Genomic DNA, 56113 nt, shown 5'->3' with positions numbered 1-56113 from the left:
CACATCCATCTGGTGTTGAGTATTCCACCGAAGTACAGTGTTTCGATGGTGATAGGGTATTTGAAAGGCAAGTCGGCAATTCATATTCACCGTAAGGCCGAAGGGGTCAAGAAAGGTTTTATCGGTCGGCACTTTTGGTCACGTGGTTACTGTGCCAGCACTATCGGCCTGGATGAAGAAATGATCCGGGCGTATGTAAGAGATCAAGAACATCTGGACAAACAAGAGGAGTTGGACTTCACCCAAAACCCTTAGCCCCTTTTAGGGGCTTTCCTCAAGCCACCGGCTCTGCCGGTGGTCATGACTAGTCTCTTATGGTTTTTTACACCCGCGAAAGGAGGAGTATCAGATGCGTAAAACAGGAATCGTAGCAGCACTGCTGCTGATGGGGTTAAGTCAGGCTGCATTTGCCGAAAATAGGGGGGAGACGGTTACCTTTGCTCCCTATGTGGGGGGATATACCTTCCAAGGGGATCAGCATCTGGAAACGTCTCCAGTGTTGGGTTTCCGCCTAGGGTATAATTTTACTGAAAACTGGGCACTAGAAGGCGTAATCGACTACCTGAAAACAGAAGGTACTAGAACTAATAATAAGGCAGAAATGGTTCGTTACGGTGGTGACCTGCTCTATAATTTTATGCCTAAGAGCAGCTTTGTGCCCTATTTAGCAGTAGGTGCTGGGGGGCTGAAGTTTACTTCTGGCGGCTATCCAGATCAGCGCTTTGTTGGAAATTATGGTGGTGGTGCCAAGTGGTTCATGACTGAAAACGTTGCCTTGAGAGGTGATGTGCGAGGTCTCAACTATCAATATGAGAAAAAGTGGAAAACAAACGTGGAGTACACCCTGGGGCTGCATATCGCTGTAGGTGCTCCGAAGCCTGCGCCTGCCCCGGTTGTTGTTGCTGAGCCGGTGGTAGAAGCAGTAGCTCCCAAGGCTGCACCGGTGGTTGTTACTCCTCCGCCAGCTCCTGCCCCAACCAGCAAACTGACGGCAGAACCAGCAACCCTTGAAAAAGGCAAGACCACAACCCTTACCTGGTCTTCCGCAAATACCAGCGGTTGTGAAATCCAGCCAGGTATTGGTCCTGTGCCTGCTTCCGGTTCCAAGGTTATTACACCTGCAGCAAATACCAGCTACACTCTGACCTGTAACGGTGAGGGTGGCAAGACAGCCACCAGTGTTGCTGGCGTAGAGGTGACTGAGCCGGTGGTAGAAGCTGCTGCTGCAAAGGCTTCAGCAGTTGCTGCCGGTACCCGTCTGGCATTGAAGGTTAACTTTGATACCGGCAAGTCGATCATTAAGAAGCAGTACTATGATGAGTTAAAGCAGGTTGGTGACGGCCTCAATGAGCATAAGAACCTGAAAGGTGTGATCGAAGGTCATACCGATAACGTGGGTAATGCCAAGGCAAATCAGCAACTTTCACAACGTCGTGCTAACGCAGTCCGTGACTACATTGTTAAAAACTTCAAGATTGACAAGAAACGTCTTTCAGCCAAGGGATTTGGCCAGACCAAGCCGGTTGCTGATAACGCCACCGCTGAAGGCCGCGCCCAGAACCGTCGTATAGAGGCGGCTTTTGAAGAAATTCCAAACTTTAAGGCTGATGCTGATCAGCAGCCAGCCAAGCCGGTTAAGAAGGCAGTAAAGAAAAAAGTAGCCAAGAAGAAAGCTGCTGCAAAGCAATAGACTAAATCGGTGAACGTTAAAAAGAAGGCCCTGTCTCGTAAGAGGCAGGGCCTTTTCTGTTTCATGCTCTTGTGTAAAGAGGTGTCACAGCTACTGCTGGTGGTTCTCAAGCCGCTTAAATCCAGGCATCGCCACCATCGTACTGCAGGTCTTCACCCTTGCCTTTACACCAGCCACCCATCTTGTGGCGGGTCTCTTTGCTGTAGTTTTTGATCCGCTTGCCAGCATCGTCTGTCAGGTCTGCCAGTTTACGGCGGGTCTCTTTTCCCGGTGCAGGGGCAAGCAGGAGGGCGGCAGCAGCACCCAGCAAGGCGCCGGAGGCCAGGGCCAGAAGGGTGGTGGTGATGGCATGGTCATTGGAACGGGACATGGTTGTTCTCCTTCTATGAGATAGAGTAGCTAGTTCAATTCATTCGCTATGTTGATGCTATAGTGTCTATCTTTGTAGCACAGGTCGCCTTTTCAGAGAAAGAAGAAAAACAGCTGTTTCTCAAGCGTTAACCCGTGCCAGGTGGCGTCGGATCATCTCCTCAAAGTCTTCATCGCGGTTGCTGGTGTAGACCAGTGATGCCCCTATCTCTGCTGCCAGAATAGCTGCCAGATACTTGATTGGCAGCCTGCTAACCCGGTGACGAAAGCGTGGTTCGGTCTGCAAAAGCTGCGGCAGGTGTCGTAACAGTGCCGCTTTATAGGGTGGTTTAAGGCATCGCTCCGGGTGGGACGTGAAGAATTGGAACAGTCGGTGATAAAAACTGTTGATGTTCTGGCTGATCAGGTCAGAGATCTCAGTGTAACTCTGACTGCCTGCAGCTTCATGCCAACGGCGCAGGATCAGACGTGCCTCATCTGAGGCCCGCTTTTTCAGTATCTCCAACACATCATGGACATAGCGCTCTTTGTTGGCCAGAAACTCCTTTTCAGTCAAGAGCAGGTTGGCAATGATCTCGTAGGATGAAGAGATAACTCCACACTTGTTGGCTGAAGCATCCCGCATCAGGATAACGCCCGCTTTTTGCAACTGTTGGCGGGCTTGGGGCGTGATGAATGAGTTGGCCCCCTCAATGATCACTGGTGCTGACGGAGTGCCGTCAGGTTTTAGAAACTCCTGCCAGTTCTGCCCGTCAATGGTTTCGGGCCGACCGCCGGCAGGAATGAAAAGGTCTGCCTCAACTGTGAAGATCAGGCTGGCGTATTCACGATAGAAGTCATCCAGGGGCACCCAGCTTTCCTGCAAGGAGCCATCTGTCAGTCGTTCTACCCGGCGATGCAACTCACGTAAGCCCTCCATCCGTTTGCCGGTGCGGAAGATCATCAGGCCGCCAGGGCCAAGCTGGGCTGGATCAAACCCATCCAGATCCTGCTGCAGGGTAATCCGTTTAAGCTCATTTCGGTCAAGGCCGTTGGGATCAAAGGCAGCAGCGGTGCCGTCCAGCACCAGTACAACCTTGGCCTTGGGGCAGTCGTCAAGCAGAATACGCAGGCAGTTACCTGCCACATCACCACCAGGTCCGCCGGTCAGTTTGATGCTGAACGGGGCTTGGTGGATGTTAATCCCCTGCTCCGCCATGACCACTTCGGCAAAGGTCATCACACCGGTGGAGGTGACGCCGTATTCCTTGTGGTTAATTCCGAACCGCTTGCTGGAGATGATGCCGACCCCCAGCAGATAGCCCCGCTTACGGGAAAGTGATGCGATCGCCTCAATCATGCCATCGTGCATGTTTTCATCAGGGCCGATTTCGATTGGCTCGTCATCACCGTAGTAGTCAACCACCCGCTGGTCCCGAACGGTACCGTTCTCGGTGGTGAAGATGTCAAGAAAGGCGTTGGTGATACCGTACTGCAGCTTGTAGAGACGGCTGTTTTCATGCTCCTGCCCGCTCTGCTCAAGTCCTGAAGCATCCATGACCAACACCATCTTGGAGCCGCCTTCGTAGATGTCCTTGTTCTTCAGGTGTTGGGTGTGGGCCAGGACATAGACTTCACGGAAGAGCGCGTTGGCAGTAGTTATGGTGTCATCCTGGTTGCGGGCTATGACGGTGCGCCAGCCGCCACGGGCAATGTCCGAGAAGCCGATATGGTAGCCGTGTCCAAAGCGGCTGAAGAAAAAGGTAATCCTGAAGGGAAGGGTTTCTGGCAGGTCAGAGGTGAGTTCAGTGCCCAGTTGGCGCAGGTAGACCGGATCCAGCCGGAAGGCAAGGGCCTGTTTTTCAATTACAAAGAAGTTGGTCTTCAGGGTGTGACTGATAAATAGCAGGCAGCAACGATAAATTGTCTGGCGGATCTCATCCAGCCAACGGTGACCGGTGTTGTAGTCTGCAACCAGATCGGTTGTTTCTTCCAGCAGGGCCTGATAGGCGGCATTGCGATTGTTCAGGGTCGGGTCAAAACGGGTTCTGAAAAGCCGCAGCAGTTGCATTGCCATTTCCGGGTGGGCATGGAAGGCGCTTTGTACATCTTCCAACCCAAAACGATCTGGCTGGTTGTGGGCCAGATTGGTGTGGCAAAATGCCACAAATGCGTTAATCAAGGCAGCATCGTCCCCTGGCATGACACCTTCAGTTACCCATTCTTGATAGGTGTGGCAGCAATTATCAAGGATCTGGGTGTTGCAAAGCTCCTGCTGAAGCTGTCTGGCCAGTGCCGTGTCAGGTAGCAGCTCCTGACCTCCACGGTGCCGGATAAAAAAAGTACCCAGGAAGTAGGGGTGAATGCCGTTGGTGATGGTCAGGCAGTAGGCCCGGCGGATGCCGATATTCAGCCGGTTGAATACCTCAACCAGCTGTAGTAGAAAATCATCCTGCGGCGGGTTGCCTACAGCAAACAGGAGCCTTGTTTCGGCAATGCCGGTATGTTCAACATTACGCAGGTCCAGAAATAGACCTCCGCTGGCGTTACCCCGTTCAAAAAGCCAGATCAGCCAAGCGGTCCGCTGTGGTGGCGACATCCTGACCTGTTCAGGGTTGTTCCGCCAGAGGATGGCCAACAGTTTGTCCGCAGTCTGGCGTGGCAGGTCAGGGGCAATAGTTGCCAGCTCGCTAAGGATACTGCGTTTAAGACTGGCCGGCACAGGTGGTGACGTCTGGTCGGTAATGGCTGCATTGGGTTTAGCGTCAAACTCAAAGCGTTGTACTTCCAGCTCTTGCGTCATGCCTGGCATCGGGCTGCGGGAGTGGGAAAACATGGCATAGGACAGAGTCCTGTCCCCCACCCGTTGCAGGCTGTTCAAGAGTGAGCCAGGTTTGTCCACACAGGCCATGATCAGCCGCTTGTCCCGGTCTGCCAGAATCAGGTGGCGGTTGTGCTGCAGCAACGTCATCTCACGGACAAGGGTTCCCAATGCCTCTGGCTCATCAGCCAGGGCCTGGAAAAAATACGGGGACATCTGCTCCTGCAGCCAGCAGGCATTTTGGCGTGCAACGGTGCTTGCGGTGCGACAGGCGGTGCGCATGGCTTGTGAGAGCTGCATCGTGCCTCCGGTAGACGTGAATTGGAGGCAAGTATACCTTCAATTTTTGATAGGGCAAGACGGGAAGTGCAGCCTTGACCCTACTTGGATGCCGAGCGTATACTCTCTCCCTCGTTGTAGGCTGAACGGTTAAAGCACAGGAGACAGAGATATGAAGGAACACCAGCACAACGGTCTGGAGCGAGGCTGCGTTCAGATCTACACCGGTAATGGAAAAGGCAAGACAACGGCTGCCCTTGGCTTGTCTTTGCGAGCGCTGGGCAGGGGGATGAAGGTCTGTTTTTTTCAGTTTATCAAGGGTGGCGGTCCCTATGGTGAACAGCTGATTGCCGATAGGTTGGGGCCTGATTTTACCATTATTCAGACCGGTCGTCCTGGCTGGGTTAATACGAAGGATATTGCTGAAGATCGCCGTCTGGCTCAAGAGGCGTTATTGCAGGCACGGGATGCACTGCTTTCAGGTGAGTATGACCTGTTTGTCTGTGATGAAATTAACGGAGCCGTCGGGTTTGGGCTGATTGATGTTGAACAGGTGCTGGAGCTGATAGCGATTAAACCTGAGCGGGTTGAGCTGGTGTTAACCGGTCGTAATGCCGATGACAGGGTGGTGCAGGCCGCTGATCTGGTGACAGAGATGCGGGAGGTGAAGCATTACTATCAGGCCGGCGTGCCAGCTCGCACCGGTATTGAAATGTGAATCAGGCATCTGAATGACGGCTACGCTGTACTGGTATGCTTGCGTAACCGGATAGATCAGGTATACTAGGCCAAGACCTGTGAGCTGAAAGGAGTAATCAAGATGTCGCTTGGTATTGTTGCAGCCATGATAGCTGCCATTTCTGTTGCTGTACTGGTGTTGTTTCTTATTCCTGCCATCCAGAGTGTCAGGCAGACGGCTCAGTCGGTATCGGCATTGGCAGACCTGCTGGCCAATGAGCTTAAGCCAACCATCAAGGAGCTGAACGAGGTCCTGGCAGAGTTAAAAACAGTGGGTGGCGGTGTTGCTGAACACACCGATGATGTTAAGAAATTTATGTCTGCCCTGGGGGAAACCGGTACCCAGATTACAACCATTAACCGTTCCGTAGGAGCGGTAGCCGGGCTGTTGAATCAGGCTGGTGCAGTGGCAACCGGTGTCAAGGTTGCCGGTACGTACCTGCTTGAAAACTATCTTAAACGTAAGATGAAAGGAGTATGACCATGGCACAAGATGACAACGGAGTATCCGCAAGCACCGTATTGGTTTCGTTTCTGGCAGGTGCAGCACTTGGAGCTGGTTTGGCGCTTCTGTATGCACCCAAGAGCGGGCGTGAAATGCGGGATCAGATTGGTGATCTGACCGATGATGCCGTAGACAAGATCAAGGAATATGCCAAGGAAGCCCAGGATAAAATCAAGGCTACCCTGGAAGAGGGCAAGGAGACCATCATGGAGAAGAAGTCAATTCTGTCTTCTGCCATTGAGGCCGGACGTGAAGCGATTCAGAAAGAAAAAGAGAAGCTGGGCGCCTGAGTAGCCGCTCAGGTGGTAGCGTAAAAGGCGGCCCCATCACTGGATGGGGCCGCCTTTTTGTATATAAATCAGCTGGTTGTGCACGTTTGACATTAGGTTGCGGAACGTCTATAATGCCGCATCTTGAGTCTTACGATGGGAAAGGTGCCCCACACCATGAGAAAACTGTTGCTTCTCATAGCGTTACTTGTTGCTGGCGTCAGTGCAGCAGCAGCCGGTGAGCCAACCCAGGCGTTGCTGAATGAACTGGTGCAACCACACCTTGCCGGAGCTGGCAAGGTGTCAGAAGGTTTGCCTCAGGTTCAGGCAGGTGCGCTACAGGGGGAGGGTTCGGCCCTGTTTACCCTGGAAGAACTGAAGGATGGGACACAGGCGCTGGCAGACCTTGCGCTGCCGGATGATGAGCCGGCAGCTGATGTGCCGCTTGCCCTGAATGATAAGGTTAATTATTTTATTACCTTTTTTCAGACCAAGGGGCGTGGCACCTATGCCCGTTGGCTTTCCCGTTCAACCCGCTATCTGCCGATGATGAAGGAGATCCTGCGTAAGGAAGGGTTGCCGCAAGAGTTGGTGTATGTGGCAATGATTGAAAGCGGTTTTCAGCTGCATGCCCGTTCATGGGCCAATGCCGTCGGTCCCTGGCAGTTTATGTCGGCAACCGGACGCCGCTACTCGCTGCGGATAGATCAATGGGTTGATGAGCGTAAGGACCCGGTCAAGGCAACCATGGCTGCAGCCATGTACCTGAAGGACCTGTATGGCATGTTTAATAATGACTGGTATCTGGCTGCGGCTGGCTACAACGCTGGCGAGAACAAGATCTTTCGGGCCATTGATAAATATGATACCAGCGATTTCTGGGAGCTGTCCAAAGGGTCATACCTGAAGCGTGAAACCAAGGAATATGTTCCCAAGCTGCTGGCTGCCGCCATTATTGCCAAAGATCCTGCCCGCTATGGTTTTACCGAAATAGCCTCGGTACCGGTGGTTGAATATGATACCGTGACGGTTAAGGGACGTACCGACCTTGAACTGGTGGCGCGTTTGGCTGGCACCACCTATCAGAGTATTAAAGAGTTGAATCCTGCGCTGCGTCACTGGTGTACCCCCCCCAACTACCCTGACTACGAACTGAAGATTCCTAAAGGGACCAAGGCCCGCTTTGAGCAGGGCTTGGCTGCCATACCAGCGGAACAGCACTTTAGTGAAAAGAACCTCTACAGCCGTTATACTGCAACCCGCAAGGACAGCCTTAAGCAGCTTGCCCGTCGGTTTGGCAGCACTGCCGGGGAGCTTGCCGAGTTGAACGGTCTGGGAGTAAAGGACCGGATCGCAGGGCGTACGCTGATCATTCCGGTGAAGCAGTCAGTCAATTTTGCTCAGGAAGGCCGGCGTGAGACGGCAAAGGCGGAGGCGGCTGCAGCTCAGTATTACACAGTACGCAAGGGAGATACACTTCATTCCCTGTCCCGTCGTTTTAAGGTCTCGGTAAAGGTGCTTGCTGCCTGGAACAATCTGAAGCATGCTGTTGCACTGAAGCCGGGCAAGCGTCTGGTTGTTGCCAAAACAGAAAAAAGTGTGAGTACCAAAGGGTGACCAACACCCCATCTTCTATCCTACAAAGAGGTTTCCCCGCATGTATTCGATTTTGATCTGTGCTGCCCTTGGGGTGGTTGTTTTACTTGTAGCTATGCTGGGATTCAAGCTGGCCTGGTGGGGCTCGCTGCTGATCGGTCTGGTGGTTTTCTGTATCGCCTTCTTTTTCCTTTCCCGCTACATCAGCACAAAGCTGATGACTATTCTTGAACAGGCCGGCAAAGACCTGCAGGGGCAGCGCTTTGAAAAGGCGATCCGTGAGATGAAAGAGGCGTTACGCTTTGGCCCCTGGCAACTGTATGTAACGGATCAGATCAACTCCCAGATCGGTATGGCCTACTACATCCGTCGTGACTTTTCTAATGCCTTTCCTTATCTGGAAAAATCATTCTTTAAAAACTGGGCTGCCATGGGAATGCTGGCCATCTGCTACATGAAGCGTCAGAAGCGGGACAAGATGGAGCGGACCTTTGAAAAGGCTGTTCAGTGGAATGGCAAGGAGTCCTTGCTTTGGAACCTGTATGCCTACTGTCTGGCGGATGAGTGCGGTGAAACAGCCAAGGCGATTGCGGTGCTGGAAAAAGGACTGAAAAAGCTGCCCGGAGATACCCATCTGGTGGAGAATCTGGAGCATCTGCAGGCTGGGCGTAAGATGAAAATGCGCGCTTTTGGTGATCCTTGGTATCAGTTTCATCTGGAAAGCCTTGGCCAACTGCAGAAACATCAGATGGCTGCCATGGGTGGCCGGATGCAGAAGCGGATGACGGTACGGCGATGAGTAGCGTCAAACCTCAGACAGAGCAGGTTCCCGAACTCTGGATTATGGGGGTAGCTCCTGACCAGGGGCGTGATGAGATCATTCGTGACTATCTGGCTGCTGCCGGGTATCAGACCCGTTTGGCAGCTGTTGATCAGATCGGTACAGAACGTCCGTTGGGAATCGTGCTGGATATTTCGCCCCATTCACTGGACGGTTGGGGACTTTTGCTGCAGATCAAGAGTAATCCTGCCTGCCGTAATATTCCGGTGCTTCCGGTATTTCTCAGTGAAAAAGGGAAAGTGGGGGGCGTATTTCCGGTGGCCGGTTTCTTTACCCTTCCTCTGGATGACCACCACCTCTCTGAGCGGCTTGCGGTGTATGGGCTGACCGAAGAGGTGGAAACCTGGGATCTGCAAGCCCTTGTGGTCTCCCGCTCCGGTGAGGAAAAACTTTCCAAACTGCTTGAAGCGGTTGGTTTTGAAGTGGTTAAGGGATATACCGGCAAAGAGGCGCTGGCGCTGGTTTCGCTGCATCCCAAGTATCTTGCGTTCAGTAATCTGATGTTGCCGGATATGTCAGCTTTTGAACTGTTAGAAAAATTCCGTCTGTTTCCCTATAGCCACAATATGCCGGTCTTTGTGCTGCTGAAGGATGAGCTGAAAGAGGGGGAAAAGAAGGCCATGAGCCGTGAAATTGCCCACCTGGTCAGCAAAAAACAGCTAACCCAGGAAGAGTTTCTCAAGTACCTGCGTAATCGGGCTTAAGTTCTTTTTCTTAGAGTAGATAAACAAAAACTGCCCCGGCAGCCTGATGGTTGCCGGGGCAGTTTGTCTGTAACAATGCGAATCTGGCGGGTTGTATCAGATGATTCCGCTACCATCCTTGATCACAATACTCGCCTTTGATCGTAATTCCTTCATCCATGAACTGAAACGCTCATCCTGCTTTTGGCGGTACAGAAGTTCTTTAATATCGGCTTTGACCGACTCAAAAGACTTTACCTTGCCGGTTGAGCGCTCATCCAGCTTGACAATGTGCAGGCCGGACGGGGTATTAACCAGTTCACCGACTTCGCCGGGTTTAAGAGGCAGGATCGCTTTTTCCAGATCGGCCAGCATTTCGCCCTTCTTGAAACTACCGAGATCACCGCCATCTTTTTTAGCAGCAGGATCATCGGAATATTCTTTTGCAAGGGCGATAAAATCTTTGCCCTGACGGGCCTCAAACAGTACCTTCAATGCCTTGTTCATGGCCTGCTGGATTTCTGCAGCCGGAGCCTTCTCATCCACCTTGATAAAGATGTGGCGGGCCTTGAAGGTTTCCTCTTCTGCATATTTATCTTGGTGGGCTGTGTAGTACTGTTCTGCTTCCTTATCCCCAACATGCACCTTTGAACGGACCTCCATGCTCACCAGGCGCAAACGCTCCAACTGTTCACGTAGTTGTCCTTCATACTGGGAAAAGGTGTAGCCCTGCGCCTTGAGGGCAGCTTCCAGTTGACTCTGGGTCATGTTGTTGTTCTGGCGTTTGACATCATCCACGGCTTGACGGATTTCATCATCACCGATTTTGATTCCCAACTCCTTAACCTTTTGATCGGTAATCATCTTGTCAATCATGCGATCAAGCACCGTAACGCGCAGGTCATGGCGGGCCTTGTCATCAACCAGCCCTTTTTTCTGGGCATCCTGGATAACCGGCTGTGACTCCCGCAATACATCACGGAAGGTGATGACATCATCGTTAACAATGGCGGCAATACCGTTGACCCGCTTGGCTCCGGCCGGCAATGGTGGCAGCTTGGGGGCGATCAGGGTTGGGGGTGGCTGCTTGTTGGCAGTATCAGTTACGACATCAGGCTTAGAGGCGCAACCGGCCAGAAGAAGAGTGGCCAATAGCGAGGCAGGGATTAAAAGGCGAAGCTGATTCATGGATACCTCAGAAAATGAACCGGACAACCATCAGGATGTCCGGTTCAGATCAGGTTAATAATGAACTATTTCTTTGCAGCTGCCGGAGCAGCGGGTGCGGGAACGGCTGAATTGGTTGCGGGTGCTGCTTGAGGCTCAGTCATTTCGATCTTGGCCCCTTTTTTCAGGTCTTCCTTCAGCTTCATGAATACCTGTTGCTGCTTCTGGGGCATAATGGCGCCTTTGATCTGCTCTTTGACTTCGTCAAAAGGACGGGTTCCTGCAGCACGCTTGCCGGTCAGCTTGATGATGTGATAGCCGAAGTCGCTTTTAACGATACCGGACAGTTGACCTTCCTTCAGAGCCATGGCTGCTTTTTCAAAGGCGGGAACCATATTGCCCTTGCCGAACCAGCCCAGGTCACCGCCTTTGGCTGCGGATGAATCAGCTGACTTGGTCTTTGCCAGCTCTTCAAAGTTGCCGCCTTTTTTCAATTGATCAAGGATGGCTTGTGCATCCTGCTCGTTTTTAACCAGGATATGGCTGGCACGGATCTGCTCACCCGCCTTGAACTTGTCAATGTTCTGCTCGTAAAACTTCTTCAGCTCTTCGTCACTGATCTTGGATTCGGTTTCCACCTTTTTCTTGAGGTAGGTGTCAACAATAATCCGCTTTTTCAGTTCGGCAAGTTTCTCTTCAATATCTTTGCCCTTGTCAACGCCGTCTTTGGCAGCTTGCTGGAGGATCAGCTCCCGCATCACCAGGGTGTCAATCATCTCTTTTTTGCCCTGTGGGCTGTCAGCCATGGCACGGATATACTCAGGCAGTGCCTTTACTTCACGATCAAAATCTTCGCTGGTGATCTTTGCGCCGTTTACAGTGGCAATCACCTTGGCATCCTTGCTGGCAGTTGAATTGCTGCTGGAACCGCCTCCCTGACAGGCAACCAGGCCTGTAGTGGCAACGATGGCAATAGTTACACTAAGAAAAGTACGGATGTTCACGGTGAGGACTCCTTTTAATAACTAAGTAAGAGTTGATGAAACTTAGAGAATCTACCATAGCTTGCCAACCGGTTGCAAGGCTCTGTTCTAGGCAGCAGGTCTGGTCAGGCACCAAGCAGGGTGAGCGTAGAAGCCAGGGACTCAAGGGTGTCGGTATTCGTACTGTTTGGCGGCAGATTCACCAGCAGACGGTGATCAGGGGTAAACTGGTAGGTGGCCGGTGCGGTGCGGATCAGGTTGATCAGGGTTTCCGGGCTGACGTTTGTCCTGGGGTGGAAGCTTAGGCAGAGCCGTTTGGCGTCGGCGTCAACCTTCAGAACCTTCAGCTGCTTCAGTCTGATCCGCAGCTCCATGATCCGGGCCAGGGTCTGGGCAGCCAGCGGCGGACGGCCATAGCGGTCATGCATTTCGCTGACCACCTCGGTCACATCCTCGTTGGACTCGGCCTGCACCAGACGTTTGTACAGGACCAGCCGCTGATTGGTGTCCGGGATGTAGGTTTCGGGGATAAAGGCGGCAATGGCCAGATTTATCTCCGGTTCACAGCGTTCTTCAAGCTCTTCACCCTTCAGTCCGGCGATCGCCTCTTCCAGCATCTGGGTGTACAGCTCAAAACCGATATCAGCCACGGTGCCGGACTGACGTGGCCCCAGCATATCACCGGCTCCGCGTAGTTCCAGGTCATGGGTGGCAATACGGAAGCCAGCCCCCAGCTCAGAGATGTCCTGAATGATTTTTAACCGCTCCCGCGCATCTTGCGTGATGCTGCCGGCACCAGGGATCAACAGATAGGCATAGCTTTTGACTGTGGAGCGGCCGATCCTCCCCCGCAGCTGGTACAGCTGTGAAAGACCAAAGGTGTCGGCCCGGTCAACGATCATGGTGTTGGCCCGGGGGATATCCAGGCCGGATTCGATGATGGTGGTGGTCAGCAGTAGATCGCTCTGGCCATGCATGAAGCCCAGCATCACCTTTTCCAGCTCCTTTTCCTCCATCTGACCGTGGGCTACGCTGATCCGTGCCTGGGGCACCAGTTGACGCAATCGCTCTGCCACAATGCCGATGGAGTGAACCCGGTTATGGACGTAGAACACCTGGCCGTCCCGCTCCAGTTCTCGAGTGATTGCATCCCTGATCAGGTCATCGGTATCCCGTGCCACCACAGTCTTGATCGCCTGGCGGTCAACCGGTGGGGTGTCGATGATGGAAAGGTCCCGGATGCCCAGCATGGAGAGGTGCAGGGTGCGGGGGATCGGCGTGGCAGTCAGCGTCATGATATCAACACTGGCCCGGTATGATTTAAGCCGTTCCTTGTCTTTGACCCCGAAGCGCTGTTCCTCATCCACGATCAATAGTCCCAGATCTTTAAAGGCCACATCCTTCTGCAGCAGGCGGTGGGTGCCGATGATGATGTCCAGCTTACCGCTTTTCAGCCGCTCCAACGACTCTTTCTGTTCTTTGGCGGTGCGGAAGCGGGAAAGCATCTCGATGGAAACGGGATAGTCCTTCAAACGGTTACAAAAGGTCTCGAAATGTTGCGATGCCAGGATAGTGGTGGGAACCAGTAACGCCACCTGTTTACCATCCAGTACCGCCTTGAAGGCGGCTCGCAACGCCACTTCGGTCTTGCCGTAGCCGACATCACCACAGACCAGCCGGTCCATCGGGCGGGAATGCTGCATATCCCCCAGCACATCCTGTATGGCTGAAAGCTGGTCCGGGGTTTCCTCCCAGGGGAAGGTGGCCTCAAACTCACGGAACATCTCATCTGGAGGTGAAAAACTGTAGCCCTGGCTGGCCTGACGTTTGGCGTAGACCTCCAGCAACTCAGCAGCCAGCTCTTCAATGTTTTTGCGGGCCTTGCTGCGGGTCTTTTCCCAGCCGGGCCCACCCAATTTGGCTGGGGATGGTGTGGCCCCTTCGCCGCCTGCATAACGCTGCACCAACCCCAACCGGTCAATCGGCAGATAGAGCTTGTCGTTACCGGCATACTCCAATAGTAGAAAATCACCTTCCACTGCACCGGTCTTCAGGTGCTGCAGACCACGGTAGATGCCAATGCCGTGATCAACGTGGACCATGGCATCACCCGGTTTCAGCTCTGCCAGCGAAGCCAGAATCTGCTTGGTACGCAGGGCCGTAACACCGCTCTTGCGGCGGGTCCGCTTGCCAAACAGCTCTTCTTCTGCAATCACCGCCAGTTTTGAGTCCGGCAACCTGAAACCGCGGGATAAATCGCCGATTGTCAGCAGCAGTCCTGCGTCAGTGGTCGGCAATGCAGGGCTAAACGGATCAGTCGCACTGAGGGGACAGCTGATGCCGTAGGGGGTAAGCAGCTCTTGCAGCCGTTCGGCCTGACTAGGGTGGTGACAGACCACCAGGGTACGCCAGTCAGCAGCTTGCCATTGTTTCAGACGCTCCACCAGCGGGCCGAGCAGGTGCTGTTGATCTCGAGCCATACTGATCCGCAGGTCTGTATTGTCCTCCGATCTGATCGGGAACAGTGTGGTTCCACTCCCATCGGCAATGGCCAACCGTCTGCAGGATAGTTGCTGATGCCGGTCTACCAACTGGAACAGCTCATCAGGTGCCAGATACAGCTGCTCTGGATCCGGGTGCAGTCGCTCTTCAGAAGCCGCCTTCTGTACGCCATTTGCCACCTCTGTCTGGTGGTGCAGCGCTGATTGGTGGAGCTGGTCAGGTTCCATCAACACCAGCAGCGGTTTCTGCAGGTAGGAAAAGAACGGTTGCAGATCGGTATGGAAGAGGGGCTGGAGAAATTCAATGCCAGCTGGATAGCTTGCCCCCTGCAGCTCGGCCACCAGTTGGCGACGGCGGTCAGCCGGGATATCAAGTTGGTCAGCCCGTGTCTTGAGCCGTGTTATAAACTCCTGCAGTGATGCCGGAGAAAGCACCAGTTCCCGTGAGGGTAGCAGGCTCAGGCAGGGCAGCGGTTCCAGTGAGCGTTGGTTCAGCGGGTCAAAGCTGCGCAGGGTTTCAACGGTATCACCAAAGAACTCAATCCGAACCGGGCGGGGCAGGCTGGGCGGGAAAATGTCAAGAATACCTCCCCGAACGGCAAAACTGCCCCGTTCTTCAACCAGAGGGCAGTTGCTGTAGCCCATCCTGACCAACTGTTCCAGCAGGGTGTCGCGGTCCGGCTCATCGCCAGGTTTAATCGTGCAGGATGCTCCGGACAGAATAGAACGGGGAATAATCCGTTGCAGCAATGCAGCTATTGGCGCGACAACAGTGCAGGGATCGCCCTGCAGCAGGCGTTGCAGTGTATCCAGCCGGGCACCACTGATGTCAGGATGGGGGGAGGCCGCTTCAAAGGGATTGACGTCCCAGGTTGGAAAAGGGCTGACATTGGCGGCGTTAAAAAACAGGAGTTCGCGGGTAAGTTCGTCGGCAGCGGTTTGATCGGCAGCTATGACAACGATCTGGCGTGGAAGAAGCCGGGAAAATTCTGCAATTGCCAAGGCAGGGGCTGAGCCGGTCAGGCCACCCAGGGTCACCTGGGTGGTGCCCTGCTTTAACTGTTCGGCCAGACGCGGCAGAGTTGGTATACAGGGGTGTGGTGATCTGGAATCAGGCATAATTTGGTAGTGAATACGGGCTATTCGTGGGAGTTTTTATGCTTTGAACCGGCCTTGATCTTGGGCTTGCCCCCCTCAACCACAACCCGGAACTGAATATCACTGGTCCCCAGTTTTTGGGAAATCAGTGGTCGTTGTTTATCAAGTGTTGCTGCCAGCTGTTCGCGGCTCATGCCATCAATCGGCAGGTGACAGCTGCGGCGGGCCTCAACCAGTTCAGCATAGACCCGCTCAAGCTCCTTCTGCTGCGGGTTGGGTTCTTCGGTTTTAGGTGATGGTTTGGCAGGGGCCGAAGATTTGTGTAATGCTGCCTTGAAGCGGTCGCGGGAGTAGCGTCCCTCTTCGATTTCACGCAGAATCCGGGTCCACTGCTGGCGGTAGGTGTTGAGCCGTGCCACGAGATTATTGTAGCGGTGCTTGTACATCGTGTTGTTGATCGGGGTGCCGGCATAGCGGCGGACCAGCTTTTCTACTTCTTCTGCCAGCTTGAGCGGTTCCCGCTTTTCCAGTCCGATAAAGTACTGTTCATAGCTGGTTATCAGCTCTTTCAGACGGGTTTCCAGTATGAGCAGGTCTTCGGCGATTCCCATAAGTCTCTTTGTGCAGCGGTAGTTTTTAGCCTGAAAACTATAGGGTCAAATGATAGTGCTGTAAAGTAATTATGCCAATAATTATGCTGATAAGACCTTGACGCTGCCAGTGCTGGCGGCTATAAAACATAGATAAACCTTATCTTGGAGTGCGTCTATGTCAGTAAGCGCAGCGTTGATACTTGCAGCAGGCAAGGGAACCCGCATGAAATCAGGGCTGGTTAAGGTCCTGCATGAGCTGGCCGGCAGGCCTATGCTGGGCTGGCCCCTTGCTGCAGCCAGAGAAGCCGGAGCTGCTCAGATCGTGGTTGTTGCAGGCCATCAGGCGGATCTGGTGCAGAAACGCTTTGCTACTGACACCGGGATCAGGATCGCCCTGCAGGAGGAACAGCTGGGTACCGGACATGCGGTTTCCTGCTCGCTGTCTCAGTTGGGTGGCCTGACCGGATCGGTCTTGATCCTTTGCGGCGATACCCCGCTGTTAACCGGGGCGACCCTGCAGCATCTGGCCAGCGAACATGCTGCCTCTGGCGCTGCCGTAACGGTGCTGACCGCCAGACTGGACAGGCCGTTTGGCTACGGTAGAATTGTTCGGGACAGTGAAGGCCGGGTGCGGCGGATTGTTGAACAAAAAGATGCCAGCCCTGAAGAACAGGCGATTGATGAAGTGAATAGTGGTATCTACTGCATGGATCTTGCTTTTTTAAGGGACCATATCGGGCGTCTGGGCAGTGAAAATGCCCAGAATGAATACTATCTGACCGACCTGGTGGGGATAGCTGTGGCAGAACATGCCGGTTGTGCAGCGGTTGTTGCCGATGACCCTGATGAGATCATGGGGGTCAATGATCGGGTGCAGCTGGCCCATGCTGCCAGCGTCCTGCGTCAGCGGATCAACCTGCAGCTGATGCTGTCCGGGGTAACTCTGGTTGACCCTGCTCAGACCTACATTGATGCCGGTGTGCAGGTGGGGAGCGATACCATTATCTGGCCTGGTTGTGTCCTGCGCGGCAGCACAACCATCGGTTCCGGCTGTGAGCTTGAGAGTAATGTCCAGGTAACCGACTGCAGTATCGCTGATCGGGTGCATCTCAAGGCAGGCAGCGTGCTGGCTGAATCGCAGGTCTTTGAGGATGTTGCTATCGGCCCGATGGCCCATCTGCGGCCCGGAACGGTATTGCAGGCCCAGGTCAAGATCGGCAATTTTGTGGAAACCAAAAAGGTGGTGATGGGGGTCGGCTCAAAGGCCTCTCACCTGACCTACCTTGGGGATGCAGAGGTGGGGCGAGATGTCAACATTGGTTGCGGTACCATTACCTGTAATTATGATGGTAAGCGCAAACACAAGACCGTGATTGGAGATGGGGTCTTTGTGGGTAGTGATGTGCAGCTGGTGGCGCCGGTGACGGTGGGGGCCAATGCCTTGATTGCGGCTGGTACTACCGTTACTCAGGATGTGCCGCCTGATTCCCTTGCCATAGCCCGCACCCCGCAGGTGAACAAGGATGGTTGGTGCCTGAAAAAGAGAGATAATGCCTGATTCGGATCGCCACATAACCAGCGGCATTATCCTGGTGGTTGAGGATAATCTCCCGTTTGGTGAGCTGGTTGCCGGTACCCTGCGAGAAGAGGGGTATCAGTGTCATACGTCATCCAGCGGGGCTGCTGCCCTGGCCTGGCTTGCCAGCCATCCGGCCAGTTTGCTGTTGCTGGATTACACCCTGCCCGATATGACTGGTGAGGCGTTTATTGCCGCCATGCATGCCCAGGCTCGCCGGATTCCTTTTGTCGTTGTTACGGGGCGTGACGATTCAAACCTGGCTGTGCAGATGATCAAGCAAGGGGCCAGTGATTTTATTGTTAAGGATACCGCCCTGTTGGATCGACTGCCGGTGGTGGTATCCCGTGCCTTGGAAGAAGCTGCTGTCAAGCAACGCCTGGAACTGGCTGAAGAGGCATTGCGTCAGAGTGACCTGCGATTGTCCCGGGCCCAGCGGATCGCCCGGATCGGCAGCTGGGAGTGGAATCTGCAGACCAATGAGCTTTATTTTTCACCGGAACTGTTTTCTATCCTGGGGTATGATGCCGTTACTGCTCCCCAGGTCTCCCTTGAATGGCTCTACCATCAGATAAATCCTTCAGATATCCCGGTTGTCAGAAAGGCCCTGGGTGCCACCATTGAGTCCGGTCGGAGTCTTGATATGACCTACCGGATTGCCACCTGCAGCGGCGCTGAGATTGTGGTGGCCAGCCAGGCAGAGCTTGAATGCGATCACGACGGTCGTGCAGTGCTTTTGGTGGGTACCCTGCTGGATGTTACGGACAGGACCAGGGCAGAACAGGAAATTCATCACCTCGCCAATTACGACAGTCTGACCGGCTTGCCCAATCGCAACCTGTTGCATGATCGTTTGCAGCAGGCCATTGTCCAATCAGCCCGGATGAAAGGCAGCGTCGGGGTGTTGTTTCTGGATTTAGACCGTTTTAAAGGGGTTAATGAATCCCTGGGGCACAAGGCCGGTGATCAGCTGTTACGCACCGTGGCCGAGCGGCTGCGGGTCTGTGTCCGGGAAAGCGATACCCTGGCCAGGGTCGGGGGGGATGAGTTTGTTGTTATCTTAAATCTTGTTGCCGATGAAGACGGTGTCAGCAGTGCTGCCAGCAAGATTTTGGCGATTATCTCAGAACCATTCGTGATTGAAGGACAGGAACTGTACCTGACTACCAGTATCGGTGTGGCGGTGTATCCCACCGATGGTGGCGATGTTCAGTCACTGCTCAAGCATGCTGACTTGGCCATGTACCAGGCCAAGGATATGGATCGCAATAATTTCCAGTTTTTCTCCAGCGACCTGAATGTCAAGGTGATGGAGCGGATGGTGCTGGAAAGCTCGTTGCGCCGGGCACTGGAGCGGGATGAGTTTGAGCTTTTCTATCAGGCCCAGGTGGATGTGGTGAAGCGAACCATCATCGGCTTTGAGGCGTTGTTGCGCTGGCATCATCCTGAATTGGGCATGATCTCTCCGGAAAAATTCATTCCTCTGGCAGAGGAGACCGGCCTGATCCTCTCCATTGGCGAGTGGGTCATCCGTACTGCCTGTCGTCAGGCCAAGGCCTGGCAGGATGCGGGGTTGCCGCCGGTTCGCATGGCGGTCAACCTGTCGGGCAAGCAGTTTCGGACCAAGCTTGATCAGGTGGTGGCATCAATCCTGCTGGAAACCGGGCTTGGCGCAAGCTGGCTGGAACTGGAGCTGACCGAGAGTATCCTGATGCGCAACGCTGCAGAGAACCAGCAGCTGTTGCAGGCCCTTTCCGGTATGGGATGCAGTCTGTCTATTGATGACTTTGGCACCGGTTATTCATCCCTGGCGTACCTCAAGAATTTCCCCCTGGGGCGGCTTAAGATCGATCGCTCTTTTGTGCGTGACATCATTACCAGTCCTGACGACCGCGCCATTGCCAAGATCATCATCGATATGGCCCATACCCTTAAGATGGAAGTGACTGCTGAAGGGGTGGAAGACCATGACCAGCTTGAACTGCTGAAAAGCTACGGTTGCCGCGAAATACAGGGGTTTCTGTTCAGTAAGCCGGTACCTGCTGCGGCTGCGGAAGAGTTTCTTCGTAAAGGGATTTTGTTCTAAACCATGCATCATGATTGTTTTCTGTTTGCCTTGCCCCCGGCGCTTAATGCTACCGGGGGTATTTTCTTGCCATCCAACTAGTTGTGATATATTTTGATATCAATGTTATCGGAGAGGTGCGCCATGGCTAAAACCTGTCAATTAGGGCTCCGGCTTGAGGAAGATGACGGACAGAACCTGAAGAGGATTTCACGTCTTACTGGTCGTTCTGAGCAGGACGTGGTGCGCGATTCAATCAGGATGTATGTGCGCTACGTTGACGAACAGCAGCAGTTTCTTGATTCGGTTGAGCGGGGTTGGTATGAGCTGCGCTCTGGTCTTGGAGAGCTGGTTGCCGAAGATGATGCTTTTTTTGAAACCGTAGGCAGGGAGATCCAGCGTTAATGGCTCTGCCGCTTAGACGATCAGGCGAATATAAAACCAGGATCAGGAAGTACGCCAGTGATCTGGCAGAACGCTACCGCCCTGAGATCGCGCTACTGTTTCTTGCAGAAGTCCAAAAAACAGAACAACTTCTGCATGATAACAATCTACTTGGCGTTCAGGTACCGTACCTGCTTGCTGAGCATCAGGTCATGCTGCGGGAGCTCTATTTTGATTGCGGCCCGGCCCGGTACTGTCTGATTCATGAGCTGTACAATGACTACGTTGGTCTGATTTCGCTCTGGCATTGTTCAGGATCACGAATGACCGTAAATTCGCTTCGTATTTGGCAACGCTGAGTAACAAGGACACTCCATGCATCACGACCAGATCATCATCAAAGGTGCCAACGAGCACAACCTTAAATGTATTGATGTCACTATCCCCCGTGATCAGCTGGTGGTAATCACCGGTCTGTCCGGCTCCGGCAAGTCCACCCTGGCCTTTGATACCATCTATGCCGAGGGGCAGCGCCGCTATGTGGAGTCGCTCTCCGCCTATGCCCGCCAGTTTCTGGAGCAGATGGAAAAGCCGGACGTGGAGTCCATCGAAGGGCTTTCTCCGGCCATCTCCATTGAGCAGAAGACCACCTCCAAGAACCCCCGTTCCACCGTTGGCACCGTCACTGAGATCTACGATTACCTGCGTCTGCTGTTTGCCCGGATTGGGCAACCCCACTGTCATAGCTGTGGCAAGCCGATCACGGCCCAGACCGTGTCCCAGATGGTGGACCGGATCATGACCCTGCCGGAGGGGAGCAAACTGCTGCTGCTGGCACCGATGATCCGTGGCCGCAAAGGGGAGTATAAGAAAGAGCTGCAGCAGTTGCGTAAGGAAGGCTTTACCCGCGTCGTGATTGACGGTGTGCAGCGGGAGCTGGCCGAAGAGATCGAACTGGACAAGAAGAAAAAACACGATATCGATATTGTGGTGGATCGCCTGGTGGTGAAGGAAGGAATCAGCCGCCGTCTGGCTGATTCGCTGGAAACCGCCCTGGGCCATGCCGAAGGGATCGTCAAGGTGGAGGTGGTGGGAGAAAAACTGCCGATCATTTTCTCTGAAAAACTGGCTTGCATCGAATGCGGTATCTCCTACCCCGAGATCGCGCCCCGGATGTTCTCCTTCAACAATCCCTATGGTGCCTGCCCGGACTGTACCGGCCTGGGTACCCGGATGTACTTTGATGCCGAGCTGGTGATTCCCAATCCACTGCTCTCTATCCGGGAAGGGGCGATTGCGCCGTGGGAAAAACGGCTGGGTTCTCCCTTCCATCAGATGATTCTTGAGTCCCTGTCCCGCTCCTATCGCTTTGACCTGAATACGCCGTTTCAGGAACTGTCAGAAACCGTGCAACGGGTGATCCTGGAGGGGACAGGCGGTGAGCAGCTTGAATTCTGGTGGGAGGATGAACGGGGCAAACGTCATACCTACAAGAAGGAGTTTGAAGGGGTTCTGACCAATCTGGAACGACGCTACCGCGAGACCGAATCAGAGATGATCCGCGAAGAGCTGGCCCCCTACATGAACGTGATGCCGTGCCCCACCTGCAACGGCGCCCGCTTGAAGCCGGAGGCGCTGCATATTCTGGTGGGCGGGCAGAACATCCAGCAGGTGACCGCTCTTGCAATTCGTGACTGTCAAAACTTTTTTGAGCATCTGCAGCTGTCTGACAAGGATCAGGAGATCGCCCGGCGGATACTGAAGGAGATTAAGGAACGGCTCGGCTTTCTGGTTAATGTCGGGCTGGATTACCTCTCGCTGGATCGTACTTCCGGCACCCTGTCCGGTGGTGAAGGCCAGCGGATCCGGTTGGCCACCCAGATCGGCTCGTCACTGGTGGGGGTGCTGTATATTCTGGATGAACCGTCCATCGGCCTGCACCAGCGGGATAATGACCGTTTGCTGACCACCCTGCGTCACCTGCGGGATATCGGCAACACCGTGCTGGTGGTGGAGCATGACGAAGACACCATCCTGGCTGCTGATTATGTGCTGGATATGGGGCCTGGCGCCGGTGTCCACGGTGGTGAGGTGGTGGCCCAGGGGACCCCCAAAGAGATCATGGCCAACCCGGCTTCCCTGACCGGACGCTATCTGTCCGGTGAGCTGACCATTCCGGTGCCCAAGAAACGGCGCAAGGCTGAGCGCAGCATCACTATCAAAGGGGCAACGGAGAACAACCTGAAAGGGATTGATGTGGATATCCCGCTGGGGGTAATGACCTGCGTGACCGGTGTTTCCGGCTCCGGCAAATCCACCCTGATCATCGACACCCTGCACAAGGTGCTGTCCCAGCGGTTGTATCGCAGTCGTGAAAAAGCCGGTGCGGTCAAGGATATCCTGGGTCTGGAACATCTGGACAAGGTAATCAACATTGACCAGTCTCCCATCGGCCGTACCCCCCGCAGTAACCCGGCTACCTACACCGGCGTATTCAGCGATATCCGCGACCTGTTTGCCAACCTGCCTGAATCAAAGGTGCGGGGCTACAAGCCGGGCCGCTATTCTTTTAACGTAAAAGGCGGGCGCTGCGAGGCCTGCTCCGGCGACGGTATCCTCAAGATAGAGATGCACTTCCTGCCGGATGTCTATGTGCAGTGTGATGTCTGCAAGGGTGCCCGCTACAACCGCGAGACCCTGGAGGTGCACTACAAAGGCAAGTCCATTGCCGACGTGCTGAACCTGACCGTGGAGCAGGCGCTGGAGTTTCTGGGGGCGATCCCGAAGATCAAGAACAAACTTAAAACCCTGGTGGAGGTGGGACTGGGCTACATCACCCTGGGGCAGTCTGCCACCACTCTCTCCGGCGGTGAGGCCCAGCGGGTCAAGCTGTCCAAGGAACTTTCAAAACGGGCCACCGGACGTACCATCTACATCCTTGACGAACCGACCACCGGCCTGCATTTTGCCGATATTGCCAAGCTGCTGGATGTGCTGCACCGGCTGGTGGATACCGGTAACACCATCGTGATCATTGAACACAACCTGGATGTGATCAAGACTGCCGACTGGATTGTGGATCTGGGGCCTGAAGGGGGCGACCGGGGTGGTGAACTGGTGGCAGCCGGTACGCCGGAACAGGTGGCCAAGGTCACCAGATCCTGGACCGGCCAGTTCCTGCGGAAGATGTTGTAAATGTACCTTGAAAATCCTGCTTGGCATGCGGGATTTTCAAGGTATTAAGTGCTTTTTGCCGCAAGAGAACGCAAAGAGCGGAAAGAAAATCACAATCTACGAGTCTTGGTAAGCGAGTGAAAAATCCTGAAGAAATGTTCCGTTTGGGAGGTTGACCGGTTCACGCGCGTGAACCGGTCAATAAGAGTTAGGCTCAAATTAGAATAAGACGAGGTGAAAAATGGATATTCAGAGCCTTCGCCAGAAATATGAAGAGATGCGACCACGACTGGAGCGACTTGGCAATAATATTAAAGCTGCACTAGAACAATTCCTTGAACAAAATGAAATAGATGTATTTGGAGTAAGTTATAGGGTTAAGGATTTTGAATCATTTTATGAAAAGATTGAAAGAAAGCAATATAAAGATCCCTTTGAGCAGGACGATGACTTATGTGGTATTCGCATTATTGCTTTTTACCCGACAGACATTGAACGTATAGAAAAAATAATAAAAGACGAATTTATAATTCATGATTTTATAAACAAAGAAAATGAATTGAATGCTGACCAATTCGGTTATAGATCGAGTCATTTAATAGTCACAATAAGTGAGGACTGGCTCACCGCACCGAATTATCGAGGCCTTAAAGATATTCGAGCGGAAATACAAGTCCGCACCATACTTATGCATGCATGGGCAAATATCTCCCACAATCTTTCTTACAAGTCTAAAGATCAAGTACCACCACAATTTTTGCGGCGAATTTTTCAATTAAGTGCTCTTTTCGAAATGGCCGATCAGGAATTTGACCTCCTTCGTAGCCATAAAATCGAATACCAACAAACATTAGTTAGAAATGCCAGGGAAGATTCTAAAGGCTTTGACACTTCACAACCGCTTAACATTGATATTCTTCAAGCCTTTCTCGACTTCTATTTTCCAAATCGACATCGTGAACTAAAAGAAACCGAAAAGCTCCTCTCTGAAATGCAGAAATTGAAAGTTACCCTTAAAGATCTAGAAAAAGGTCGTGTACTGTCGGCAGACTTTATGAATGAAGATGAGAAGGCATCATTCGACGGGAAAAAGGGTCATCAATGGGCACAAGTCGGAGTTGCTAGACATATTTTGGATTTAACATCTGATAACTACTGGAAGTCACGATCAAAAGATTTGCCAGAGCATATTTCTGAGCTTGTAGAAAAAACTCGTAAGCGGATAAAAGTAGCAAAATCAGCCTAACAATCGGCACCACCGGTCAAGCCGGTGGTGCCTCAGAACCGTTCACCCCTTGCAGAGCGGCAGCACAACCCTGAAGGCTGCCCCTTTTTCGACCTCTTGTAATTCCACTGACCCGCCATGTGCCTCCAGCAGTGATCTGATAATAGACAGGCCGAGCCCACTTCCACCATGCTCCCTGGCTGTGGTGAAGAACGGCTTGAAGATCTTTTCTGCATTGGCCGCTGATATCCCCTTGCCGTTGTCTGAAAAAAACAGTTCTGCCTGATCCAGGCCTCCGGGCCGACGGATCTGCTGCAGGGTAACAACTACCTCTGTGCCAGGCCCGTTGTGCATCAGGGTATTGCCAAAGATGTTGGCAAAGATGCTGGCAAGCAGATCCGGGGCGATGCAGGCGGATGCAGTAAGGTTTTCGCCTGAGAGCGTAATGCTGAGTCCTTTGGCCCGATATTGGGCAGCGGTTTCTTCCAACAGACGCATAACAGGTGCCTGCTCATTGCCGGGGGTATAGGCATCGGCCCGGGCCAGTTCCAGCAACCTGCCCACCAACTGTTCCAACCTGCCGGTTTCCTGCTGAATAATGGTGAGGAAACGCTCCCGCTCTTCCTGACTCATTCCGTCATAATGCTCCTGTAAAAGCTCCATGGCACCACGTAGCGACGTCAGTGGTGTCTTGAATTCATGGGAGACTGTAGCGGCAAAACTGCGGATATACCCGGAACGGGCCTCAATGGTGCCGGCCATGCGGGTCAGAGCGGCTGAGAGTTGGTCAAACTCCCTGATGCCGGCTGATTCTGGGGTTGCTGCAAAGGTATGTCCGGTTTGGGCCAACTCTGCCTGTTTGATCAGGCGTTTTAGCGGTCTGTTCAGGTAGTAGGCCAGCAACAGGGTGATTGCCAGTGCCACACTACCGATGGCCAAACCGGTTTTAAGCAGGTGAAAGCGGATCAGGTAGAGTGCCTTGGTTACTTCAAGAGGGGTGCGGGACATAACCACTGCACCGATGATCCGATTTTCAAGGATAACAGGGTGGGCCACAAAGATGCGGATTCGTGCGCCACGGCTGATTGAGCCCAGGGCAGGGGTGGACCATTTGGAGTTGCGGATGCGTAGCTGGCTGGTGGTCTCTCCGGCCAGTGCCCGTGCCACTTCGCTCCAGCCACTTAAAGACTGCCCCTCGTCAGTGCTGCTGCTGGCCACAATAGTGCCCCTGAAGTCAACAATCCGTGTGCCTGAAAGCAGGTTTTTCCGCGCTGTTGCCAGAAGCGGTGTAAGGGTTCTGGCGGCAGTGACTGCAGCCGGGTCACCGGGTTGCGAAGCCGGGGTTGGTGCCGGTGCTGGCGGGAGAATGACCGTCTGGGCCAGATCAAGGGTCGGTGCGATGGGGGCAAGGGTTGTATCAATTGGTTGTGGGGCGGCTTCTGCTTCGTCCTCCTCCTCTGTTTCTGGAGTCGGCAGGCGTTCTTTTCTGATTGAAGCACTTTTGCGGTAGGCCTCTTTAAAGGCGGTGGAGAGCAATACGGTCTGGCCGATCAGTTCAGATTCAGTCTGGCGCACCAGCTCGTTTTCATACAGGCGCAACATGGTGATCCCGCCCAGCGGCAGCAGCAGGATGATCAGGTTGATGACCAGCAGCAGGGTGCGGAGTCTGGGGCGGAAGGTCATTGGTCAGAGTCCTGACAACAGTCTGAGAGCTTGTAACCGATACCATGCAGGGTCTCGATCAAATCTGCAGTAAAAGGTCTGAATTTGTCCCTGATATGTCTGATATGGCTGTCTACGGTGCGGTCACTGACAAAGGTGGCGCCGCCGTAGGTCCGCTCCACCAGTTCAGCGCGGCTGAACACCTTGCCGGGAAAGGAAAGCAGGATTTTAAGCAGACAGAATTCTGTGGCGGTAAGGCTGATTTCGTTACTGTCCCAGAAGACCTGAAACCTTTCTGAATCGAGTTTAAGCTTGCCATGATGACAGAATAAGTCAGATGGTGAGGTGTCTTCCGGTTTGGTTTGAGCAGTACTGCGCCTGAGCACAGTCTTGATCCGGGCCACCAGTTCTCTGGGGCTGAACGGCTTGGTAAGGTAGTCATCTGCCCCCAGTTCCAGGCCGACAATCTTGTCAATTTCATCACTCATTGAAGAAAGAAAAATTACCGGTGTATCAGATTCCTTGCGGATGATCCTGCAGAGGTCAGTGCCGTCACATTCCGGCATCATGATATCCAACACCACCAGATCCGGTTTTTCTGCACGGAACAGGGGCAGTGCCTCGCTGCCATCCTTGGCGGTAATGATCCGGTAGCCGCTTTTCTGCAGGGCAAAGCCTGCCACCTGCAGGATATTGGGGTCATCATCAACAAGCAGTATCCGTTTGCTGGAATCCACATGCCGCTCCTTATCCTCATAATATTCAGACCGTACCCCAGGGCAGGACATGATGCAAGTACCCTTGCACAAAATCTGCACCAAACTTCCTTGAAATCTCCTGAAGATGTTCATACCCACTGCAAACCGATCTGCCATTCTGAGACAAATTCTGGTTGGAGGTGAGCTATGAGCGAAGGGAGCAGGTTCAGTCGTATGGGGCAGTCGGCAATGACCAAGCTGCTGGTTATTGCAGGATTGGTTCTGGCATTGTTGGTGCCGGTAGAGATGGTGAAGGGGATCATCCATGAACGGGATATGCGCAGAAAAGAGGTGGTAGCGGATGTTGGCGGAAAGTGGGGCAAGGAGCAGACCATTGCCGGGCCGGTGCTGACCATCCCCTATCGCAGCTACGTTACCGATGATAAAGGTAAACGTTCCATGGTCATTGAGCATGCCCATCTGTTGCCGGAGCAGTTACAGATAAACGGTACCATCAAACCTGATTCCCGCTATCGAGGCATCTATCAGGTGGTGGTCTACAATGCCGCGTTGCAGGTAGGGGCAGAATTCACCACTGCCGGTCTGGCCGAGCTGGGGATACCGGAACAGGATATTATCTGGGATGGCGCGGTAGTCTCAGTGGGGCTGCCTGACTTGCGTGGTCTGAAAGAAAACAGCCAGCTGATCTGGGAGGGGGGACAGTATCCGATCAATCCCGGCGTAGGCGTACAATCCATCATGACATCCGGTATCAACAGCAAGGTGCCGGTCAGTGCAGCAAAAAACAGGTATCATTTCCAGATATCCCTGAACCTGAACGGCAGCGGCCAGATTATGTTCCTGCCACTGGGCAAGACCACCACGGTCCAGCTTGCCTCAAGCTGGAAAAGCCCCAGCTTTATCGGCCCGTTCCTGCCGGATGAGCGGGTGATCAATGACAAAGGCTTTAACGCAACCTGGAAAGTGCTGCACCTGAACCGCAGCTATCCGCAACAGTGGAGCGGCGGGAACGATAAAGTGATGGAGTCGGCCTTTGGCACCAAACTGTTTTACCCGGTGGATGAGTACCAGAAGAGCATGCGATCTGCCAAATACGCGGTGCTGTTTATCATCCTGACCCTGGTGGCCTTCTTTATCACCGAGGTGATTAACAAAATCAGGGTCCACCCGATCCAGTACCTGCTGATCGGCTGCGCCATCTGTCTCTTCTATGTCCTGCTGCTTTCGGTTTCAGAACACAGCAGCTTTGCAATTGCCTACCTGGTGTCCGGCATCGCCTCTACCTTGCTGGTCAGCCTGTACTCAAAGGCGGTGCTCAGGTCGCTGCGGGTATCCCTCACCATTGGCGGGCTGATGAGCTTTCTGTACGGCTTTCTGTATGTCATCCTGCAGCAGGAGGATTATGCCCTGTTGATCGGCAGTGTCGGCATGTTTGTGGTGCTGTCGGCCGTGATGTTCCTGACCCGGCGGATTGACTGGTACGGGGTCAGTAATGGAGGCGGCCAGGTGTAAAATAGCTGGTGATTAATGTGTGATGTTGCCAGCCTTGTATGCTTGCGTTACTACGATTGAATAACCACAAGAAAAGCCGCGTTAACCAGTAACGCGGCTTTTCTGTGTCCATTTTACAGAATCTGCTTTGTCAGTTATGTGCCAGCTTCTGGGCATCCTTTGCGTTGGCCTGGAACAGGTTTGCCACTTCAAACACCAGATTCAGGGTGCCGCGATAGCCAACCCACATCTTCTGGTGCGCCCCTAACCGGTCAAACACTGGCAGGCCGGTTCGTAAATGGGCGCCGATCTTCAGCTTGGCTGCTGCCTGCCTGCCGTTACTGTTGGCCACCAGCAGGTCAGCACCAATGGCAGCGGTTTCAAGATCCTCAAGATCACCCACAAAGACGTTGTCGCAGGGCAGACTGTCCAGGCCGCGGGTACGGGTGGCGGCCAGGGCTGCTTGAATCTTGCAGCCCATGCCTGCCAGAAAGCGGGTCATCCCTTTCAGGTGGTCGGCCTCAAGGGCGATGGCAACGTTTTTGTTGCCAAACTGGTAGTGACTGTCCACCAGCGCATCAGCCAGTCTGGATCTCCAACGCTGGTGCTTCTCCGGTATTGCATTGCCACTGATGGCTGACAGGGTTGCCATGAAGCGGTCGGTCTCTGCCATGCCGGTCAAAGAGGTAAAGCCATAGGCTGGTATGCCCAGCCGTTCTTCCAGTTGACTAGCTGCCTTGGCCAGTGAATCACCCACATACAAGGTGGCGATGCTGCGACCGGCCTGTTTGATTTTATCGACGCTGATGCCGCCGGTGGAAAGGGGCGAGACATCGGCATCAATATGGCCGTCCAGGGCATTGGCGATGTCCGGGACACAGAGCACGCTCAGGCCGAATGATTCGATCAGCTCTTTCAGCTCCTCCACATCCGCCGGGGTCAACTGCGCCCCTGGCACCAGATTGATCTGGCCGGGGATCGGTTCACCTGCTTCCGGCAGGGTGGCCAGAATTGCCTCAACGGTGTTGGCATAGCCTTCCTGCAGTGAACCGCAGTAGTCCGGGGTGGAGGCCCAGATAATCGGAACCCCATCATGTTCTGGATGTTCCACACGGAACTGATGGATGGCAGAGCGGACATCATCCCCCATGGTCTCGGTCAGGCCGGAGGTCATCACCCCCACCACCTTGGGGCCAAACTTCTCAATCACCCGTCCGATCCCTTTTTTCAGGTTTTCCCAACCACCAAAGATGGCGCTGTCTTCGCTCATGGCAGTGGCGTTCAGGGCGATAGATTCCTTGAAGTGCCGTGACAGCTGTAACCTGATAAAGGTAGAGCAGCCCTGTGCGCCGTGCAGCAGTCCCAGCATCTGATCGATTCCCAGGTAAGCCAGTGTTGCACCCAATGCCGGTGAGTTTTTCTGCGGGTTGACCGTGGCTGCCTTTTTCGGTACTGCCACCCGTGAGGCTGCCAGATCTTCTGCCAGATAGGTGACAGCATGGTTGCGGGCAGCGTTCACCAGCGGCGTTGTATCGGTTTCCCACGGATCAGGGCTGTTCAAGAGCGGCCAGATCGGGTTGTTAACGGTCAGATCAAGCTGCTTGGCAAAGGTCACCATCCCCTCGTAACCTGCGTATGGATGGGATCGGCCATGGTTGATGTCAAGGAACGGGGTCTTGGTCTTTAAGGCCAGAAATTTGGTCTTGCCGCCAGCCACGATCAGGTCCGGCATCTTTTCTTTCATCACCCCAAGCAGACCGGCAGTGGAGGTGTCTTCAATGATCTTGGCATCTTTGTGCATCAAGGCCTTCATCCGGTAGAAGTCTTCCAGGGTGGAGTTCTGGGTGCCGGCTGCCAGGATCTCTACCCCCAGCTCACGCAGGGCATTAACCATGGACCAGGTCTTGACCCCGCCGGTGAACAGCACAGCCCGTTTGCCTTCCAGTCGGGCGCGGTAGGGGGCCAGCCGCTGGCGGCATGTGGCCTCTTCCTCTTCCAGCAGCCGTTCAACCCGATCCTGCATGATCCGTTTTTCAAGCCCATTGACCGCGTCATCCAGGGCAATGGCGATGTTACGCAACGCCTTGGCGATATCGGTCAGGCCGTAGAACGACTCTTCCAGGTACGGCATGCCGTAGATCTTTTGCATCTTCTTGGCCAGGTTGGTCAGGCTCTTGGAACAGATGATGATGTTCAGCTTGGCCCGGTGGGCGTAGCGCAGCTCCTCAAACTTGGCATCACCGGAGAAGCAGGAAAGGATCTGGATTCCCAGCCGGTCAAACAGCGGTAGCATCCCCCACAGGTCACCGGCGATGTTGTATTCGCCGATCAGGTTGATCGGGTATTCGCCTAGCACCGGAGGCTCTGCTGTGCCGATAACTTTTTTGAATAATATTTCACCAGCCAGGCGGTTGCCGATGTTCTTGTCGCCAATAAAGCCGGGGGTGTTGACCGGCACCAGCGGTATGCTGACCTTTTCCTGGGCAGCAGCGCAGACCGATTCAATATCATCACCGGTCATGGCAGTGACGCAGGTGGCGTAGACAAACATCCCTTTGGCTTCAGGGTAGCGACCGGCCAGATCAATGATCGCCTTGTACAGTTTCTTTTCGCCACCAAAGATCACGTCATTTTCCAGCATCTCGGTGGTAAAGCCACGGCGGTACAGCTGCGAGTCTGATGAACGGGCACCCCGGTTGTCCCAGGAGTTGCCGGCACAGGCGATCGGGCCATGCACCAGATGGATTGCGTCGGTCACCGGCATCAAGACGACCCGGGCACCGTCATAGGCACAGGAACGTTCAGTCCCTTCACCAGGTTCAGACTTTTTACAGAACTTAGGAGCCCCCTTATCATGGGTCTCGCAATTGTCAGTATCGTACCAATCAGGTTTTGCCATAGTAACCTCGCAACAGGCGGCATCGTTGCTGCCCGTGACCTGACTTTGCACTGGGCGTGCCAACAGCGCAATTGGCTGTTTTTGCTAAAAAACGAGTCAATTCGTCGTGTCGTGCAAGCTTGTCATTAGCTCGAGTTGCCGATGAAATATACAGTTTGCTGATCTGCTGCAAAAAAGCTGTGCGTATGGGGCTCTTCAAACGCTCTGATCTTGTTAATAACTCTCTTGATTTACAGGTGCAAAGAGCATAGGATAATAGCTAAGAACGTACTGAATTCTGTGGGTGAGTGCCATGGTAACCCCGGTAACCACAAACATAACGCCTTCAATGCCTGATCTGCCCGCTGTTCCTGTCAAGAGCGAGGCCCCCTCTACGCAGCCGACTCCGTCTGCACCGACCACCAAACCGTCAACGAGCAGCAACAGTCAGGCTTCGTCTCAGGACTCTGTAACGCTATCAAGTACTGCTTTGGATATGAGCAAGGCATTGATTCAGCAGCACGAACAAAAGTCTGAAATCAAGCAGGAGGCGGTTAAACAAGAGGCTGTAAAGCAGCAGGCGGCAACGGAGGCAGAAGAAAAAAAACCATATAAGGCAGCCAGCAAGAGCTATCCGCCCTATATGGGAAACAGTGAAGAATTAAAGCTGCTGAAGGAGAGTTCACCGGCATTGTATCGTGAGATATTACGAATGATCGTACCGACACCATTAAATATCTCATACGCTGATAAGCAGAGTTTACAAAGTTCACAAGGTATGAGTAGCAGTACACCAACTGTATCAACAACCGCTTAAGAAGGAGGTGGTTATCATGTCAATCAGTCAGATATCGCCCAACAGTTTAGCAACCAACAGCCCGTATGTTAACCCGTCTGCAAAGACAACAGAGACACAGTCCGGGGCAATCCAACAAGGTAATCAGGATGCCCAGAAACCGGCCAAGGCCGCTCAGACCGATACGGTGACCATCTCGCAGCAGGCGCTGCAGATGACCGGCGGTACCAATAACAGCAAGCCTGAGGACACCCAAAGCAGCACAAGTAATAACAGCGGTGGCAACTCAAGCCCTAACCCCAATATTCGTCAGCCGGGGAGCTTCAGCGCACAGGCATAGTAACCTGAATAGTCTGTACACACGAACAGGCGCCCCGGAAAATCGGGACGCCTGTTCGTGTGTAAACTCAATCGAGGTTGCTACCGCATCAATTCAAAGAAGCGATCCTCACAAGTCTCATCCTTAATATCCAGGAACTTGTTGCAGATCTGGCTCACCATGTAGATCACACCCTGATAGCCGATCCGTGGGTAACGGTGCATATTGACCCGGTCAAAGACCGGGAAGCCGAAACGGAACAGCGGGATATTGGCATCGCGTGCAGCAAACTTGCCGTGTGAATCACCAATCATGGCATCAACCGGATCGGTCATCACCAGACTGCGCAGGTGCCAGAGGTCCTTGTTCATGTAGATCTTGCAGCCTTTACCGTACATGGAGCCATCCAGCAGACCTTGCAGCTCTTTTTCCAGCTTTTTGGAACCACGGCTGCAGACGATATGGTACGGATGGGCGCCCATTTCCAGCAGGAAGGATACATAACCCACCAGGTAGTCCGGGTCGCCATAGACGGCAAACTTCTTGCCGTGCATGTACTGCTGGGCGTCGGTCATGGCGTCAACTGCACGGCCACGCTCATTTTTCAGCGATTCAGGTACTTCCTTGCCGAACAGCTCGGCAACCTTCATGATCATGGCATCGGTCTTCTCAATACCCATCGGCATCGGCAGGGAGACATGCTTGCCCGCATAGTTGTCCTTGATCCAGCTGAAGGTCTTGGGGGTTGCGTAGGGTCCCAGGGTCATGGTGGCCTTGCCGTTAATTGAATCAGCAGCATCTTCCAGCGGGGTGCCGCCAGCGTAGATGTTATAGGTACCGTTGCAGGGTGAATCAAAGCTGTCAGCGATGTCGGCCAGTACGGTAAGCGGTACGCCGAACTCTTTCATGATCCGCTTGTATTCACGGTAATCCGCGGTGTTAAAATCGCAGCCTGCAATCAGGTTCAGCTTGCCGGTGCAGCGACCTTCAACCTGCTTGCCTTCGGTCAGAGTCTGCAGGATCGAAAGCAGCATTGAATCATAACCATGGATATGGGTGCCGTTGAAGCTGGGGGTGTTGGCAAACGGTACCGGCATATCCTTGGGTACATGGCCTTTGGTGCGTGCATTTTTGATAAAGGCGGTCAGGTCGTCGCCGATAACCTCTGGCATACAGGAGGTAAAGACTGCTATCATCTTGGGCTTGTAGAGGGCAACGGCGTTTTCCAGGCCTTCATGCAGGTTGTTCTGACCACCGAACACCGCGCCGTCCTCGGTCATGGCATCGGAAACCGCAGGTGCTGGCTCACGGAAATGCCGGTTAAGGGTAGAACGATAGTAGGATGCGCAGCCCTGTGAGCCATGCACAAACGGCAGGGTTCCTTCAAAGCCGTGTGCGGCCAGCTGAGCGCCCAGAGGCTGGCAGGCGTGGGCCGGGTTGATCACCAGCGCCTGACGGGCAAAGTTCTGCTCTTTATACTCTTCCGAGTTGATCCAGTTTTTAACCCGCTCTATCTCTTCCGGCGGGGTCGCCACTATTTTTTTGACTTCAAGTCCGAGTAGGTTAGCCATGATATATCTCCTCTCCGGGCACCAATCTGTGCCACGGCAGATTTTTATTAAACCCCTCCCGGCCTCCCCTTGTCAGGGGAGGAGGTAGGAAGCGGGCGTTACACTTCCCCCCTGACAAGGGGGGAGAGAGGGGGGTTAAAAAGGTGCCTTAACCAGTTTCCAGGTGGGGCTGTTCACTGCCATGTCCACGTCGCGGGCAAAGATCTCAAAGCCCTGATAAGCGTGGTAGGGACCGGAATAATCCCAGCTGTGCATCTGACGGAACGGTATCCCCATTTTCTGGAAGACATACTTCTCTTTGATACCGGAACCGATCAGGTCTGGCTTCAGTGCATGGGCAAACTTCTCAAACTCATACTCGGACGGATCGTCATAGACCACGGTGGCGTTGGGCATTTCAGGGGCGGTACGGTCGTAGTCATCGGTGTGGGCAAACTCGTAGCCGGAACCAACGCACTCCATCCCCAGATCTTCGTATGCGCCGATAGTGTGACGGGGGCGCAGACCACCAACCAGCAGCATCACTTTTTTGCCATCCAGGCGTGGTTTGTACTCATCGATAATCGCCTGCATGATCGGGTCGTACTTGGCAATTACCCGCTCAACGTTTTCTTTGATCGTGTCGTCAAACCGCTCGGCAATGGCGCGCAGGCTCTGACGGATCTTGGTGGGGCCGAAGAAGTTGAACTCCAGCCAGGGGATGCCGTACTTCTCTTCCATCACCTTGCACATGTAGTTCATGGAGCGGTAGCAGTGGATCAGGTTCAGCTTGACCTGATGGGTTGCGGCAATCTTCTCTAGCTCGCCGTCACCGGTCCAGGTTGCCTTGACGTTCAGGCCGATCTCTTCCAGCAGTGACTTGGCTGCCCAGACGTCACCGCCGATGTTGTAGTCACCGATCAGGGCGATATCATAGGGGCTGGATGGCTCGGCAAATTCCCGGGTTTCAATGATGTAGTCACGGATCGTATCGTTAGAGATATGGTGGCCAAGTGACTGGGAAACACCACGGAAACCTTCACAGTTACAGGGGATGATCGGCAGATCCAGTTCCTTGGCAGATGCCTTGGCTACAGAGTTGATGTCGTCACCGATCAGACCAACCGGACATTCGGACAGTACCGAGATACCTTTGGCCAGCGGGAACAGCCCTTTGGCCTCTTCCAGCAGGGTCTTCAGCTTTTTGTCGCCGCCGTAGACAATATCTTTTTCCTGGAAGTCAGAGGTGAACTGCATGGCAAACTGGGTCACGCCGTTGATGCCGGACACCAGGTTGCGCCGGGTACCCCATGAGTACCAACCGCAGCCAACCGGGCCGTGGGAAACGTGGACCATGTCGCCGATCGGACCCCAGACCACCCCTTTTGCACCGGCATAGGCGCAACCACGGGCGGACATGACACCAGGTACGGTCTTCTTGTTGGACTTGACGCAGGCAGAGCCTGAGCCTTGATCATTGGCGCCAAGGTGGGGCGCCCGCTTCTTCCTGCCCTTTTCAGGGTAGGCTGCCAAGGTCTCCTCAATCAGGGCCTCGGTAGACTCTTTGGTGATGCCGTCTATGTTCTTTATCTTATCTGACATAAAAGTCTCCTTTATGCTTAAACCCCTCCCCCGCCTCCCCTTATCAGGGGAGGGGCTTGAGCTTAGCTTCCCCCCTGACAAGGGGGGATTGAGGGGGGTTAGGCTTCGCCTTCCGCTTTACCGACGATCGTCTCATCTTCGACTTCCATGATGCCGAACTCCATCAGCAGTTCTTCCAGCTCTTCCATCTCCAGCGGAGTAGGGACTACCAGCATCTTGTTGTCGTTAATCTTTTGAGCCAGGGCGCGATACTCCTGAGCCTGCTTATGCTCTGGGGAGTACTCGATGACGGTCATCCGGCGCAGCTCAGCCCGTTGGACCTGATTGTCACGGGGCACAAAGTAAATCATCTGGGTGCCCAGTTTTCTGGCCAGTGCCTCGATCAGCTCATCTTCACGGTCAGTGTTACGGGAGTTACAGATCAGGCCGCCCAGACGAACCTTGCCTGAGGAGGCATACTTCAAAATACCCTTGGAGATATTGTTGGCAGCATACATAGCCATCATCTCACCAGAGGTAACAATGTAGATCTCTTCTGCCTTACCTTCACGGATCGGCATGGCGAAACCGCCGCAGACAACGTCGCCAAGAACATCATAGAAAACAAAGTCAAGATCAGGGGTATAGGCACCGTTTTCCTCCAGGAAGTTGATGGCGGTAATAACACCACGACCAGCGCAGCCAACACCAGGCTCAGGACCGCCGGACTCGACGCACTTCACATCGCCGTAGCCGACCTTCATCACCTCTTCCAGTTCAAGGTCTTCAACTGTACCCAGTTCACGTACCAGATCCATAACCGTGTTCTGTGCCTTGGCATGCAGAATCAGACGGGTGGAGTCTGCCTTGGGGTCACAACCAACGATCATGACCTTCTTGCCGATGGAGGCAAGTCCTGCCACCGTGTTCTGTGTTGTGGTTGATTTACCGATACCACCTTTTCCATAGATAGCGATCTGTCTCATGATGCTGCTCCTTTCACCCACCAATCTGTGGGTCTCTTGGGATGTCTGCCGGGGCAACGAAAAACGGCGCCCCAATGCGGTGAACGAATTGGAAGGCGCCGTTGCCTTGTCTTCAGTCTTCAGGTTGTTTCAAAGATGCTGGTTTAGGCATAAGCATAGGCCGTGCCAAATCTTAATACATTGAAATACAGTAATGATATTTAAATGTTACGATACCATTTGGCGTATGCTGTATACGATCTGCGGCAGGATTGCTGCGTGGTGGTCAGGCGGAGATGATCAAAAAGAGTGCAATACTGAATGCTCCTTATGAGTCAGGTCGCTAAAGGCTGCTGCGTGACTGCCAGCCCTTCCAGAGCAGATAGCTGCCCCAGAGCATGGCAGACAACATCAGCAGGCTGCCGATACTGAAGGAAAGGCGTGCCAGGGTATGGTCGTACTGCATCATATGCAGTTTGGTCAGCAGCACTTCCCAGTCGTGATAATCTTCAACTTCACTGCCGGTGACGCCACCCAGCAGCATCAGCTGGCCGGCACGGGCATCATTGATATAGGGGGCAATGTCTAAAAAGCTCTCCCCCAGCCACCAGGCGCCGACGGCTGCGCCAAAGGTATCGCGCTGCCAGAGAAATGTGCAGATCACCACTGCCGGGATAATCAGCTGGCCCAGGGTGCCACCCAGCACATGCAGAAAACGCCCGAACGGGCTGAAAAAGACGTGGCCTGCCTCATGAAAGACCAGGTTGACGCTATGCAGCAGCCAGCTTGTGTTGGGGAAATCCAGGATCGGCGTGAAGATGAGTTTAAGCCCGTATGCCACCAGTATGACCAACAAAACCGCTTTAGCGCCAATCAGAACAGCATGCTCTCCAGTCTTAATATACAAGAATACCTGTCGGAGCAGACCAGCTTCTGGCTGTTGGTCCGCCTGTTTTCTGCGGGCCTCTGCCTGGGCCAGTTTGGCAAAGATCACCCCGCAACGGGGGCAGCTGGTGGCTGGTGCTGAAAGAATATGACCGCATTTTGGGCAGAGATCCAAGTGCATGCTGGTTACCTTTAAGGATAGACTCTGATGACCTGTTCAGCAACACAGGCAGGTTTATCGGTACCATCGATCTCAATTGTCAGCAGATAGATAATCTCGACCCCGTTTCCGGCCATGCTTGCATCCAGTATGCTGGTGTGGGCCCTCAGACGGTCACCCGGCTTGACCGGGGCAGGAAAGCGGACCTTGTTCAGGCCATAATTAACCCGCAGCCGCATGCCGGGATAGTTTTTCTCAAACTGTCCGGCTGCATTTGCCTGGGTCAGCAGCGGCAACAGCGACAGGGTCAGGAAGCCGTGGGCAATGGTGCTCTTGTAGGGGGATTCCACGGCAGCCCGTTGCGGGTCAATATGGATCCACTGCAGGTCGCCGGTGGCCTGGGCAAAGGCGTCAATCCTGGCCTGATCGATCAGCAGCCAGTCACCCACCGCAATCTCCTGGCCCTTCTGCTGTTGATATACGGCAAGAAGCTGTTCTGCTGCAGACATGGCTTCTCCTTTCAAATCCGGTGAAATAGATGTATAGAATCAATTCTACTCAAGGGAAACAGCTTTGCAAGGGAGGAATCGATGGAACTGCATGAAGGATTGAAGACACTGGGTGAAGGTAAGGCAACTACCTACTGCTACGATGCGCCTGATGCCGGGCTGTTGGAGTGGTTTCCCTCCCCCTATGCCAACCCGGAGCTGAACCCCTGCGGTTGCACCGGGACGCTGCATATCAGCTGTCCTGAGTTTACCTGCCTCTGCCCCATGACTGGCCAGCCTGACTTCGGCACGATCATTATTGATTACCAGCCGGATCAGCGCTGTGTGGAGAGCAAGAGCCTGAAGCTGTATCTGGGATCATTCAGGATGCATGGAGAGTTTCATGAGGCCGGTGTCAACCGGATCTGTAATGATCTGGTCAAGCTGATGGATCCGGTCTGGCTGCGGGTTAAGGGAGAATTTACCCCACGGGGCGGGATTCCTTTCTGGCCAACGGCGGAATATAGGAAGGCTTAAAACCGGTTCACGGGGAGGCGCGGGGACGCGTCTCTCCGTGAACTGCTTTTTAATCCAGTTCGTCAATCTCCCCCACCAGTTGCTGCCGCAGCTTGACCGGCTTTTCAGAGCTGCTGCGGACCTTGATGTTGATCATCTCCACAAAGACCGAGAAGGCCATGGCAAAGTAGATGTAGCCCTTAGGGATGTGGAACGAGAGACCATCGGCAATCAGCGCCACCCCGATCATCAGCAGGAAGGAAAGAGCCAGCACCTTGACCGTAGGGTGCCGGTCAACAAATTTCCCCACTGCTCCGGCAAAAAACATCATGATCCCCACCGATATGACCACAGCAGTCACCATGACCCCCAGCTGGCGGGCCATGCCCACGGCAGTAATCACCGAATCCAGCGAAAAGATGATGTCCAGAAACATGATCTGTATCAGCACACTGTTGAAGGAGACGGCTCCCTTACCTCCATCGGCATGATGCTCTTCCCCCTCCAGCTTGTCGTGAATTTCCATGGTGCTCTTGGCCAGCAGAAACAGGCCACCCACGATCAGGATAATGTCACGCCCTGATACACCGTGGCCCAGAACATGGAAGAACGGTGCGGTCAGTTTCATGATCCAGGCCAGTGAGAACAGCAGCATGATGCGGGTGATCATGGCCAGCGACAGTCCTATTTTCTGCGCCTTGGGGCGTTGCTGTTCCGGTAGTTTGCCGGTCAGGATGCTGATAAAGATGATGTTGTCGATGCCCAGTACAATCTCAAGGGCAGTCAGGGTCAAGAGGGCCAGCCAGGCCTGGGGATCTGTCAGCCAATCCATGGATCAATCCTTTCAAATGCAGAAAACTACTGCGGAGGCCGTCTACTGCGTTGCGCGGTACTCACTACCTCGCCTACCTGTATTTGGTATGTCTCGGTAGTTGCGTGTCCTACGCCTTGTATCCGGCCTTCCTCATGACGTTTTCAAGGTTATTCGGTGCAGGTAAAGCGGCGGCAGATTGCCGGGCGGTGGTGGTAAATGCCGCAGCGGTTGCCGACCAGAAATTCACAGCCCAGTTCAATCATTAGATAATAGTGGCCATTCAGGGTAAATTCAAGCCGTTTTGCCCCCAACTGCTGCAGGGTGGCGTACTCTTCAGCAGTCAGCTCAACGCTGGGAAAACCTTGGCAGCAGGAGGCGTCACAGCTGGCGCAACGCTCGTTTCCATCTTCCGGGTGATCAAGTAAGATGCCGTGCAGCATTTTTCGATTGCGCTGAAAAAGGGCCATATACGTGCTCCTTTTTAAATAAATCTAAAACGGCAGGTGCGCACGCGGAGCCGCGGGGCTCGCGGAGAAAACAGAAAATAACGCGGCAGGTGAAGCTAAAATTCAGGTGTGCCAAGTTTATTTTACTCTTCGCGTCTCCGCATCTCCGCGTGAGCTGCTTTTCTAGATAAATAGAGACTTGTCTGAGGCTGGCACGATTCCGGCAGCCTCAGCCCTCCGCAACAGCTCTGTAATGGCCTGCTCTCCCTCCGCACCCAACTGCTGCGAGAAGTCATTGACATACAGCCCGATATGGGCGGCGCAGACCTGCTCGTTCATCTCCTGGGCATGCTCCCGGATATACTGGGTTGCTGCTGCAGGGTTGCTGCGGGCATACTCCACCCCGGCAGCCAGGGCCTGTTCAATGCTGCGGATGGTGTCCGCCCCCAGGCTGCGCTTGGCTACAATCCCGCCCAGCGGGATCGGCAGGCCGGTTTCGTTCTCCCACCACTCACCCAGATCAACCAGCTGATGCAGGCCAAAGCCCTGATAGGTAAAGCGGGATTCGTGGATGATCACCCCGGCGTCAGCCCTGCCGGTCATAACCGCATCCATGATCTCATGGAACGGCATCTCCAGAAAGGTGGTCAGGCTAGGGTTATAGAGCCGCATCAACAGGTGAGCCGTGGTGTAGCGGCCCGGAATGGCAATGGTCTTCCCCTGCAGCGCAGCAGGGTCGAGCGGCTCCTTGGCCACCAGCAGCGGTCCGCAACCGCGCCCCAGGGCGCTGCCTGCCCGCAGCAGGGCGTACTGTTCGCGGAAATGCCCCAGGGCGGCGTATGACACCTTGGTCACATCCAGCACCCCTTTCACGGCCAGCTTATTAAGGGTCTCCACATCCTCCAGCCGCTCGTTAAAGCTGTAGCCGCCGGTATCCACCAGGCCATGCACCAGCGGATAGAACATGAAGGTGTCGTTAGGGCAGGGGGAGAATCCAAGGGTTAAGGGGTTTTTCATAGCTGCTCCACTGTTTTGGTCTGGGGGTGATGCTGTTAATACTCACAGGTTGCCTTTAGTTGTTCGGGAAAATCTTTTGTGAAATGTATGGTTATTTCATTGCTGTCGTTGGGCGCTGCCGGATTTTTCGCAAAGGGGATTTCCGTGAAATACCCCCCGTTTCTCCCCTGATAGTCGGCGTCTTTTGTTACCTGTTTGGATCGGCCATACAGATGGAACGTATAATCACTACCGAACAGGTGCTTGCTCCACCCTGAATCATCCTTGAAGGTAATCCGTATATCCATGGTGAATGCATCGTCAAGCTTCCATTCACGCAGTGGCGAAAGGTCGTATGAAAAAGTACTGGTGAAGGAGCTTGTGATGAAAAAAGGGTATATCCCACCCATTCTTTCGTGGACACTCATTGGCTGCGAATAGCTGACGTTTATTCTGTTTATCCCTTTTTTCAGATGCCCTGAGAATGAAACCCTGTAGCTACTGTCAATAGTGTCGCCAAAGCTGCGTTTGGGTTTTGGTTTGTTGAGTTCTACCGGCGTGCTTACCGTGGAGGCAATGCCGTTTATGGAGGCCTTTGCCGGTTGATTCACCGTAAGTATAAAGTCAAAATTTGCATCTGTCTCGGTGGTGGAAAATACCTGGTATGTTGCTGAAGTCTGAACTTCCCTTGTTTGATGGAGTACTTCATTCAGGCTTCCACGGTAGGGAAAATCACATGCAAACAGAAGTTCTTCTTTCATGACGGTAAGGTTTGGGATTGACGTTCGGATCTCGGTTGATCCTTGGAATTCATTTCTGTAGGGAGCCCGCATATTTGCCGTAGCAACGCTTGAAATACCGATTATGAGTGCAAAGGTAAGTAGAATTGTTTTGATCATCTAGCACGACCTGCTTTCATTGCAGTTGAGGTCTTTGTGTTTGGGTAACGGGGTCGGCCTTGACCCGCCCGCCCAGTTTTATTGGACGGGCGGGTCAAGGGCCTTGTTGGAACCTCTTTTTTATTCACTTTTAAAATTTAGAGACCCCACAGCCTTTCCTTTCAGCTAGCGGGCTCCCATGATTTCGCGTACTTCAATAGGTGTATCCCGATAAATGTTCCTACTGGGAATCCAAGTAGCATTATAACTGCCGCAACAGAAGACGCGGTACGAGCCCATTTTTTCCCTTTCCCGACTCCTTTTGATACTAAAAAATGGAATGAGGAAAATATTCCAAAGAAAGCGTAAATAACAACTATACCTACAACAAAGTCTGAAATAGACTTAGCTTCTGTAACCATCATGTAAAGCAGAATTGGTATAGGTAACAGCACATATAACACTGCCAATGCTTTATGCGCATCGGCAAGTAATTTATTTTTATTTGCCGAAGCTGTTAATATATTCTGCGTATTACGTTCTTGATAATTATAATTGCTCAATAACAATGTAGCTTGTTCTATTTCGTCATCATTAATGTATTCAGCATGCATTTTAGTTATGCAATCCATTGGAATATTGTACACCAAATTGTTGTGTTGTATAAGTGCATAATTTGCATCATGATTTAATATTATAAAAATAGTATCTGGGGGTATTATTTCATTTGCAGAATTGGATCTAGCTAACGCAAACTTTGTTGTCTTGCCCTTAATAGGAAAAATTGTTTCACTAGATGTAGCTCCATCAAATTTAACGATGTTATTGTCGTTGAGATTCATTTTGTCCTCCAACTCGTTATTAAGCGGTTCACGCGCGTACGCACGTGAACCGCTCATCCCGCCAAACGGAACAGTTATCCCGTGGTCTTAGGCTTCGTCTCCCGCACCATCCGGGTCAGTACCCGATCCAGTGATGAGGCAAAACGCTGACGGTCGGTCATGCCGAACTGGGCCGGGCCGCCCTGCACCAGTCCTTCGGTCCGCAGGGATTGCATCAGGTCACGCATGGAGAGCCGTTCCCCTACATTATCTTCAGTGTACAGCTCACCACGCGGGTCAATCCCGGTTGCTCCTTTAGCCACAATCCTGGCTGCCAGCGGGATATCAGCGGTAATCACCAGATCCTGGGCCGTTGCCTGTTCTGCAATGTAGTCATCAGCAATATCAGGCCCGGCATCCACCACCACGGAGCTGACCAGACGGGAGTGGTGCTTGGAGAGCGGCTTGTTGGCCACCAGCATGACCGGCAGATCCAATCGCTCCGAGGCACGGAAGACAATCTCTTTGATCACCCGCGGGCAGGCATCAGCATCAACCCAGATCGTCATAGTTGCAGTTGCCCGTTATCAATGATGATCTCCTGGCTGTTGTCCGGCATGATCAGGGTCAGGGTGGGCTGGTAAAAGACATAGTCCTCATGGAACGGCGCTGCCACAATGCCGCCAAAGCCGGTGTTGTCCCCCAGGGCCAGATGGATGGTGCCCAGGATCTTCTCCGCCTCCAGGACATTGTCCGGTCGGCTGGCCTTGTCGTTGGTGCCGATCCCCAGTTCAGCCAGGTTGCGGCAGTTGGGGTTTTCAGCAAACTTGGTCTCCAGACGCTGCCGCAGCGGGTCATCCCCCTCAATCCGCAGCACCTTGCCATCGCTAATGATCAGGGTCAGCGGGCTCTGCAGTTTGGCGGTCGGTCCCCATTCGATTACCATGGTGCCGTGACTCTCCCCCTCCAGCGGCGCCAGATAGGCCTCGCCAGCCGGCAGGTTGCCAAAGGCGCCGTCAGCGGTCAGCAGGCCGTCATCCCCTTCAGCATGGCGTCCTTTTTTGCAGATATGCATGGCTGTACCGTTGGGGCATTCTACTATGGCCCATTCAGCCCGATTGACCGCCTCAACCAGGCGATTGGTGCGTGCAGCCAGGGCATGCCAGTCTACGGTCATGGAGGTGGCGAACATATCTGGATCAAAATGGGGCAGGGAGGCAAAACGTGCCCCGGCATGGCAGGCCAGCTTGCGGAAGTTGGTATGGCTGGTGGAGTTGTTGGACAGGGCGATGATGATATTAGCCACGGCATCTTTACCGGCTGCCACAATGGTCCTGGCCCGCTCCAATCCTTCGGTGTCAATGGATTTGGCCAGTAATGGTCCCATCAGGCCGGTGGTTTCAAACTGTTCGATAATGGTCTCGCCAAACACGGCAGACCAGAGCGCCAAAGGCGGTTCTGCGCCGGAGGCCGGGGTGGCAGGGAAATCCACAAAGGATGCGTTGCCATACTGCTGCGCGGCAAAAGCGGCCAGTTCCTGTGCCGTAGCATGCAGCCGGGTGCGCCGATCTTGGTCAGACTCGCTGATGGCTTCATTGCTGCGGATCAGATCGCTAAAGACCAGAATCCGTTCGCCTGTGCGGTAGCCCATATTGATGGTGAAGAGCGATATGAATGAGGGGTGATAGGTCTGCATCGTTGACTCCTTTAGGAAAGTAACCGGTACTGTAGCATAAATTTTGCCGCGTGGAGTCACTGACAGTCTGTAGGTTAAAATATTTTTTCCCTTGATTTCAGCGGAATGTCTATGGTAATCAGGCATACTGTATACAATTTGAAGACGACTTTTTGTCTGTCAAAATAACTACTTAACGTATCGAAAATATTGGGTTTTGGCGCAATCTGGAGGTGGCTGTGGCACAGGTGGTTTTCTCAACTTGGGGTGGAACTGTCGTTGATAACAGAACAGTAACTGGCGAGCCTGTGGCAGCAAGCTATCGTCTGCCGGTGGCCTTTGACGGCCAGCAGCCGTTGCGTGCAATGATGGGCTGGGACGGCGTGATTGTCTTTGATAAGGACGTTGATGTTCCTGCCATGGCTGCCGAGTATATGCAGCGGGTACAGACCCTGTTCTGCTGCGGCAAGTGTACCCCCGGTAAAAAGGGAACCAAGGTGCTGGCTGACCTGCTGCAAAAGGTGCTTAAAGGCGAAGCCAAGCCTGGTGATCTTGATCAGGTGGCTGATCTGAACGTACTGCTGCAAAACTGCAAGTGTACCCTCTGCCCAAGCTCAACCAAGCCGGTGCTGGATGCCGTAACCCATTACCGTGCCGACTTTGAGGCGCTCTGTGATGGCAGTCGCCAGCCAAAGAATGAGAAGTATCTGCATAAGATTACCGCCCCCTGCATGGACAAGTGTCCGGCACACATTGATATCCCCAAGTATATTGAAGAAATAAAGAACTACCAGTATAGCGATGCCCTTGCCACCATTCGTGAGAACATGCCGATGCCTGCGGTCTGTGGCCGGGTCTGTCCGCACCCTTGTGAGGCTGCCTGCCGTCGCAAGAATGTGGATGATTCAGTTAATATCATGGTGCTGAAGCGTACCGCTTCAGACTATGAGTGGATGCACAAGATGCAGCATCCTGCCAATACCGCTGTTATGAAGAAAAAGACCATTGGTATTGTGGGCGCAGGTCCTGCCGGTCTGGCTGCAGCCTATTATCTGGCCCTGCAGGGCTATCGCAGCACTATTTATGAAACACTGCCGGAAGGGTTCGGCGGCGGCATGGTTGCGGTTGGTATTCCTGCCTACCGGATGCCGCGTCATATCCTGCAGCGTGATATCGATATCATCCAGACCATGGGAGTTGAGATCGTCTATAACTGCCGCGTTGGCAAGGATATCTCCCTGGCTGAACTGAAGGCAAAGCACGAGGCCGTGTTCCTGGCTCCCGGCGCCCATCGCTCCAAGCCGATGGGTGTTGAGGGTGAGGACAAAGGCTATAAAGGGTTCCTGACCGGCGGTATTGACTTCCTGCGTGAAGCCTACATGGGGCGTCCCACCGGTATGGGCAAGAAGGTCTGCGTGGTTGGCGGCGGTAACACGGCCATTGACTGCGTCCGGGTTGCCCTGCGTGAGGGTGCTGAAGAATCAGTGCTGCTGTATCGTCGTTCCCGTAAAGAGATGCCTGCTGATGTGTGGGAAGTGGATGGCGCTGATGAAGAAGGGGTCAAGTTTGAGTTTCAAGTGCTGCCCACCAAGATCATCGTTGATGCCAATGAGCAGGTAACCGGTGTTGAGTGCGTTCGGATGGCCATGGGTGAGCCGGATGCTTCAGGTCGTCGTCGTCCTGAGCCGGTTCCGGGCAGTGAGTTTGTGGTTGAGTGTGACACGGTTATCCCGGCCATTGGTCAGGATGCCGATCTGAGCTTTATTCCGCCGGATATGGGGATTGATATCAGCAAGTGGAACACCGTGATTACCAAGTATATCCCGCTTAAGGATGCTGCTGGCAAGGGGCTGAACGACAGCATGGGTAACCCGCTTTCCCGTACCCTGATCACCGACTGTGATGGCGTGTTTGCCGGTGGTGATGCCGAGATCGGCCCGTTGACGGTTGTGGCCTGTATCGGTAATGCCCACCGTGCTGCCAACGTGATCGCACGTTATCTTGAAGAAGGTAAGGCCTATCTGACCGAGCAGGAGATCTTTGAAGACCTGCTGACCTACCTGGGTGTGTACGACAAGAACGAGTCAGTGGCCTGGCTTGATTCTGCTGATCGTGCTGGCCAGAAAGAGGTACATGGCAAGGCACGGGCCTCCAAGGGCAACTATCAGGAAGTGGAATTAGGTTTTGCTGATTCTACTGCCCAGGCTGAAGCTGACCGGTGTCTGCGGTGCTATCGCATGGCAATGGTTGCGCTGTAGGGGAAACGGTTCTTTTCCGCCCTGCGCCAGCCTTTATCGGAAAGTCTCGTGCGGCGTACTACCAGTGTACGCCTCCTCACCTTTCCTCAAAAGTCTGACTCAGAACGAAAAACTACTCGTTTCCAATTAGATTTGGATAAACAAATTTCACCAGCATAGGACACAAGCAATGGCACACACTGAATGCTGCGATACAAATAAGACCATCACCCTGACCATTGACGGCACCGATGTCCAGGTTCCGGCAGGAACTACCATCCTGGATGCGGCCAGCAAGCTGGGGATCAAGATTCCGACCCTCTGCTACCTGGAAAAGATCTCCACCACCGGTGCCTGTCGAGTCTGTGCGGTGCATGTTGAAGGTGTTGCCCGTCCCATGACCGCCTGTAACACGCCGGTTAAGGAAGGGATCAAGGTTACCACCCAGTCACCTGAGCTGGAGCAGATCCGCAAGAAGACCATGGAGCTGATGCTGGTTAACCATCCGCTGGACTGTCCGGTCTGTGATGCAGCTGGTGAGTGTGATCTGCAGGATACTTGTTATGGACTGAGTGTTTCCAAGCAAGAGTACGCTGCTGATCTAGAACGCCTTCAGATTCGGTATGACTGGTCCCTGCTGGAGAGCGATCCCAACCGCTGTATCCTCTGTGAAAAGTGCGTCAAGGTCTGCCGTGAGATCACCGGCGTGGGCGCCATTGAGACCCAGTCCTGCGGTGACCGTGCCGTGGTTGAAACCATCAGTGGCAAACCGCTTGATTGCGATTTCTGCGGTAACTGTATAGCTGCCTGCCCCACCGGTACCCTGATCAGCAAGCCGTTCAAGTTTAGTGGTCGTCCCTGGTCTTTTGAAGTTAAAAACGGCATCTGTGGTTTCTGTTCATCCGGCTGCCAGATTGAATACCATGTGCAAAACGGCAAGGTGGCCCGGGTTACCAGTGATGACAGTACCTATAACAATGGTAACCTCTGTATCAACGGTCGCTTTGGCTACAGTGCCTTCAATGCCCCGCAGCGTCTGACCCAGCCGCTGGTAAAAGGGGTTGATGGCATTCAGAAGTCTGCTACCTGGGATGCAGCCCTTGCTACTGCAGTGTCGGCCACCAAGGAGATTGTAGCCAAGTATGGTGCTGCTGCAGTAGCCGGTATCGGTTCACCCCGCGTGACCAACGAAGAGAGCTTCCTGTTTGCCAAGCTGATCAAGGAAGCGGTCGGCTCTGCCAATCTGGACTCTGAGGCCCGCCTTGGTTATGCCCAGGCTCAGGAACTGCAGGCAAAGATGATCGGCATGACTGGCGCCACCAAGCCGATGGATGCCCTTGAGCAGGCTGGTTGCATCATTGTACTGGGTTCTGATCTGAAGGCTGAGTCAGCCGGATTCGGCTACCGCGCCATCAAGGCAGCCACCAAGCATGATGCCAAGCTGGTGATCGCCTCTGCCCGTCCTACTTCGCTGGACAAGTTTGCCAATAGCAGCCTGCGTTATAAGGCTGGTTCTGAAGGTTTTGTGGCGATGGGGCTTGCCAAGGCAGCCATTAACCAGAACAAGGCGGTTGCTGCTGAAGGGCTAGATGCCTTTAAGCAGGCTGTATCAGCCACCTCATTTGATCAGATTCAGGCAGCCACCGGTCTGGATGAAGCTGCTTTCAACGATGCAGTATCATTCATTAACGGTCAGGTTGCGGTTATGTACGGTTTTGAATTTATCCGTAGTGCTGATGCTGCTGCAGCCGTAACCGGCGCACTGAACCTGGCAACCCTGACTGCTGCTGATGTTTACCCGATTGATGAGAAGAACAATACCCAGGGTATGCTGGATATGGGGGTTGCCCCTGCTGCTGGCGGCAAAGATCTGTTTGCTATTGTTGAAGGGATTGAGAAGGGTGAGATCCGCTGCCTGTACGTGATGGGCGCTGATCTGCTGCAACTGCCTAATAGCCGCAAGATTGCCGCTGCCCTGCAGAAGCTTGAGTGTCTGGTGGTGCTGGATCTGTTCCCCACCGCTACTGCACAACTGGCCAATGTACTACTGCCTGCTGCTGCTGCCCCTGAGAAGGCAGGTTCATTCACCAGCACGGATAACCGTACCCAGAGCTTTACTGCTGCTGCATCAGCACCGGGCGAGGCCCGTCCTGATCTGGTGATTCTGGGCGACCTGTATGCCCGTCTGAGCGGTGGTGCTATTCCTAGTCTGGCTGCTCTGCAACAGGAGATCAAGCCGGTTGTTAAGAAGAAACTTGAGCGTCCGGCTCTTGCCTTTACAGCCCCCCAGGCCCATGCAGCCGGTTCCATGACCCTGCTGGTTGCTCCGTTCCTGCGTCACAACGGCAGCTACACCAGCTGGTCAGAAAATAACCTGCTGGTTGCTGCTGAAGCGGTTGTCCGCCTTGGTGCAGCTGATGCCACCCGGCTTGGCGTCAAGGATGGCGATAACGTGACGGTTACCGCTTCCGGCGCATCAGTTACTCTGCCGGTGCAACTGCGTGACGGCATCCCAGCCGGACTTGCCCTTGCCCCAACCCATTTTCCTGCCAGTGGTATCAGCGGGTTGATGACCAAGTCTGCCAGCCTGACCGTGACCATCGCCAAAGGCTAGTAAAGCAGTTCTGACCGTGGTACTTTCAAGGCGTCGCATGTTGCATGCGGCGCCTTTTTTTATTGAGGTGACAGACGAGTGAACTGGCAGATTCAGCAAATACTGCGGCGCAGACGTGGGGCAGAGACAGGTGCTATCCCGGCAGGCAGGGGGGGCGCGCTCGCGGTCTGTCTGGTCTATCCCAATCACTACTCGGTTGCCATGAGCAGCCTGGGGTTCCAGTCGGTCTATAAGCTGTTTAATGATCAGCCTGATGTTGTTTGTGAACGTGCTTTTCTGCCGGATCGGGATGAACTTGCCCTCTATGAAAAATCAGGTGATACGTTGGTCTCATTTGAGAATGAACGCCCTTTGTCTGATTTTGATCTGATCGCCTTTTCCGTCTCCTTTGAGCCTGATTTTATCAATATCCCCCGTATCCTCAGGCTGGCACGTATTAGCGAACTTTCTGCGGAACGTGGCGATGCCGAGCCATTGGTGCTGGCTGGTGGTGCAGCATTTTTCATCAATCCTGAGCCCATAGCTGATTGTATTGATCTGATAGCGGTGGGTGAGGGAGAAACCCTGATACCGACGTTGGCTGATTTTCTGGTTCAGCAGCAGCATACAGAGCGTCAGGAGCTACTCCAGGGCGCAGCAGCGTTGCCAGGCATCTACGTGCCTTCGCTGGCACCTGAAAAACCGGTGATCAGGCTCTGCGCACCCAAGGAATCACCACCCTCCTGTTCTGTTGTGCTGACTGATGAAACTGAGTTCGGCAACATGTATCTGGTGGAGGTCAGCCGGGGCTGTCCACGGGGTTGCCGTTTCTGTGCTGCTGGATTCGTGTATCAGCCATTTCGTCAGCAACCGTTGGATTCGCTCAAGGCAGCAGTGCGTGAAGGGCTTCAGCATCGTAAGACCATCGGTCTGGTTGGTGCAGCAGTGTCTGACCACCGTGATATTGAGGCGCTGTGTGAGTTTATCGTTGAGCAGGGCGGTTCACCCTCTCTGTCATCGCTGCGGGTAGACCGGTTGACGCCATCCATGCTCGGGCTGTTGGCAAAATCAGGCCATCGCACGATCTCTCTTGCGCCCGAGGGAGGCTCACAGCGGATGCGTGACATGATTCGAAAGAATCTGACGGATGAGCAGATCCTTGATGCAGCTGAGGCGGTTGCCCAGGCTGGTATTCTGAACCTGCGCCTGTATTTTATTATTGGTCTGCCCGGCGAAACCGATCAGGATCTGGAAGCGATGGTGCGTCTGACCGCTGCGATCAAGGATCGCGTGCTTGAACAGGCCCGGGCTCACAAACGGCTGGGAGAAATTACGCTGTCAGTGAATCCGTTCATTCCCAAGCCGTTTACGCCGTTGCAGTGGGCAGGCATGTGTCCATTGGAGGAGTTGAAGCGTAAGGTGGCCTGGCTTGAAAAGCAGATCCGTCCCCTGGCCAATGTCAGACTTAAGGTTGAAGAGTTACAGGGATGTGTTTTGCAGGCACTGCTTTCACGGGGGGGGCGCGAACTGACTCCGTTGATACGTAAGATGTCAGAGGGGATGAATCTTAAAAAGGCTGGCAAGGCCTGTGGTATCAACGCAGAACAGATTGTTACCACAACGCTTTCATCGGATGCCAGAGTGCCTTGGGATGTTGTTCATTCTGCTGATGCAAGCAGGCTTGAAGCTGAATATCGCGCAGCAATGCAGGTGATAGGAGTGAGCGTATGAAGCAGTGCAGTATCTGTGGTGCAGAGTATGATGAAAACGCTGAAATATCTTCAGTGTTTCACGAAGCCGGTGAGTGGTTAGCCGAGGAGGTCTGGCAGGATGCCGGAGAGTTGTGCCCCCGCTGTCTTGAGAACCGAGCACAGCTGGCGATGATGTACGCCCATGACTGCAACCAGTAAAAAAGGCCTCCGATTTGGAGGCCTTTTGATTTTGGCAGCGTTAACGCCGGGTTCTAGTCAACTGACTTTCTCAGAAAGGTGGGGATGTCATAGGCATCCTCATCATCAAAGGAAACTGAGCCGACATGGCGGGTCGGGCGAGGTGTATCAGCCTTCTGGCGCTGGTCACGGATGAAGGTGGGGGTGTCGATACTCACTACAGTGTTTGGTTTTGCAATCGCACTAATGCTGCTTAAACCACGATTGCGCTCGGTTTCACCAAACTTGTCGCCGAAGCCGGTCACAATGGCAGTTACCTTGATGGTCTCGCCCATGGTCTCATCAATCACCACACCGATAATGATGTTGGCGTCTTCATGGACCTTTTCATGAACGGTCTTGTTGACCGCATCAAAGTCATCCATGGTCATGCTGGAAGAACCGGTGATGTTGACCAGTACCCCTTTGGCACCAGAGACATCAATGTCTTCCAGCAGCGGCGAGGAGATCGCCTTGATAGCAGCCTCTATGGCACGGTTATCGCCTTCCGCAATACCGATACCCATCATGGCCATGCCACGCTCGCTCATGATCGCTTTAACGTCTGCAAAGTCAACGTTGATGAAGCCAGAGGTGGTGATCAGATCAGAAATGCCCTGCACAGCCTGACGTAGCACATCATCAGCAGGTTTAAAGGCATCAAGGATGCCAAGCGAGCGTGGGGCGATGCTGATCAGGCGATCATTGGGGATGATGATCAGTGAGTCAACATGCTGCTTCAGGGCGCGAACCCCTTCGTCAGCCTTTGCCATCCGCTGCTTGCCTTCACGGGAGAAGGGCTTGGTGACGATACCAACCGTAAGTGCGCCAGCTTCACGGGCTGCCTCAGCGATGACCGGGGCAGCGCCGGTACCGGTGCCACCTCCCATGCCGGCGGCAATGAAGATCATGTCAGCACCCTTCAGCATATCAACCAGTTTGTCTTTATCTTCCATTGCGGCATCACGCCCCACATTGGGGTTAGCGCCAGCACCTAGACCTTTAGTCAGTTGACCACCCAACTGCACCTTGACCGGTGCCTTTGAAGAGCGGAGTGCTTGAGCATCTGTGTTGGCAACAATAAATTCGACCTTGTTCATGCCACTGGTCACCATGGTGTTAACGGCATTACCGCCGCCGCCACCTACGCCAATGACCTTGATGACCGCACTCTGCTCAATGGTCTCGTCAAATTCGAACATCCGCTCCCCCTTGTCTAGAGTCAATATAAGTTGTCAGGGCTGCCTCAAAACTGGTGCGATCCCTTTGTTTCGTAGCTCTTCTTTAGAAGAATTCTTTGAACCAGCTCTTCATCCGCCGGGTGGTGGTATTAAAGATGCTGTCTTCCGACTTGGTTGCCGGAAATTCACGTGGGCCCTGATTGCGGCTTCCGTACACGATGAGTCCGACTCCTGTGGAATAAACTGGTGAATTTACTACATCGGTAAGCCCGCCAATCTTCTGTGGCAGACCGCGCCGAACAGGAAGATTGAAGATTTGCTCAGCCAGCTCAGGCATCCCCTCAAGTATACTCGATCCACCGGTAATTACAACCCCGGATGCGATGGAGTCTTCCAGTCCTGACTTGATAATTTCACGATTTACCAGTGAAAACAGCTCTTCAACGCGGGGACCTAAAATTTCACATAAAACATTTCTGGACAGCTCGCGCGGTTTGCGGCCACCAACGCTGGGAACCTCGATTTTTTCATCTTTGCCCACCAGGGCCGACAGACAGCAACCCTGATTGCGCTTGATCTTTTCTGCCTCAGCAAACGGCGTACGCAGACCTACGGCAATGTCATTGGTCAATTGGTTGCCGCCAAGGGAGATGACCGAGGTGTACTTGATGGCACCATCGCAGAAGATGGCGATATCAGTGGTGCCACCGCCGATATCAACCAGACAGACCCCCAGCTCTTTTTCGTCAGCGGAAAGGACCGCCTCAGAGGATGCCAGCTGCTCAAGCACAATATCAGCTACATCAAGACCGGCCCGATTGCAGGATTTAACGATATTCTGGGCGCTGGCCACCGCACCGGTGACAATATGCACTTTTGCCTCAAGGCGGACACCGCTCATGCCAAGTGGCTCACGGATGCCGTCCTGCTCATCAATGATGAACTCCTGGGGCAGGATGTGGATCACTTCCCGATCCATCGGGATGGCGATCGCCTTGGCTGCGTCAATCACCCGCTTGACATCTTCTTGGGAAACCTCACGGTTTTTGATGGCGATCACACCCTGGGAGTTGATCCCCTTGATATGCCCACCGGCAATGCCAGCGTAGACTGACTTGATCTCGCAACCAGCCATCAGCTCGGCTTCTTCAATCGCCTTTTTGATTGAGGTAACCGTGCTTTCGATGTTGATGACCACACCCTTGCGCAGGCCGCTGGATGGGCTGGTGCCAATACCGACAATCTCAATGCCATCCTCGGTATGGTTGCCGACAATGGCACAGATCTTAGTGGTGCCGATATCAAGCCCAACAATCAGGTTATCTCTTCTGGCGGACATAGTATTCCTCCCCTATAAGGGTTGAACAATCGGTTCAACCCTTTTTAACTACGATACGGTCGCTATAGTCCAGGTCAATATACTGTAGCCCCGGCTGTTGTGTCATAAGATTCTGATAAATACGTGCAAAGCGTTGCAATTTTTTGTCGAAATCATCGGTTCCGATTTTTACAGGCAGGGCACCGGCGGTGGTGTACAGGGTAAAACCGTGGCCCCTATCGTAATGAATCTCCGACACATCCGCAAGGATAAATGAACCATGCTGCTTGAGTGCCTCAATCAGATTACATGCGGTTTTCAAGGCATCTTTGGTTGTTGCTGGATCATTGTTCAGATCATCTTCAGCAATACCGGTTACCACGGGGAAATCAAGGCTATCCCCAAAGCTTAACGGCTTAAATGGTTCTCCCTTATCATCCAGATAATAGAGGAGTCCCATGTTGATGACTGCCACCGGTTGTCGTTCGCTGATGCTGACGGCAATGGTGCCAGGAAAGAAGCGTTGTACCCGTACCGAAGCAACCCAGGGGTTGGAGGAGACCTGCTGGCCGATGCTCTTCAGGCGCAGTGCCAGCAGGTTCTGGCCTGGTGTGACGCCGGTCAGGGCAACAATCTCTTCGTGGGTCAGTCGTTTGGTGCCACGTACTTCGACCTTCTGTACCGGAAATGGCGTTGTCTGCATCAGTGCGTGGATTGAGGCTGCTATCAGTCCTCCCGCGAGCAGTACCAGTCCTGCACGGCTACCGACCCTGATTAAAGGCAACAGGTATTTGCGCAGGTCAACTGGTTCCTTTTTTACCTTGAGCCTGTTCGACGCCACCTTTTTATTCTTGGGTTGGCTGCCGATATGTCGCAGGTCGGTCATCATGCTGCGTTACATACCTTGGTGCTTGCTGAAGTAAGAATCCGTTCAACCAGCTGTTCAAAGGAAAGTCCGGCACCTTTTTGGGCGATTTCAGGTAGCAGTGACAGGGCGGTCATGCCTGGCAGGGTGTTAACCTCCAGCAGGTAGCAGTCACCGGTTTCGGTCACCAGAAAATCCACCCGGCAGTAGCCATCGCAGCCCAGCGCCTGATGCGCCTTCAGTCCCTGTTGCTGCACTTTTTCGTACAGGGCAGCATCCAGCCTGGCAGGGAAGAAATGCTCAGCCATGCCGTCGCTGTATTTTGCTTCAAAGTCGTAGAACTCGTTTTTGGGTACAATCTCGATAGCGCCGATCGGTTGGTTGTCCAGAATTCCGACCTGCACCTCTTGTCCCTTGATGTACTGTTCAACCAGCACCAATTCGTCATAGCGAAAGGCCTCGTCCAGGGCTGCCTGCAGATCTTCGGCCTTTTTAACGATTGATACACCGACTGATGAACCTTCCTGCACCGGCTTGACCACAACAGGCAGACCAAAGGGAAGTGTTTCAGCACTACAGGTGTCGCCGCGACGTAACGCAAGGTAAGGGGTGATGGTTAGTCCGGCAGCAGCAAAGGCCTGCTTGCTGTACAGTTTATGCATGGCCAGGGCACTGGCCAGTACGCCAGAGCCGGTGTAGGGAATCTGCATCAGTTCCAGCAGCCCCTGAATGCAGCCATCCTCGCCATAACGGCCATGCAGTGCAATAAAGGCCACCTCTATCTTTTCATCCCGCAGCATGTTTGCCACTTCGCTGCGTACATCAATGGCGGTGCTGTCATAGCCCATTGCCAACAAGGCCTGATGGACGGCCAGCCCGCTTTTCAGCGATACATCACGTTCTGCCGACAGTCCACCCATCAGTACGCCGATTTTTTTGCCTTTCATGGCTCCTCCCCCACAATCCGCACTTCTTCTTCCAACTGTATCCCTGAGGTTGCCAGTACCGCCTGCTTCACCTTTTTAGCCAGTTCCAGACAGTCGGTGGCTGTTGCACTGCCACGGTTGATCAAAAAGTTGCTGTGCAGTTCAGCCATCTGAGCCCCGCCAACGGTTTGCCCACGCATACCGGCCGCATCAATCAATCTCCAGGCTGCCTGGTCCGGCGGATTTTTGAAAAATGATCCGGCACTGGGATAGCCCACATTGTGCTTGGTACGTCGTAGCTCAAGATCCTTGCGAATCTCTTCCTCGGTAACTGCAGGATCTGTCGGCTCCAGTTGCAGGGTCGCCGCCAGGATGATGTCACCCTGCTGCAGGTCAAGTCGGCGATAGCCATACTCGATCTGGCTGTGGTCTATCTCCTGCACAGCTCCGTGGCGTAACAAACACAAGGTGTCAACATGGTCCAGCAGGCCGTTGCCATAGGCACCGGCGTTCATCCTGATTGCGCCGCCAACCGTACCGGGGATGCCGGAGATAAAACCGATGCCACCCAGCCCAAGCTGTTGCCCGAAGCGCACCACCTGCAGGTTTTCTGCCCCTGCCCAGGCCTTGATACAGCCATTGCCAAGCGTCTCTATGCAGTTAAACCGTTCCAGCGAGATTACCGCGCCTCTGATGCCGCCATCCCGCACCAGCAGGTTATAGCCGCCTCCCACCACCATGCGGGGCATCTGCTCTGCATCCAGCCAGTTGACCAGCAGTAGCAGATCTTCCAGGTCTTTCGGTACAGCGTACAGATCAGCCGGGCCTCCCACTTTCAGGGAGGTATGGCGGCTCATCGGCTCGTTATGCAGTGCTATGCCCTGGAAGC

At 53.8% G+C, this 56113-nt stretch carries 48 protein-coding genes (1 of these 48 running past the window's edge); 22 read left to right on the top strand and 26 right to left on the bottom strand.

Annotation, left to right across the window (positions count from 1 at the left end; all coding sequences use genetic code 11):
- Both tnpA and B5D39_RS11330 read left to right on the top strand, forming a co-directional pair.
- Positions 1–255, top strand: a 255-nt coding sequence (gene tnpA, locus B5D39_RS11335) for an IS200/IS605 family transposase (RefSeq protein WP_139366756.1), incomplete at its 5' end; no start/stop codon positions are given.
- Between the two features lie 94 nt (positions 256–349).
- Complete coding sequence (locus B5D39_RS11330) at positions 350–1690, top strand: OmpA family protein (RefSeq protein ID WP_078790586.1); 1341 nt, start codon at positions 350–352, stop codon at positions 1688–1690.
- A gap of 115 nt (positions 1691–1805) precedes the next feature.
- On the opposite strand, the gene B5D39_RS11325 is transcribed toward B5D39_RS11330, so the two are convergent.
- Positions 1806–2060 (bottom strand): YtxH domain-containing protein, encoded by a 255-nt coding sequence (locus B5D39_RS11325; RefSeq protein WP_078790585.1) that lies wholly within the window; start codon positions 2058–2060, stop codon positions 1806–1808.
- A 120-nt stretch (positions 2061–2180) separates the two neighbouring features.
- Positions 2181–5159 carry an NAD-glutamate dehydrogenase domain-containing protein gene (locus B5D39_RS11320; protein WP_078790584.1) on the bottom strand — a complete coding sequence of 993 codons (2979 nt, stop codon included), beginning with the start codon at positions 5157–5159 and terminating at the stop codon, positions 2181–2183.
- Between the two features lie 151 nt (positions 5160–5310).
- Between B5D39_RS11320 and cobO the strand changes: the two genes are divergently transcribed.
- The 6 genes from cobO (at position 5311) to B5D39_RS11290 (ending at position 9791) form a co-directional block, all read left to right on the top strand.
- A complete protein-coding gene (cobO, locus tag B5D39_RS11315; RefSeq protein ID WP_078790583.1) occupies positions 5311–5856 on the top strand; it encodes a cob(I)yrinic acid a,c-diamide adenosyltransferase in 546 nt (181 codons plus the stop codon).
- Between the two features lie 102 nt (positions 5857–5958).
- Positions 5959–6357, top strand: coding sequence for a DUF948 domain-containing protein (locus tag B5D39_RS11310; RefSeq protein ID WP_078790582.1), 399 nt, complete (start codon positions 5959–5961; stop codon positions 6355–6357).
- Positions 6358–6359: 2 nt separating this feature from the next.
- Positions 6360–6671: a YtxH domain-containing protein gene (locus tag B5D39_RS11305; RefSeq protein WP_078790581.1), complete on the top strand. Its 312-nt coding sequence runs from the start codon at positions 6360–6362 to the stop codon at positions 6669–6671.
- Positions 6672–6827: 156 nt separating this feature from the next.
- Positions 6828–8267, top strand: coding sequence for a lytic transglycosylase domain-containing protein (locus tag B5D39_RS11300; protein ID WP_078790580.1), 1440 nt, complete (start codon positions 6828–6830; stop codon positions 8265–8267).
- A 40-nt stretch (positions 8268–8307) separates the two neighbouring features.
- Positions 8308–9045, top strand: coding sequence for a tetratricopeptide repeat protein (locus B5D39_RS11295; RefSeq protein WP_078790579.1), 738 nt, complete (start codon positions 8308–8310; stop codon positions 9043–9045).
- Positions 9042–9791, top strand: coding sequence for a response regulator (locus B5D39_RS11290; protein ID WP_078790578.1), 750 nt, complete (start codon positions 9042–9044; stop codon positions 9789–9791). Before B5D39_RS11295 ends, B5D39_RS11290 begins: the two co-directional genes overlap by 4 nt.
- A gap of 96 nt (positions 9792–9887) precedes the next feature.
- On the opposite strand, the gene B5D39_RS11285 is transcribed toward B5D39_RS11290, so the two are convergent.
- The 4 genes from B5D39_RS11285 to B5D39_RS11270 all read right to left on the bottom strand — a co-directional run bounded on the left by B5D39_RS11285 (position 9888) and on the right by B5D39_RS11270 (position 16130).
- Entirely contained in the window at positions 9888–10958 is a 1071-nt protein-coding gene (locus B5D39_RS11285; RefSeq protein WP_078790577.1) for a peptidylprolyl isomerase, read from the bottom strand.
- 65 nt (positions 10959–11023) lie between these two features.
- Positions 11024–11941, bottom strand: a complete 918-nt coding sequence (locus B5D39_RS11280; protein ID WP_078790576.1) for a peptidylprolyl isomerase — start codon at positions 11939–11941, stop codon at positions 11024–11026.
- Positions 11942–12045: 104 nt separating this feature from the next.
- Positions 12046–15540, bottom strand: coding sequence for a transcription-repair coupling factor (mfd, locus tag B5D39_RS11275; RefSeq protein WP_078790575.1), 3495 nt, complete (start codon positions 15538–15540; stop codon positions 12046–12048).
- A 20-nt stretch (positions 15541–15560) separates the two neighbouring features.
- Positions 15561–16130 carry an MXAN_5187 C-terminal domain-containing protein gene (locus B5D39_RS11270; RefSeq protein WP_078790574.1) on the bottom strand — a complete coding sequence of 190 codons (570 nt, stop codon included), beginning with the start codon at positions 16128–16130 and terminating at the stop codon, positions 15561–15563.
- Positions 16131–16287: 157 nt separating this feature from the next.
- Between B5D39_RS11270 and glmU the strand changes: the two genes are divergently transcribed.
- The 6 genes from glmU to B5D39_RS11240 all read left to right on the top strand — a co-directional run bounded on the left by glmU (position 16288) and on the right by B5D39_RS11240 (position 24557).
- Positions 16288–17670 carry a bifunctional UDP-N-acetylglucosamine diphosphorylase/glucosamine-1-phosphate N-acetyltransferase GlmU gene (gene glmU, locus B5D39_RS11265; protein ID WP_078790573.1) on the top strand — a complete coding sequence of 461 codons (1383 nt, stop codon included), beginning with the start codon at positions 16288–16290 and terminating at the stop codon, positions 17668–17670.
- Complete coding sequence (locus B5D39_RS11260) at positions 17663–19774, top strand: EAL domain-containing response regulator (protein ID WP_078790572.1); 2112 nt, start codon at positions 17663–17665, stop codon at positions 19772–19774. Before glmU ends, B5D39_RS11260 begins: the two co-directional genes overlap by 8 nt.
- Positions 19775–19897: 123 nt before the next feature.
- A complete protein-coding gene (locus B5D39_RS11255; RefSeq protein ID WP_078790571.1) occupies positions 19898–20158 on the top strand; it encodes a ribbon-helix-helix domain-containing protein in 261 nt (86 codons plus the stop codon).
- Positions 20158–20496, top strand: a complete 339-nt coding sequence (locus tag B5D39_RS11250) for a hypothetical protein (protein WP_078790570.1) — start codon at positions 20158–20160, stop codon at positions 20494–20496. The genes B5D39_RS11255 and B5D39_RS11250 overlap by 1 nt, the downstream gene beginning before the upstream one ends.
- A gap of 16 nt (positions 20497–20512) precedes the next feature.
- Positions 20513–23332, top strand: coding sequence for an excinuclease ABC subunit UvrA (gene uvrA / locus B5D39_RS11245; protein ID WP_078790569.1), 2820 nt, complete (start codon positions 20513–20515; stop codon positions 23330–23332).
- A gap of 220 nt (positions 23333–23552) precedes the next feature.
- Positions 23553–24557, top strand: coding sequence for a GTP pyrophosphokinase (locus B5D39_RS11240; RefSeq protein WP_078790568.1), 1005 nt, complete (start codon positions 23553–23555; stop codon positions 24555–24557).
- Positions 24558–24599: 42 nt separating this feature from the next.
- On the opposite strand, the gene B5D39_RS11235 is transcribed toward B5D39_RS11240, so the two are convergent.
- Together B5D39_RS11235 and B5D39_RS11230 are read right to left on the bottom strand one after the other, a co-directional pair.
- Positions 24600–26219 carry a sensor histidine kinase gene (locus B5D39_RS11235; RefSeq protein ID WP_078790567.1) on the bottom strand — a complete coding sequence of 540 codons (1620 nt, stop codon included), beginning with the start codon at positions 26217–26219 and terminating at the stop codon, positions 24600–24602.
- The gene (locus B5D39_RS11230; RefSeq protein ID WP_208610578.1) at positions 26216–26935 is read right to left on the bottom strand and encodes a response regulator transcription factor; all 720 of its coding nucleotides are present in this window, start codon (positions 26933–26935) and stop codon (positions 26216–26218) included. The genes B5D39_RS11235 and B5D39_RS11230 overlap by 4 nt, the downstream gene beginning before the upstream one ends.
- Before the next feature lie 168 nt (positions 26936–27103).
- Between B5D39_RS11230 and creD the strand changes: the two genes are divergently transcribed.
- The gene (gene creD, locus B5D39_RS11225) at positions 27104–28429 is read left to right on the top strand and encodes a cell envelope integrity protein CreD (RefSeq protein ID WP_078790565.1); all 1326 of its coding nucleotides are present in this window, start codon (positions 27104–27106) and stop codon (positions 28427–28429) included.
- Between the two features lie 130 nt (positions 28430–28559).
- On the opposite strand, the gene B5D39_RS11220 is transcribed toward creD, so the two are convergent.
- On the bottom strand, positions 28560–31307 hold the full coding sequence (locus B5D39_RS11220; RefSeq protein WP_078790564.1) for a bifunctional nitrogenase iron-molybdenum cofactor biosynthesis protein NifEN: 2748 nt from the start codon (positions 31305–31307) through the stop codon (positions 28560–28562).
- 475 nt (positions 31308–31782) lie between these two features.
- Between B5D39_RS11220 and B5D39_RS11215 the strand changes: the two genes are divergently transcribed.
- Entirely contained in the window at positions 31783–32103 is a 321-nt protein-coding gene (locus tag B5D39_RS11215) for a hypothetical protein (protein WP_078790563.1), read from the top strand.
- Between the two features lie 16 nt (positions 32104–32119).
- The gene (locus B5D39_RS11210) at positions 32120–32422 is read left to right on the top strand and encodes a hypothetical protein (RefSeq protein ID WP_078790562.1); all 303 of its coding nucleotides are present in this window, start codon (positions 32120–32122) and stop codon (positions 32420–32422) included.
- An 80-nt stretch (positions 32423–32502) separates the two neighbouring features.
- Here the strand turns inward: B5D39_RS11210 and nifK are convergent, their stop codons facing one another.
- From nifK to B5D39_RS11185, 5 genes are all read right to left on the bottom strand, one after another.
- Complete coding sequence (nifK, locus tag B5D39_RS11205; RefSeq protein ID WP_078790561.1) at positions 32503–33972, bottom strand: nitrogenase molybdenum-iron protein subunit beta; 1470 nt, start codon at positions 33970–33972, stop codon at positions 32503–32505.
- A gap of 135 nt (positions 33973–34107) precedes the next feature.
- Positions 34108–35553, bottom strand: coding sequence for a nitrogenase molybdenum-iron protein alpha chain (gene nifD / locus B5D39_RS11200; protein ID WP_078790560.1), 1446 nt, complete (start codon positions 35551–35553; stop codon positions 34108–34110).
- Between the two features lie 98 nt (positions 35554–35651).
- The gene (gene nifH / locus B5D39_RS11195) at positions 35652–36518 is read right to left on the bottom strand and encodes a nitrogenase iron protein (protein ID WP_078790559.1); all 867 of its coding nucleotides are present in this window, start codon (positions 36516–36518) and stop codon (positions 35652–35654) included.
- A gap of 322 nt (positions 36519–36840) precedes the next feature.
- On the bottom strand, positions 36841–37563 hold the full coding sequence (locus B5D39_RS11190; RefSeq protein WP_078790558.1) for a zinc ribbon domain-containing protein: 723 nt from the start codon (positions 37561–37563) through the stop codon (positions 36841–36843).
- Positions 37564–37574: 11 nt separating this feature from the next.
- On the bottom strand, positions 37575–38051 hold the full coding sequence (locus B5D39_RS11185; RefSeq protein ID WP_078790557.1) for a MaoC family dehydratase: 477 nt from the start codon (positions 38049–38051) through the stop codon (positions 37575–37577).
- Between the two features lie 81 nt (positions 38052–38132).
- Here B5D39_RS11185 and queF point away from each other — a divergent pair, with 81 nt between their 5' ends.
- A complete protein-coding gene (gene queF / locus B5D39_RS11180) occupies positions 38133–38567 on the top strand; it encodes a preQ(1) synthase (protein ID WP_078790556.1) in 435 nt (144 codons plus the stop codon).
- A 49-nt stretch (positions 38568–38616) separates the two neighbouring features.
- On the opposite strand, the gene B5D39_RS11175 is transcribed toward queF, so the two are convergent.
- From B5D39_RS11175 to B5D39_RS11145, 7 genes are all read right to left on the bottom strand, one after another.
- On the bottom strand, positions 38617–39378 hold the full coding sequence (locus B5D39_RS11175) for a TerC family protein (RefSeq protein WP_078790555.1): 762 nt from the start codon (positions 39376–39378) through the stop codon (positions 38617–38619).
- 149 nt (positions 39379–39527) lie between these two features.
- On the bottom strand, positions 39528–39827 hold the full coding sequence (locus B5D39_RS11170) for a YkgJ family cysteine cluster protein (protein ID WP_078790554.1): 300 nt from the start codon (positions 39825–39827) through the stop codon (positions 39528–39530).
- 162 nt (positions 39828–39989) lie between these two features.
- A complete protein-coding gene (locus B5D39_RS11165) occupies positions 39990–40823 on the bottom strand; it encodes a 1,4-dihydroxy-6-naphtoate synthase (RefSeq protein WP_078790553.1) in 834 nt (277 codons plus the stop codon).
- A 35-nt stretch (positions 40824–40858) separates the two neighbouring features.
- Positions 40859–41701: a hypothetical protein gene (locus B5D39_RS11160; protein ID WP_078790552.1), complete on the bottom strand. Its 843-nt coding sequence runs from the start codon at positions 41699–41701 to the stop codon at positions 40859–40861.
- Positions 41702–41862: 161 nt separating this feature from the next.
- Entirely contained in the window at positions 41863–42522 is a 660-nt protein-coding gene (locus tag B5D39_RS11155; RefSeq protein ID WP_078790551.1) for a hypothetical protein, read from the bottom strand.
- 74 nt (positions 42523–42596) lie between these two features.
- On the bottom strand, positions 42597–43070 hold the full coding sequence (locus B5D39_RS11150) for a YaiI/YqxD family protein (protein WP_078790550.1): 474 nt from the start codon (positions 43068–43070) through the stop codon (positions 42597–42599).
- Positions 43067–44197: an aminopeptidase gene (locus tag B5D39_RS11145; protein WP_078790549.1), complete on the bottom strand. Its 1131-nt coding sequence runs from the start codon at positions 44195–44197 to the stop codon at positions 43067–43069. Before B5D39_RS11145 ends, B5D39_RS11150 begins: the two co-directional genes overlap by 4 nt.
- Before the next feature lie 218 nt (positions 44198–44415).
- Between B5D39_RS11145 and B5D39_RS11140 the strand changes: the two genes are divergently transcribed.
- From B5D39_RS11140 to B5D39_RS11125, 4 genes are all read left to right on the top strand, one after another.
- Entirely contained in the window at positions 44416–46434 is a 2019-nt protein-coding gene (locus tag B5D39_RS11140; protein ID WP_078790548.1) for an FAD-dependent oxidoreductase, read from the top strand.
- A gap of 169 nt (positions 46435–46603) precedes the next feature.
- A complete protein-coding gene (locus tag B5D39_RS11135) occupies positions 46604–49027 on the top strand; it encodes a molybdopterin-dependent oxidoreductase (protein WP_078790547.1) in 2424 nt (807 codons plus the stop codon).
- A gap of 78 nt (positions 49028–49105) precedes the next feature.
- Positions 49106–50737 (top strand): radical SAM protein, encoded by a 1632-nt coding sequence (locus B5D39_RS11130; RefSeq protein ID WP_078790546.1) that lies wholly within the window; start codon positions 49106–49108, stop codon positions 50735–50737.
- Entirely contained in the window at positions 50734–50916 is a 183-nt protein-coding gene (locus B5D39_RS11125) for a hypothetical protein (RefSeq protein ID WP_078790545.1), read from the top strand. The genes B5D39_RS11130 and B5D39_RS11125 overlap by 4 nt, the downstream gene beginning before the upstream one ends.
- Before the next feature lie 53 nt (positions 50917–50969).
- Here the strand turns inward: B5D39_RS11125 and ftsZ are convergent, their stop codons facing one another.
- The 5 genes from ftsZ to murB form a co-directional block, all read right to left on the bottom strand.
- Entirely contained in the window at positions 50970–52136 is a 1167-nt protein-coding gene (gene ftsZ / locus B5D39_RS11120; RefSeq protein WP_078790544.1) for a cell division protein FtsZ, read from the bottom strand.
- An 82-nt stretch (positions 52137–52218) separates the two neighbouring features.
- Positions 52219–53454, bottom strand: coding sequence for a cell division protein FtsA (gene ftsA / locus B5D39_RS11115; protein WP_078790543.1), 1236 nt, complete (start codon positions 53452–53454; stop codon positions 52219–52221).
- Between the two features lie 34 nt (positions 53455–53488).
- Positions 53489–54322 carry a cell division protein FtsQ/DivIB gene (locus B5D39_RS11110; RefSeq protein ID WP_244161394.1) on the bottom strand — a complete coding sequence of 278 codons (834 nt, stop codon included), beginning with the start codon at positions 54320–54322 and terminating at the stop codon, positions 53489–53491.
- On the bottom strand, positions 54319–55245 hold the full coding sequence (locus B5D39_RS11105; RefSeq protein ID WP_078790542.1) for a D-alanine--D-alanine ligase: 927 nt from the start codon (positions 55243–55245) through the stop codon (positions 54319–54321). Before B5D39_RS11105 ends, B5D39_RS11110 begins: the two co-directional genes overlap by 4 nt.
- A protein-coding gene (gene murB / locus B5D39_RS11100) for a UDP-N-acetylmuramate dehydrogenase (RefSeq protein WP_078790541.1) crosses the window boundary here: on the bottom strand, positions 55242–56113 show its 3' portion. The gene runs 13 nt beyond the window's last position; only the last 872 of its 885 coding nucleotides appear in the window; the start codon falls outside the window, past its right edge — the gene reads right to left on this strand; the stop codon is at positions 55242–55244. Before murB ends, B5D39_RS11105 begins: the two co-directional genes overlap by 4 nt.

This window comes from Trichlorobacter thiogenes (genome assembly GCF_900167465.1).
GTDB classification, from domain to species: Bacteria; Desulfobacterota; Desulfuromonadia; order Geobacterales; family Pseudopelobacteraceae; genus Trichlorobacter; species Trichlorobacter thiogenes.
The sequence above is the reverse complement of the archived record's forward strand: the minus strand, read 5'-3'. Positions and strand labels throughout refer to the sequence as shown.

Bases quoted from the DNA above. Each gene is read 5' to 3' on its own strand.
- B5D39_RS11310 (WP_078790582.1), top strand. From the start codon at position 5,959: ATGTCGCTTGGTATTGTTGCAGCCATGATAGCTGCCATTTCTGTTGCT.
- B5D39_RS11240 (WP_078790568.1), top strand. From the start codon at position 23,553: ATGGATATTCAGAGCCTTCGCCAGAAATATGAAGAGATGCGACCACGA.
- nifH (WP_078790559.1), bottom strand. From the start codon at position 36,518: ATGAGACAGATCGCTATCTATGGAAAAGGTGGTATCGGTAAATCAACC.
- B5D39_RS11215 (WP_078790563.1), top strand. From the start codon at position 31,783: ATGAGCAAGGCATTGATTCAGCAGCACGAACAAAAGTCTGAAATCAAG.
- creD (WP_078790565.1), top strand. From the start codon at position 27,104: ATGAGCGAAGGGAGCAGGTTCAGTCGTATGGGGCAGTCGGCAATGACC.
- B5D39_RS11135 (WP_078790547.1), top strand. From the start codon at position 46,604: ATGGCACACACTGAATGCTGCGATACAAATAAGACCATCACCCTGACC.
- B5D39_RS11145 (WP_078790549.1), bottom strand. From the start codon at position 44,197: ATGCAGACCTATCACCCCTCATTCATATCGCTCTTCACCATCAATATG.
- B5D39_RS11235 (WP_078790567.1), bottom strand. From the start codon at position 26,219: ATGACCTTCCGCCCCAGACTCCGCACCCTGCTGCTGGTCATCAACCTG.
- B5D39_RS11155 (WP_078790551.1), bottom strand. From the start codon at position 42,522: ATGAATCTCAACGACAATAACATCGTTAAATTTGATGGAGCTACATCT.
- B5D39_RS11220 (WP_078790564.1), bottom strand. From the start codon at position 31,307: ATGGCAAAACCTGATTGGTACGATACTGACAATTGCGAGACCCATGAT.
- glmU (WP_078790573.1), top strand. From the start codon at position 16,288: ATGTCAGTAAGCGCAGCGTTGATACTTGCAGCAGGCAAGGGAACCCGC.
- B5D39_RS11105 (WP_078790542.1), bottom strand. From the start codon at position 55,245: ATGAAAGGCAAAAAAATCGGCGTACTGATGGGTGGACTGTCGGCAGAA.
- B5D39_RS11170 (WP_078790554.1), bottom strand. From the start codon at position 39,827: ATGGCCCTTTTTCAGCGCAATCGAAAAATGCTGCACGGCATCTTACTT.
- B5D39_RS11160 (WP_078790552.1), bottom strand. From the start codon at position 41,701: ATGATCAAAACAATTCTACTTACCTTTGCACTCATAATCGGTATTTCA.
- B5D39_RS11270 (WP_078790574.1), bottom strand. From the start codon at position 16,130: ATGGGAATCGCCGAAGACCTGCTCATACTGGAAACCCGTCTGAAAGAG.
- B5D39_RS11300 (WP_078790580.1), top strand. From the start codon at position 6,828: ATGAGAAAACTGTTGCTTCTCATAGCGTTACTTGTTGCTGGCGTCAGT.
- B5D39_RS11185 (WP_078790557.1), bottom strand. From the start codon at position 38,051: ATGTCTGCAGCAGAACAGCTTCTTGCCGTATATCAACAGCAGAAGGGC.
- B5D39_RS11210 (WP_078790562.1), top strand. From the start codon at position 32,120: ATGTCAATCAGTCAGATATCGCCCAACAGTTTAGCAACCAACAGCCCG.
- nifK (WP_078790561.1), bottom strand. From the start codon at position 33,972: ATGGCTAACCTACTCGGACTTGAAGTCAAAAAAATAGTGGCGACCCCG.
- cobO (WP_078790583.1), top strand. From the start codon at position 5,311: ATGAAGGAACACCAGCACAACGGTCTGGAGCGAGGCTGCGTTCAGATC.
- mfd (WP_078790575.1), bottom strand. From the start codon at position 15,540: ATGCCTGATTCCAGATCACCACACCCCTGTATACCAACTCTGCCGCGT.
- B5D39_RS11295 (WP_078790579.1), top strand. From the start codon at position 8,308: ATGTATTCGATTTTGATCTGTGCTGCCCTTGGGGTGGTTGTTTTACTT.
- B5D39_RS11190 (WP_078790558.1), bottom strand. From the start codon at position 37,563: ATGCACTTGGATCTCTGCCCAAAATGCGGTCATATTCTTTCAGCACCA.
- B5D39_RS11255 (WP_078790571.1), top strand. From the start codon at position 19,898: ATGGCTAAAACCTGTCAATTAGGGCTCCGGCTTGAGGAAGATGACGGA.
- B5D39_RS11330 (WP_078790586.1), top strand. From the start codon at position 350: ATGCGTAAAACAGGAATCGTAGCAGCACTGCTGCTGATGGGGTTAAGT.
- B5D39_RS11165 (WP_078790553.1), bottom strand. From the start codon at position 40,823: ATGAAAAACCCCTTAACCCTTGGATTCTCCCCCTGCCCTAACGACACC.
- uvrA (WP_078790569.1), top strand. From the start codon at position 20,513: ATGCATCACGACCAGATCATCATCAAAGGTGCCAACGAGCACAACCTT.
- B5D39_RS11260 (WP_078790572.1), top strand. From the start codon at position 17,663: ATGCCTGATTCGGATCGCCACATAACCAGCGGCATTATCCTGGTGGTT.
- B5D39_RS11305 (WP_078790581.1), top strand. From the start codon at position 6,360: ATGGCACAAGATGACAACGGAGTATCCGCAAGCACCGTATTGGTTTCG.
- B5D39_RS11320 (WP_078790584.1), bottom strand. From the start codon at position 5,159: ATGCAGCTCTCACAAGCCATGCGCACCGCCTGTCGCACCGCAAGCACC.
- B5D39_RS11325 (WP_078790585.1), bottom strand. From the start codon at position 2,060: ATGTCCCGTTCCAATGACCATGCCATCACCACCACCCTTCTGGCCCTG.
- ftsZ (WP_078790544.1), bottom strand. From the start codon at position 52,136: ATGTTCGAATTTGACGAGACCATTGAGCAGAGTGCGGTCATCAAGGTC.
- B5D39_RS11285 (WP_078790577.1), bottom strand. From the start codon at position 10,958: ATGAATCAGCTTCGCCTTTTAATCCCTGCCTCGCTATTGGCCACTCTT.
- B5D39_RS11110 (WP_244161394.1), bottom strand. From the start codon at position 54,322: ATGATGACCGACCTGCGACATATCGGCAGCCAACCCAAGAATAAAAAG.
- B5D39_RS11250 (WP_078790570.1), top strand. From the start codon at position 20,158: ATGGCTCTGCCGCTTAGACGATCAGGCGAATATAAAACCAGGATCAGG.
- nifD (WP_078790560.1), bottom strand. From the start codon at position 35,553: ATGTCAGATAAGATAAAGAACATAGACGGCATCACCAAAGAGTCTACC.
- B5D39_RS11290 (WP_078790578.1), top strand. From the start codon at position 9,042: ATGAGTAGCGTCAAACCTCAGACAGAGCAGGTTCCCGAACTCTGGATT.
- B5D39_RS11150 (WP_078790550.1), bottom strand. From the start codon at position 43,070: ATGACGATCTGGGTTGATGCTGATGCCTGCCCGCGGGTGATCAAAGAG.
- ftsA (WP_078790543.1), bottom strand. From the start codon at position 53,454: ATGTCCGCCAGAAGAGATAACCTGATTGTTGGGCTTGATATCGGCACC.
- B5D39_RS11175 (WP_078790555.1), bottom strand. From the start codon at position 39,378: ATGGATTGGCTGACAGATCCCCAGGCCTGGCTGGCCCTCTTGACCCTG.
- queF (WP_078790556.1), top strand. From the start codon at position 38,133: ATGGAACTGCATGAAGGATTGAAGACACTGGGTGAAGGTAAGGCAACT.
- B5D39_RS11125 (WP_078790545.1), top strand. From the start codon at position 50,734: ATGAAGCAGTGCAGTATCTGTGGTGCAGAGTATGATGAAAACGCTGAA.